Genomic DNA, 57671 nt, shown 5'->3' on the forward strand with positions numbered 1-57671 from the left:
AGGACGGCGATGAGTGAGACGGCGGACCTCGTCGTCGTGGGAGCGGGGCCGGCCGGCCTGGCCGCGGCGGCCACCGCCCTGACCGGGGGCCTGCGCGTCACCCTCGTCGACTCGGGCGGCGCCGTGGGCGGCCAGTACTGGCGGCACCCGCCGGACCACGCACGAACGGCGATCCCGACCACCGGCCTCCACCACGCCCTGCGTGAGTACCGCGCCCTGCGCCGGGCGCTGTCGGCGGCCGGTGCGCGAGACCGGCTCGACCTGCGCCTCGCCCACCACGTCTGGTCCGTGACCCGCGACGGCGACGGCTTCACGGTGCACACCGTCGACCGGCGCCGGGTGCCCCAGGAGACCGCTGTGGTCCTGCGCGCGCCACGCCTGCTGGTGGCGACCGGAGCCTACGACCGTCAACTGCCCTTCCCCGGCTGGGACCTGCCCGGTGTGCTCACCGTCGGCGGCCTGCAAGCGCTGCTCAAGGGCGGCGGAGTGGTGGCGGGCAGCCGCGTGGCCCTGGGCGGCACCGGACCGTTCCTGCTGCCGGTGGCCGCCGCACTCGCGGACCGCGGCGCCGAAGTGGCCGCCGTGTGCGAGGCCGCCGACCCGCGGGCCTGGCTGCGGTCGCCCGGTCCGCTGCTGCGCAACCCCGCCAAGTGGGCCGAAGGGGCACGGTACGGCGCCACGCTCGCCCGCCACCGCGTCCCGTTCCGCCCGCGCACGGCGATCGTCGCCGCCGAGGGCACCGACCGCGTCTCCTCCGTCCGGATCGCCTCCCTGGCACCCGACGGCAGCCCCCGCCCGGGCACGGAACGCCGCGTCGAGGTCGACACCGTGGGGGTCGGGTGGGGTTTCGCACCCCAGCTCGACCTGCTCCTCCCGCTCGGCTGCGACCTCACCGACTCCGGCGACGGCAACGCGGTCGTCGCCGTCGACGCCGGGCAGCGCACCACCGTGCCCGGGCTCTACGCGGCGGGCGAGGTGTGCGGGGTGGGCGGAGCACGCCTGTCGCTCGCCGAGGGCCGCCTCGCCGCCGAGTCGGTCCTCGCCGACGGGGGAGCCGCCCCCGTCCTCGGCAGGAAGCGCCTGGCCGCCGTACGCGCCACGGTGAACGGGCAACGGGCCTTCGCCCGGGCCATGGGCCGGGCCCACCCGATCCCGCCGGCCTGGCCCCGATGGCTGACCGACGACACGGTCGTGTGCCGGTGCGAGGAGGTGACCGCGGGCGCCGTCCGCGCCGCCCGCGCCGACGGCGGGGCCCACGACCACCGTCAGGTCAAACAACTCACCCGGGCCGGCATGGGGTGGTGCCAGGGCCGGATCTGCGGGCCCGCGGTGCACTGCCTCGTGGCACCGCGCCAGGCCTACACACCCACCGAACGGCTCATCGCGACCCCCGTCACCCTCGGCGCCCTCGCCGACCTGGACCAGGCCGGCCGGACCCCGGAAGGAACAGAAGGAGCAGCACATGAGTGAGCAGCACCGCAAGCCCTGGCACGGCGTCCTCGTCGCCACGAGCCTGCCCTTCAACGCCGATCTCACGGTCGACTACGGCGCCTACGCGCGAAGCGTCGCCCGGCTCGCCGAGGAGGGACTGCACGGAGTCGCGCCGAACGGTTCGCTCGGCGAGTACCAGACACTGACGTACGAGGAGCGCGACCGCGTCGTCGAGACGGCCCTCGCCGCCGCCCCCGAAGGGTTCACCGTCATGCCCGGTGTCGGCGCCTACGGCGGCGCGGAGGCCAGGCGGCACGCCGAGTTCGCCAGGGACGCCGGCTGCCAGGCGGTCATGTGCCTGCCGCCCAACTCCTACCGCGCCGACGACCGCGCGGTCCTCGAACACTTCGAGCTGGTCGCCTCGGCAGGCCTCCCCGTCACCGCGTACAACAACCCCATCGACACCAAGGTCGACCTGCGCCCCGAACTGCTCGCCAAACTGCACGCCGAGGGGTTCATCGTCGGCGTCAAGGAGTTCTCCGGCGACGTCCGGCGCTGCTACGAGATCTCCGAACTGGCCCCCGGCCTCGACCTCATGATCGGCACCGACGACACGGTCCTGGAGGTCGCCATCGCCGGCGCCAAGGGCTGGGTCGCCGGATACCCGCAGGTCTTCCCCCGCGCCTGCCTCGCGCTGTACGAGGCCTCGCTCGCCGGCGACCTCGACACCGCCCTGCCGCTCTACCGTCAACTGCACCCGGTCCTGCGCTGGGACAGCAGGACGGAGTTCGTCCAGGCCATCAAGCTCGGCCAGGACATGACCGGGCGGCGCGGCGGTGCGTGCCGGCCGCCGAGGCAGCCGCTCACCCCGCAGACGGAGGCCGCCGTGCGCGCCACTACCCAGGCCCTCATCGACGCCGGGACCGACTGACGATGCGCTCGAAGGTCTGCTACCACGCCGTCGACTCCCACACCGAGGGCATGCCGACCCGCGTGATCACGGGCGGTGTCGGTGTCCTCCCCGGGGCGACGATGTTCGAGCGGCGGCAGCGATTCGTCGCGGAACGCGACCACCTGCGCACCCTGCTCATGTGCGAACCGCGCGGCCACGCCTCGATGTCCGGCGCCATCCTCCAGCCCCCGACCCGCCCGGACGCCGACTTCGGCGTCCTCTACATCGAGGTGTCCGGCTGCCTGCCGATGTGCGGACACGGCACGATCGGCGTCGCCACCGTCCTCGTCGAGACGGGGATGGTCGAGGCCGTCGAACCGGAGACGGTCGTACGGCTCGACACGCCCGCCGGACTGGTCACCGCCCGGGTCCGGGTGCGCGACGGCCACGCCGAATCGGTGACCCTGGAGAACGTCGCCTCGTACTGCCACGCCCTCGACCAGGTCGTCGACGTCGACGGGTACGGGCCGGTGCGCTACGACATCGCCTACGGCGGCAACTTCTACGCCTTCGTCCGGCTGGAAGACCTGAAGATCCCGTTCGAACGGGCCCAGAAGCAGCGCATGCTCGACGCCGGGCTGGCCATCATGGACGCGATCAACACGCGGAACCCGGTGGCCCACCCGGAGAACCCCGGGATCGACGTGTGCCACCACGTCTACCTGGAGGCGCCGGGATCGACCGCGGAGCACTCCCGGCACGCCATGGCGGTCCATCCCGGATGGTTCGACCGTTCGCCCTGCGGCACGGGCACCAGCGCACGCATGGCGCAACTGCACGCCCGCGGTCTCCTGCCGGTCGGCCGGGACTTCGTCAACGAGTCGTTCATCGGCTCCCGCTTCGTCGGCCGCGTCCTCGGCGAGACGACGGTCGGGGACCGCCCGGCCGTCCTCCCGTCGGCCACCGGACGCGCCTGGATCACCGGAACCGCCCAGTACCTGCTCGACCCGTCGGACCCCTACCCGGCGGGCTTCACCCTCTGAGCGGCCCCGTCCCCGTCTCGTACCGGGTGGCCACGGTGACGCCGGAGAAGCTCTCCGCCCCGTGCAGGGTGACGTAGTGGTAGCCGGCCGGGGGATCGGTGACGGTCAGGGTGTGGCCGTTGCCCGCACCGGTCGAGCTGCTGGTGTGGCTGGTGCGGGTGGCCCAGCCGCTGTCGCTGTAGTACAGGTCGGCGTCACCCGTGCCGCCGGAGACGGTGATCTCCAGCTGGGACACGCCGGACGGGAGGTACAGGTACAGGTAGTCGTCGGCACCCGCGGCGCCGGACCGGTTGCCGCGCCGGCAGCCGTGGTCCAGCACCCGGGTGTCCGGGGCGGCGCACTCGGTCACCGAGCCGCAGTCGCCCGCGGCGCAGCCGGCGAGCCAGGTGTACCAGTCGGCGTCGTACCGTGTGCCGATGGTGCGGGTGAGATGGTCGCGCGCCGCGTTCCAGTCGCCGGAGCGGTAGTGGCCGAGCACCGTCGCCATGTCGGCGGGGTGCCGCTCCAGCATGTACCGGACGGCGAGGTAGCCCCAGCGGTACACGCGCGTCGTGTCGTGGCTGTAGGTGGTGTCGAACAGGGTGCTCAGGGCGTACGTGCCTTTGCCGGCCTCCGCCATCGCCTCGTCGTAGACGATGCCGCGGTAGGAGTAGGAGAGGTACTCCGCGAAGCCCTCGATCCACCAGATGGTCGGGGTGGCGACGTTGGCGGCGAAGTCGCCGTACATGTCGAACCGGCCGTCGAGGTAGTGGGTGTACTCGTGGTTGAGGTTCCAGATCTGGAGGGCCGGACGCAGCCACTCGGCCTCGTAGGCGATGAAGCGGGCCTGGTTGCCGGCGGCCGCCGGATCGCCCTCCAGGTACATGCCGCCGTTGTTGGTGTCGATGCCGTACATGGCACCGGCGTAGGTCTGGTAGTCGGTGCTGGAGTCGAAGACCACGACCTCGATGGTGTCGTTGCGGTCGCCGGCGACCGGACCGTCGTCCTTGACGGCCTCGTGGAAGTGGGCGTCCTGTTCGCGCAGGCCGGCACAGCTCGCGGACAGCTCGCCCGGGCTCATCCGCTGCGCCCTGATGGTGATGGCCGGGCCGCATGCGTGGGTCACCGGCAGTACGGCCCGCGCCAGTTGCGCCTGGAGGTCGCACGTGCCGTAGTACGGGCAGTTGGACCTGTCGTAGTAGTCCGTCATCTCGGCGACGCCGACCCACAGCGGCGCAGTGGCACCGGTGATCGAGCTCGCGTCGAGCAGGCCGGACGCCAGCGGGCGGACCTCGGCGCGCAGCGCGGAGTGCTGCAGGAACCTGCCGAGTTCACGTCCGGCGTTCGACGTGAGGTAGGACTGGCCGGTCCCCAGGAGCGCGAGGTGGTCGGAGGCGAAGCGGTACAGCGAGTCGAGCAGGCCGGGGTCCGTCCGCACGGCCGTCACGAACTCGGGCACCTGGTGGCCGCGGAACGTCACGGTGTACACGTTGTTGACCGCGTTGAGCATCGGCCACGACGCGTTCCACGACGCGTCGTAGTCCGCCAGCAGCCGCCGCAGCACGTGGATGTAGCGGGCATTCTCCTCGGCGCTGTCGATGAGGGTGACGGCCTCGGCGAGTGTCTCGCCGTTGGCGTCGGTGACGTCCCGGGAGCGGGGACTGGCGAAGAACGCGTCCAGGCCCGAGCGGATCGCGGTCCGCAGCGCGTCGCCGTACGCGCCCACGGCGTCCGGGTTGTAGTACTGGACGTAGTAGCCGGCCCGCAGATAGAGCACGAGCCGCGGCATGCCGGTACTGGGATCGCCGGGGTAGGACGCCGAACTGTCGCGGACCGCGTACGCGACGGAGGTCATCTGGGCTTCCCGGAAGGCGCCGTGGGCGTCGCTCCCGGTCAGCTCGAACAGGGTGTTGACGCAGTCGGTCGTGGACGCCTTGATCTGCCGGACCAGCGCGCTGCCGGTGCGGCCGGTGAAGTCGGAGGCGTCGCAGGCGGCGACGTCCGCGGGCTTCCTCGCGCCGTGCTTCCCGCCGTCCTGCCGGAGCGCGTCCTTGCTCGCCGCCAACGGCGGTATGCGGGACGGCTGCTGCCGCCCCTTGCCGACGTGTGCGCTGTCGGCGGCGGCGGTCTGTGCCGTGGGTGCCGGGCCGCTGTCCTTCCCTCCGGGCGCCGCGGTGCGCGCGGCCGGTGCGGAGGCACCGGGCAGGGCGGCGGCCGGTTGAGCGAGCAGGCCGGCGCCCATGGCGCACGCCAGGGCCAGGGGCAGCACCGCGCCCAGACTTCGGCGTACGAACGTGGTTCTCACTGAGCCTCCCATGAGGGGATGGGGCCACGCGACGGGCGTGGCCGATGGGACGGAACAGGTCGGGGAGTCAGGCAACGGGTCATGCGCCTCGGCTGAGAGAAGAGCCGGCTCGGATGGGTTGGCATGTCCATGACTTAACCTGTGACATGTACCATTGCACAGGTGACATGACTTAGGGAAGGCGTCGGAGGGAACTCGGCATTTCCCTGGTGGGCCGGGGGAGTTACCCGTGGGCCGGGCTACCGGTCGCCGGTCCGAAGCGTCTGCTCGCCGTCCTCCGCACCGTCCGCGCCGTCGGCCCACAGGGTGCGGATGTGCGAGAGGTGGCGGCGCATGCAGTCCTCCGCCTCCTGCGCGCGGCCTGCCACGATCAGGTCGAGGAGCTCGATGTGTTCCCGCGCCGAAGCCACCAGGCGCCCCGACTCGTTGAGGTCGCCCAGCCCGTACAGGCGCGAGCGCTTGCGCAGGTCGGCCACCACCTCGACCAGGCGCTGGTTCCCGGCGAGCGACAGCAGTTCGAGGTGGAAGCGGTGGTCGGCTTCCAGGTACTTGAGGACGTCGTGCTCCTGAGCAGACGTCACGATCTGCCGCGCCAGCGGGCGCAGTTCCTCCAGCCGCTCGGCCGGCACCGTCCGGGCGACCCGGCCCACGGTGGGAACCTCGATGAGGGTGCGGATGTCCGTGAACTCGTCGAGGTCCCGGTCGGTCATCTCGGTGATGCGGAACCCCTTGTTGCGGACCGCTTCCACCAGGCCCTCCCGGGCCAGGTCGAGCATCGCCTCGCGGACCGGGGTGGCCGAGACGCCCAGTTCCGCGGCGAGCGTCGGCGCGGAGTAGACGACGCCGGGGCGCAGTTCACCGGCGATGAGCGCGGCCCGGACGGCGTCGGCCACCTGGTCCCGCAGATGCGTCTGGACCGAGATCACCTGCGACGTGAGATGAGGCATGTGTGCTCCTCCGAGCCCTCGGTCCGATCACCTCCCACTATACAATGTCACATTGTTCTGAAATGGGGACGAACAGGCCCCGCTCAGCGGGACGGGGACGCCACCCACTCCTCCACCTCGTCCGCGCCGCGCGGCAGCCCGGACGACAGACACAGCGCCCCGTCGGCCGTGATGACGAAGTCGTCCTCGATCCGTACGCCGATGCCGCGCAGCTCCTCGGGGACCGTCAGGTCGTCGGGCTGGAAGTACAGGCCGGGTTCGACGGTGAGGACATGGCCGGGCCCGAGCGTCCCGCCCAGGTAGGTCTCGTCGCGGGCTCCCGCGCAGTCGTGGCAGTCCAGCCCGAGCATGTGGCCCGAACCGCACACCGTGTACCGGCGGTACAGGCCGGACACCGGGGTCGACGCCGTCGCGCCGGGCGGCCGCAGACCCCAGCCGTCGAGCCCTTCGGCGATGACGCGCATCGCGGCCTCGTGGAAGTCGCCGTACCGCGCGCCGGGCCGCAGCGCGGCGATGCCGGCCGACTGGGCGGCGAACACGAGGTCGTAGACCCGCCGTTGGACGTCGGTGAAGCGCCCGCCGACCGGCAGGGTCCGGGTGACGTCCCCGGTGTAGAAGGTGTCGGCCTCGACGCCGGCGTCGAGCAGCAGCAGGTCACCGTCGCGCACCGGACCGTCGTTGCTCATCCAGTGCAGGACGCAGGCGTGCGCCCCGGCCGCCGCGATCGTCTCGAAGCCCAGGCCGTAACCGTCCAGCCGGGCCCGCCGGTTGAAGGTGCCCTCGATCCAGCGCTCACCCCGCGCCAGGCGGGTGGCCCGGTCCAGCTCGCCCACGGCGTCGTGGAATCCGGCGACCGTGCTGCCCACGGCCGCACGGAGCTGGTCCACCTCCCACTCGTCCTTGACCAGCCGCGACTCGGCCAGGAAGCCCTCCAGTTCCGCCTCGGCCCGGCGAGCGGGCGGCACCAGCGAGTCGACGAGCGCGTCCACGCCGCGTACCACCCGGGTCGGTACCTCGCGTGCGAGGGCGCGCCGCAGTCCGTCACGGGCGGCGGCCTCGATGCCGAGGGCGTCCGCCGTCTCGGCCAGGGTCCGGCGCCGCCCGACCCAGAACTCCCCGTACCGCCGGTCACTGTGGAACTCCGCGCCGTCCGGCCCGCCGTCACGCGGCGACCGCGGTCGGGTGAAGAGCGTCACGGAGTGCCCGCTTCCCGTGGGTTCGAGGACCAGGACACTGTCCGGGACCGCGTGTGTTCCCTGCTCACCGGTGAGGTGGACGAACGCGGAGTGCGGACGGAAGGTGTGGTCGAAGTCGTTGCTCCTGACCTTCAGCCCGCCCGACGGGACGACGATCCGTTCACCGGGGAACCGCTCGGACAGGGCCGAGCGCCGCTTGGCCGCCCACGCCGCCCCGGTCAGTGCCGGCAGTCTCCGCTCCGTTTCCGCCCAGTCTCCCCGGAACGGATCGGGGTGCGGGGCCGTACCCCCGCCGTCGTGCTGTTCCATCAGCGGTAGACCTCCATGCGTCGGTTCACGTCGTCAGCAACCTGCTCAGCAGTTCCGCGCCCCCGTCGGTGAGCGACCAGACCCCGTCGTACGCCGGACCGGCACCGCCCCCGACGCCCGCGTGGTCCGCTCCGGGAGCCGGCCCGGCCACCGCCGGCACCGGAACGACCGCCCAGCAGCGTTTGCCGTGCGCGGTGCGCTCCACGCCGTGCAGGAGGCAGAGGCCGTCGATCAGGACGAGGCCGCGCCCTCCTTCCCGGTCCGGGTCCGCCGCGCGGGCCCGCGGCACCTCCGTGCTGCCGTCGAGGACGGTGATGACCACCAGCCCCTGATCGAGCGACACCTCGACGGTCATGGCACCACCGCCCGCGTGCACCAGCGCGTTGGTGAGGAGTTCCGACGCCACCACTTCCACGGGAAGGAGCGACTCGTCGGCCATCGACACGCCCCACGAACGCACGGTCGCCGAGACCCGGCGGCGGGCGCCGCGTACCGCGGCCGCGGTCGCCTCGACGGTGAAGCGGACCCTGGTGGCGGACATGCTGTGTCTCCTCGCAAGGCGGTGGGGGCGCGCGGTCACTCCCGCCGGACGGGGCGCGCAGGTGGAGGCTTCCACGACCGCGACGACGGCGACAACCGACCCGGCCATAGGAGAACCGGCGCACGAGGCATAACGTCTGAGCCCCGACCGGACCCGCACGCGCCGGGCTGTCGCACAATGGTCCGGCTTCCCGAGCGGCGAGGTGTGTGCTGTGGAACTCGAGCTGCGTCATCTGCGGGTGCTGTGCGCGATAGCGGACTCCGGCAGCGTGGGGCGGGCCGCCGCCGCGCTCGGCTTCACGCAGCCCGCCCTCAGTACTCAGCTGCGCCGTATCGAGCGGCTGCTCGGTGAGGGGCTGTTCGTGCGCCGCAGCACCGGCGTGGAGCTGACCGCGTACGGCGTGGAGGTCGTGAGCCAGGCCCGGGACATACTGGCCCGCGCCGACGCCCTCGGCCGACGCCACGGCAACGGCACGCCCGCGGCGGCGACCCGCACCCTCCGGCTCGGAGTCACCAACACCCCCGTGCTGCCGGAGCTGCTGAGCAACCTGCGTGAAGGCTGCCCCCACCTCGCGGTCTCCGTCAGCAGCGTCTACGCCACCGGCGAGCTGGTCAGGCTCCTGGAGGCCGGTGAGCTCGACGCGGCACTCGGCATGGACTACCCCGGCCTGCCCCTGCGCCACTCCGCCGACCTGGCGCACCGCGCCATCAACACCGTCCCCGTCTTCGTCGCCATGCACTCCGGACATCCGCTCGCACACCGCGTCGAGGTGCCGTTGCAGGAGCTGTCCGAGGACACCTGGTTCGTCTCCGCCGACGACGGGGTGGGCTGGCCCGGCGCCTTCTACGACGCGTGCCAGGCCGCGGGCTTCACCCCCGCGAGTACGCACGAGCTCCACATCCTCGAACAGCTGCAGGCGATGATCGCCATGGGCCTGGGAGTGGCGGTCGTGCAGCCCACCATCCGCCCCGTCGACGGCGTACTGGTCAAGCCCCTGGTCGGCGACCCGCTCTGGCAGCGCCACCTCCTCGTCTGGCGCCGGGAAGCCGTCGAACCGGCGGTGGCCGAGGCACTGCACCACCACGCCGTCCGCGTCTACCGGAACCTGCTGGCCCGCGCCCCGCACCTGCAGAGCTGGGTGGCCCGCGCCTACACGGCCGCACGCCTGCCGGACAAGCGGCGGTGAGACGGGCCGGGTACGGCGGGACGGGACGGCCGCGACGGAAGACGTGGCACAGGCGCTAAGCTGCAAGCGCCCCGCGGGGGAAGTCCGGTCGAAGTCCGGCGCTGACCCGCAACGGTAGACGGAGTGCTGCTCCGTGAGCCCGATCACCCGCGGTGGTGACGCTCCTGTCAATCGCCGTGGACTGCGAGAGGGTGCTGCCCACGGCGCCCCGCGCCCGGAGCCGCTCCTTCGCCGACGTAGGTGCACGGCCCGAGGCGAAGGTGATCCGCCGGTGGCCAAGCTCCGTGACCCCGAACCCGCCCCACCACGAACGCGACCGCGCCGCGGTACGCGCACCGGACCCCCACCAGCCCACCGGGTCTCCCTGCCCCTGCTCGTGACCGGCTTGTGCGTCGCGCTCCCCGTCTCCCTGGCCTGCGGGGCGGGTTTCGGGGCCTCGGGGCTCTCGTGGAGCGAGACGCTGCATTTCCTCCGGGCGGGCCTGACCGGCGCCTCCATAGCCCCGGACGAGGTTCCCTCGTACGTCATCGTGTGGGAACTGCGCTTCCCGCGTGCCGTGCTCGCCGCGGTCGTCGGCGCGGGACTGGCCGCCGTCGGCGTCGCCGTCCAGGCCATGGTCCGCAACGCGCTCGCGGACCCGTTCGTCCTCGGCATCTCCTCCGGTGCGGCCGTCGGAGCCAACGCCGTGCTCATCTTCGGCGCCTTCGGCGCGCTCGGTGTCTGGGCACTGTCCACGGCGGCGTTCGTCTCCGCGCTCGCGGCCATGACGCTGGTGTACGCGGTCGCCCGGACGTCGCGCGGGCTGACCCCGCTCCGGCTCGTGCTGACCGGCACCGCGATGAACTACGGCTTCTCGGCCGTGACCACCTTCATGGTGTTCGCCGCCGAACACGGCGAGGCGGCCCGGTCCGCGATGATGTGGCTGCTCGGCAGTCTGGGCGGCGCGAGCTGGTCCTCCGTACCGATCGCCGCGGGCGCGGTGCTCGCCGGCCTCGTCCACCTCGGCTGGTCGGCCCGGCGCCTGAACGCCCTGGCCATGGGCGACGAGACGGCCGCCGCGCTGGGCGTGGACGCCGGGCGGCTGCGCAAGGAGCTCTTCGTCACCGCCGCAGCCGTCACCGGGACGGTCGTCGCGGTCAGCGGGGCGATCGGCTTCGTGGGCCTGATGGTTCCGCACGCCGCCCGGATGCTGGTCGGAGCCGACCACCGCCGGCTGCTGGCCGTCGCGCCCCTGGCCGGCGCGGTGCTGCTGATCTGGGTCGACATCCTGTCCCGGGTGCTGCTCGCCCCCGCCGAACTGCCGCTCGGTGTACTGACGGCGGCGATCGGCGTGCCGTGCTTCGTCCTGCTCATGCGCCGCCGCACCTACACCTTCGGAGGCGCGTGATGCGGGTCGACATCGACGCGGTCACCGTGGAGATCGGCGGCGCGAGGCTGGTCGAGGACGTCTCGCTGCGGGCGGGCGACGGCCAGTTCGTGGGGCTCGTCGGGCCGAACGGCAGCGGTAAGTCCACCCTGTTGCGATGCGTCTACCGGGCCCTGCGCCCCACGGCCGGTGCGGTACGTCTCGGCGGCGACGACCTGCTGACCATGAACACGCGCGAAAGCGCCCGCCGGCTCGCCGCCCTCCCGCAGGAGTCGGCCGCGGAGTTCGACTTCACCGTGGCCGAGGTCGTGGCCATGGGCAGACTTCCGCACCAGGGCGCGGTGGCCCGGGAGACCGACGAGGACCGGCGCGCCTGTGCCGCCGCGCTGGCCGGGGTGGACGCCGGACATCTGGCCGGCCGCGGCTTCCTCACCCTCTCCGGCGGCGAGAGGCAACGGGTCCTGATCGCCCGCGCACTCGCCCAGCAACCGCGGGTCCTGGTGCTCGACGAACCCACCAACCACCTGGACATCGCCCAGCAGCTCGAGGTCCTGTCCCTGGTGCGGGCCGCCGGACCGACCGTGCTCACCGCACTGCACGACCTCAACCTCGCCGCCCTCCACTGCGACCTGATCCACGTCGTCGACGACGGGCGGATCGTCGCCTCCGGCGCCCCCCACGACGTCCTCACGCCCGCCCTGCTGGCCGACGTCTTCGGGGTCCGGGCGCACCGCGTTGCCCACCCGGAAACCGGTGCGGTCCAACTCCTCTTCGACCGCCTCCCCACCCCGTAGTCAGCCAGTCAGCCTCGCCCCCAACCCGTCCTCCTCCAAGGAGTCACCACCCCATGCCGAACCTCGTACGCCCCGCCGCCCTCGCCGTCGTCCTGGTCCTCGCCGCCACCGGCTGCGGGGCGGACATCTCGTCACCGGAGGGGAAGACGGACGACGCCGGGCGGTCCGGCGGCCACTACCCGGTCACGGTCGAGAACTGCGGCGAGAAGCGCACCTTCGACCGGGCCCCGCGGCGCGTGGTCACCAACGACGTGGGCATCACCGAGATCATGTTCGCCCTCGGCCTGGCGGACCACATGGCCGGATACGTCATGCCCGACGACAAGGGCGACCTCACGGCCGTGCCGTGGAAGGACGGGTACCGGAAGACCAAGTGGCTGTCGAAGGAGCGGATCAACAAGGAACTGGTCCTCGACGCCCGCGCCGACCTGGTCTTCGCCGGCTGGAACTACGGTTTCAGCGAGGGCGAGGGATTCACGCCCGACGCACTGCGCAAGGTGGGCATCGACTCCTACCTGCTCAGCGAGTCGTGCCGCAACGGACAGGGCAAGGCGCGCGGCGTGATGGCGCCGCTCGACGCGCTCTACACGGACCTGCGGAACCTGGGGAAGGTGTTCGACGTCGAGGACCGGGCCGAAAAGCTCATCACCTCGTTCCGCGAGCAGGTGGCCGAAGCACAGGCGAAGGCACCCAAGGGCGCCGACCGGCCGCGGGTGTTCCTCTACGACAGCGGCGAGGACAAGCCGCTCACGTCGGGTGCCTACGCCGGGCCCCACGACATCATCACCAAGGCCGGCGGCGACCACGTCATGAAGGACCTCGAGGACAGCTGGACCGCCGTGGGCTGGGAGACGGTCGTCGCCCGCGACCCCGAGGTCATCGTGATCAACGACTACGGGGACACCACCGCCGAACAGAAGCGGAGGTTCCTCAAGTCCTACCAGCCCCTCGCGAACGTCTCCGCCGTCAAGAACGACCGGATCGTCGTCCTCGACTACGTCGACCTCGTCGAGAGCCCGCGCAACCCCGCGGCCATCGCCACACTCGCGGCGGCCTTGAGGAGCCTCGCCCCCTGAACCGCGGAGCCCCCTGCTATGGTGCGCCGATGTCATCGATCAGGGAGATCCAAGTCACCTTCGACTGCGCGGAACCCGTGCGACTCGCCGGCTTCTGGTGCGAGGTGCTGGGCTACGTCGTACCGCCGTCCCCGGAGGGGTTCGCCACCTGGGAGGACTACCACGACTCGCTGCCGCCCGAGGACCAGGACCCCTACTTCGCGTGCAGTGACCCCTCCGGGGCGGGCCCGCGCCTGCTCTTCCAGCGTGTCCCCGAAGGCAAGGTCGTCAAGAACCGGGTGCACCTCGACGTGCGGGCCGGCATCGGACTCGTCGGGGAGGAGCGCCTCGCCACCCTGGAGGCCGAATGCGCACGACTGGTCGCGCTCGGCGCGGTACACGTGCGAACGATGGTCGCCGATGAGGAAAACGAGTCGTGCATCGTGATGCAGGACATCGAGGGCAACGAGTTCTGTCTCGACTGAGCCCGCCGGGGCTTCGGCACGCAGGACGACGCGTCGGCCTTCGAGACCACGACCGGGTCTCGAAGGCCGACGTCGAAGTGACTACTTGGTGACCCGGATCTCCACGAGCATGTGGTCGCGACCCTCCGGGTCCGCGCTTTCGCCCACCGGCGTCCAGGTGTTCTTGTCGATCTCGTAGGACTTCTCCTCGGTGCCGACGGTCATGTCGACCGTCGTGGAGTAGTCATTTCCCTTGATCGAGAAGACGGCGGGGATCTCCAGGGTCAGCCAGCCCTCGCTGCCGACGGTGTTGAAGCAGATCTTGCTGCCCCTGTCACGGGCCAGTAGTTCCAACTGCCCGGTCCCCGGGGCGCAGTCGGCGAGCGTGATGTGGCCGTCGCCCCGCTTCAGAACGATGTTCTGCTCGGCCAGGATCTTGTCGGCCCCGGGGTAGTTGAAGTCCTCCACGGCGTAGCCGGGGGCCTCCTCCGCGATCAGCGCGGGGGCGTCGGCCGTCTCTTCGGCGCCCGTGCCTCCGCCCGGCACACCGCCGGCCACCGCGATCCAGGCCAGCGCGCCGCCGGCCGCGGCGGTGCCGAGTACCCGAACCGTGAGCCGCATTCTCCGCGACTTTCCGACGTTGGTGCTGGTTTCCTTCATCGTATCCCTAATCTCGAAGCGACCGCCCGGATTTGAAAACCACCGGTCGTGAAACCGGTCGCGAAAAAGGGAAGTCCGCACATGCGAAATGGACCCCCCTCGCGTGCCACTGGCACGCCTTCGCGACGCACTGGTCGAACGCCGATGATCGTCGTCGGCCCTGGCATCCCAACATGGTGACGCATCCGCGTCCAGCGCCCTGAACCGCCCGTATCCGGACATTGGCAGCAAGCGTTCCGTGACCTGCGTCACGCCGAGGCGAGGCGGCGCGGGTCGACGACATGATTTCGGGAAAAAGGTGACGAGACGTCAAACAGCGGTGAAACACATGTTGTTGGTGCCGCGCCAGCCGCAACTCGCCCTGAATGATCACTGCGTTGCTACTGTTCGGAAATTGTGGCGGGCATCGATCCACGGATCCGCTGTCCGGTACGGCGCGAAATCCGACACGTCACCGCATCTTTCGTAGAAGGGCAAGTCCCCTATGCAGACGGCATTCTGGAGCAGACGCCGCGTCCTCGGCGCACTCGCGGCGGCGACCGCTGTCGCCGCGACTCCCTCGGTCCTGCGGCCGGCCACCGCGGCGGCCGCCGAGACGGCCGGCGCCGACCCGGTGCCGCTGCCGGCCACCGACCGCGCCAAGGCGGTCCGCGCGTGGCTGTCCGGCGGCAGGGGCGTCAAGGCCGCCGCCACCACGGCCCTCTACGGGACCGACACCGAGATTCAGACCTTCCTGGCCGAGACGCTGCCGCAGCAGACCGTGCAGGACAACCGGGTCGCGATCGTCAGCAGCCTGGACCGCGCGGGCAGGGGCCTGCGCCGCGAGGCCGTCGCCGCCCTGGACAACGGCGACGAAGCGATAGCCGGCTTCCTCTCGTCGGGCTTCGCCCCCGCCATGCTGGAGGACTTCCGGGTCGCCACCAGCATCGTCGCGTCCAGCGGCGACCGGGCCGTGGTGCGTGAGGCCAACGCCGCGCTGGACGCCGGCACCGAGGCGTCCCTCGTCACCTTCCTCAGCGACGGACAGTACGACGCGCGGCTGGAGGACACGCGGGTCCAGGTCAGCGCCATGCTGATGAACGGCGGCCCGGAGGTGCAGAAGTACGCGGACCGCGCGCTCAGCGGCTCCGCGAAGGACGTCGAGTGGTTCATCGAGACCGGCCAGCACATCGCGCGCGCCCGCGACCAGGAGTCGGCGACCATCGAGGAACTGGTGGCCGTCGTCCAGCGTGAGGGCAGGCGCGCCGAGCGCCAGACGAACCTGGCCATCGAGGCCGGGGCCCGCGCCGAGACCGCCGCCACCAAGGCCAAGGAGGCCGCCGAGAAGGCCGCCGCCGAAGCCGCCGCCGCGCAGAGCGACGTGCAGAAGTCGGCGGCCGCCGCCCGCAAGGCGGCCGGCGCGGCGAAGGGCGCGGCCGACGCCGCCCGGAACGCCGTCAACGCCTCCAACGCCGCCGTGACGGCCTCCCGCCGCGCCTCCTGGGCGGCCGCCGGCGCCGCCCAGGCCGCCGCGAAGGCGGGCAACGCCGCCGCCCGCGCCTACAACGCCGCGATCGCCGCCTCCAAGGACGCCGGCAAGGCGGAGAGCGCGAAGAACGCCGCGATCGCCGCCCGCAACGCCGCCGACAAGGCCCGCAGCGCCGCCGCGGCCGCCGAGAAGGCCGCCCTCGCCGGCGACGCCTCCTCGGCCGCCGGCCTGGCCGCCGCCTCCGCCGCCCGCAACTCGGCCGCCGCCGCGAGCGCCGCCGCCCAGGCCGCCGTGTCCGCCGGTGCCGCCCAGGCGGAGGCCGACGAGGCCAAGCGTCAGGCCGCCATCGCCACCAGCGCCGCCAACCGCGCCACGAACGCCGCCTCCGCCGCCCAGGCACTGGCGAGCGCCGCCGCCAAGGCGGCCCGCACCGCGCGCGACGCCGCCAACTCCGCCGCCAATCACGCCGACAAGGCCGCCGACGCCGCCGAGGAGGCCGTGAAGTACGCCGGCCAGGCCGTCGACTACGCCAACAAGTCGACCGCCCACGCCGCGGAGGCCGTGAAGGCCGCCAACGTCGCCACCAAGGCCGTCAGTGACGCCGTCGAGGTGGAGAAGAACGCCCGCGCCGCCGAGGCGCAGACCATCGAGCAGGACAAACAGCAGGCCATCGAGGAGGTCCAGCAGCTCGCCGCCATCGAGCAGGCCGAGCTCTCCGACGTCCGCGAGAAGCGGCTGATGGCGGAGCGCACCACCCAGGCGACCAAGGACCTCATCGCCAAGGCGGAGCAGGCCCTGTACTCCGGCGACCTGCCGCTCGCCGCGACCCTGGGCCGGAAGGCCGCGGTCGCCCTGATGGACGCGCGTGGCGCCCACACCCGGCAGGCCGCCCAGCACGCCCTCGCCGGCTCCGACGACGACGTCTTCTCCTGGATCGACCTCGACCGGGCGCTCGCCGCGACGCAGGACGACCGCGAGACCACCCTGCACGTGGCGACGATCGGCGGACCGAAGGTGGCCGCGGCCGCCGCCGCCGCGCTGGAGAGCACCGACTCCAAGGCCGTCGGTGACTTCCTCACCGGCGGCATGAAGCGGGCCTCGGACGAGGACCTGCGCGTCGCCATCAACAGGATCATCGCCGAGGGGGCGGGCAGGGCCGTCACCGCGGCCGCCAACGACGCCCTCGACAAGAACACCACCGTATCCCTCAACCACTTCTTCGACAGCGCCTACCCGCTGGCCGTCAAGGAGGACGACCAGGTCCGGGCCAACGAGCTGATCAGGACCGGCGGCGCCTACACCAGGTCCTACGCGGAGGTCGCGCTCGAAGGACCGCAGTGGATGCTGCGCAACTTCATCACCGTGGTCCAGTACCGCACGGCCCAGCTCGACTTCGACACCGCCACCCACGTCGCCGCGGTCCGCGGGGCCATCGCCGCCGCCGCGAAGGTCGCGCAGAAGGCGCAGGAGGACGCGGCACTCGCCTCGAAGGCCGCCGCCGACGCCCGCAACGCCGCCACCGAGGCCCAGCAGTGGGCGCAGAAGGCGCTCGACGCCGCCGCCAAGGCCGACGACTACGCCCAGCAGGCCCGCGACAACGCCAACGCCGCCGACAAGTCGGCCGCCGACGCCCGGGCCTCCGCCGCCACGGCGAAGAACGCCGCCGCCACCGCCCGCGGCGCCGCCCGCTCCGCCAACTACTCGGCCAACAAGGCCGTCGACTCGGCGCGCGCGGCCCTCGCCTCCTCCGCCGAGGCCCAGCGCTCCGCCGCCTCGGCCCGCGCCGCCGAACTCGCCGCCTCCGCCGACGCGCAGGCCGCCGCCCGCGCCTACGCCGAGGCCAAGCAGATCGCCGCCGACAAGAAGCGGGCCGAGGAGATCGCGAAGGCCAAGGCGGCCGCGCTCAAGGCCAAGGAGCAGCGCGAAGCCAACCAGAACCCGGCCGACAACGAGAAGAACAACCAGGTCAACCCGAACGGCACCGCCGACGGCGACGCCGACGAGTGGTGGAACGACGCCCAGTTCTACGCGGACGCCGCCGGCGTGATCAGCACCGGCGCCGCGTTCCTGTCGGCCGGCTGCGCCCTCGCCGCCATCGTCTTCCCGCCGGCCCTCGCCGCGGCCGGCTTCTTCGCCGGTGTCTCCGCGGGCGCAGGAGCCCTCAGCAGCCTCTTCACGGGCATCGAGCACGGCTTCACCAGCGGCGCCTTCTGGGAGTCCGCCGTCGGCACCGGCCTGAGCCTGGTCTCCTTCGGCGCCTACAAATGGGTCGGCGCCGCCGACAAGGCGCTCGGCGGCGGCATCGTCAAGCCCGTCGTCAGCAAGATCACCGACACCGGTGAGGACCTGGTCGCCAGCGCCACGAAGGGTCTGAGCGACCTCTACGACCTGGTGGCCTGATCCCGCCGTTCGCCTTCCGGGGGCGCCGCGAGCAGGCGGCGCCCTCGGCCCTCTCACTCCTCTCACTCCTCTCACGGAAAGGTCCTGCCCTCGTGCATGGAATACGTGGCGGGCGCGCCACCAGGAGACGCGCCCGCTCCACCGTCCTGGGCGTCGTCACCGCCCTGACCCTCGGCCTCACCACGGCCGCGACGAGCCAGGCGGCCGAGCCGCCCGCGCCGGCCGCCGCCGCGTCCGCCACCGAGTCCGCTGCCTCCGGCGCGCAGACCACCGACGCCACCCGGACCAGCGCGTTCGTGGCCGGTTCCGGTGAGCAGTGCACCCCCACCGCGCGCGGCTCCAAGGAGCGCCGTGCGGGTGCCGTCGAGTCCTGTGTGACGATCGCCCCCGCCCCCGCCAAGGCGAAGACCCGGAGCAGCGGCCCCGCCGCCTCCCCCTCCTCCACCGCCGCGACCGATCCCGTCGGCAGCTGCGACCTCACCAACCCCGGAAGCTACAGCTACGAGCGCTTCTCGTACTGCGTGACCGGCATCAACGTCACGTACATCCTGCGCGACAGCAGGGGCGTGGAGATCGGTCGCGGCACCCTGGCGGTGTCGACCGGCGCCGACCTGTCCCCGACCGCCACGACCTGGAGCGAGCGGGTCACCGTCACGATGACGAGCGCCTCTCGCGATGTCACCGCCCTGAACGTCAAGTTCCGCGCGTCCTGCGACGCCGGCTGCACGGCCACCGACACCGCCCCGTGGTGGAACGGCGACATCACCCTCGGCAAGACCCTGACCGGCGACGTCGGCTACTCCTCGCCCCAGACGACGGGCTCCTCCGCTTCCTTCCACACGTCCTACGTGATGTACGTGACGTCCCCGGGCGCGGCGCCGACCGACCCGAACGCGTCGTGGAGGAACCCGGGTCAGATCAGGTGCGACGACGCGGTCGGCGGCACTTCGGTGGCGGGCTGTGCCGTCCCCTCCGTCATGGCCGTCGTGCCGATGAAGGCGACGAGTGCCGACCCGGGCGGTGCCGTGGCCGCGTACGGCTGGGCCCAGAACAATCTCAACGGCGCCTGGGGGAAGAAGGGCAGCCCCCTGACCCGGTCGACGAACGGTGTGGCCAACCGCACCGCCGCCACCTGCGGCGGCTTCACGGCCCAGCCGGAGCTGGTCGCCAACGACACCTGCGCCGACTTCCCCTTCGGTGAGGCGAAGGAGGGCGGTGCCGCGGGCGCGCAGTGCGTCGAGGTGATCCCCAATCTCGGCAACGGGGAATGGGACACGTACGTCTTCAACGACAGCACCAACGTGGACCCCGCCGCTCCCTGCGTGCAGGCCCATGTCACGCCCGCCGAGCAGCAGTTCGCCGACGCGCAGCTCGCCGACGGCTTCAAGGACCAGCGGGTGGTCGACGCCGACCAGTTCGAGCTGACGATCTCGACGCCGGACACCGGCCCGCAGGCCAGCTGCCTGAACGACCCCCCTCCGGCCGGCTCGCTTCCCAACGGCGACGGCTGGTTCAAGAACACCACCGAGGCGGTTCCGCTCATCAACAAGACCGCCCCGGCGGACGGGTCCGGGCAGCGGCCCACCCAGGCGCAGGCCTGCCTGGGGAAGAACACCAAGGAGGGCACCGGAACCCAGAAGTACATCACCGGCTGGAAGGATGCGGAGGCGTACAAGACGGCGAACGGGTTCACCGACACGCTGGCCCGGTGTCATCTCATCGCGAAAGTCCTCGGCGGCAAGGGGACGTCTGCGGTGACCAAGTTCAACCTCGTCCCGTGCTGGCAGGTGGGGATGAACACGGGCACGCCCAGTATGCGGACCTACGAGAACATGGCGGAGAAGCTGATCAAGGGCACCACACCCGGTCTCGGAGCGAACGACGCGATCTTCTACCAGGTGACACCCGTCTACAAGGACGCCAACAGCACCATCCCGGTGGGGGTCACCATGAACGCTAATATCCAGCGGGCGAACGGAGCGACCGAGGAGCTCTTCCCCAACGTCTACGTTCCGAACACCAGGGCGAACACCCTGCAGCACAACCTCGGCAACTGATCGACCGTTCTCCGAAGCACGCGCCAACGGGAGCCCGAATGAGTTTCACCACCCCGCCGCGGCCACTCGACGTGACTGCGCTCTTCCCTCAACTGGCCCCGCTGGCGCGCACGGCGACCCGGCTGCACCCGCGGCCGGGGTCGCCGACCGTGCACGACAGCTCCGTCGGCGGGCCGCTGCTGTGGCCCGCCGACGAGCCGTGGCCGTACTGCGAAGGACCGCACGACAGGCGCGCGGCGCCGGTGGTCCACGCGCCGGACGACGTCCGGCTCCTGCGTCGCGACCGCGCGGAGGCTACCGAGCGGCTGCGCCGCGACCCTCAGGCCCCCGAGTGGACCCCTGAGGAACTGGAGACGGCAGAGCGGATCCGGGCGGGCCGTCCGTGGTTCGACGGCCCGGTCGCCCTCCTGCCCGTGGCCCAGCTGTACGCCCGCGACGTCCCGTTCCCGTGCCCGCCCGGCGCGGACCTCCTCCAGGTCCTGTGGTGCCCCTTCGACCACGAGATGCCCCACCCCCGGACATCCCTCTTCTGGCGCTCCTCCGCCACCGTCACCGAGGTGCTCGACGCGCCGCCCGAGCCGCCGGTCATCCAGCTCGCCGACTACCTCCCGGAGCCGTGCCTGCTCTCACCGGAGCAGGTCACCGAGTTCCCCGGCCCCCTGGAGCTGGACGAAGAGCTGAGCGACCAGATGGAGGACATGAGCCGCTGGGAGACGGTCGACCCGGCGCTGTACAGCTCGTACGCGGACGACCCGCAGGAGTTGTACTTGACCAACCTCTGCCACGCCCCCGGCTGGAAGACCGGCGGCTGGTCTCACTGGATGGTCACCGATCCCCGTGACCTCCCCTGCCCCGAGTGCGGCACCGAGGAGGTCCCACTCCTCACCATTGCCTCCTGGGAATGGGACGGCGGCAGCGTGACCTGGGTCCCCGAGGAGGAACGGGCGAACCCGACCCCGCGTCGCCTAGGTGCGCACGACAGCAACTTCACGCTGATCGACATCGGCGGCGGCAACAACCTCCAACTCCACGCCTGCCCGGCCGACCCCTCCCACCCCCACATCGAACTGGTGCAGTGACGAGCATGCCGGGAGCGCGCTTGAGCTTCACCACCCCGCCGCGGCCGGTCGACGTGGCCGCGCGCTTCCCTCAACTGGCCCCGCTGACGCGCACGGCGACCCGGCTGCATCCGCGGCCGGGGTCGCCGACGGCGCACGACAGTTCCGTCGGCGGGCCGCTGCTGTGGCCCGCCGACGAGCCGTGGCCGCACTGCGCGGAACCACACGCGAGGGGTGCGACGCGCAGAGTCCTGTCCCCCGAGGACATCCGGCTCCTGCGCCGCATCCAAGCGGCGGTGGCAAGCCGGCGGCACCTCGGCCCCCCGGCCTCCCGTCCCACGCCCGAGGAACTGGCCACCGAGAAGCGGATCCTCCAGGGCCGCACCTGGCCCGAGGGCCCGGTCCCCCTGCTCCCCGTCGCCCAGCTGTACACCCGCGACGTCCCCCTCCCGTTCACCCCGCCCGGGGCCGACCTCCTCCAGGTCCTGTGGTGCCCCTTCGACCACCCCACCCACCCCCGTACCGCGGTCTTCTGGCGCTCCGCAGGCACCGTCACCGACATCCTCGACGCACCGCCCGAACCGCCCGCGATCAAGTCTCAGGGCTACCTCCCGGAGCCGTCCGTGCTGGCACCGGAGCGGGTCACGGAGTACCCCGCCTTCGGGGAGCTGGACCAGAAGCTGCGGCAGGAGCTGGGCGACCCGATCCGGTGGGACGGCTCCTGTCCCGCCGCCCCGCAGGAGTCCTACGACAACGACCTGTCCACTTCGCCCGGCTGGAAGACCGGTGGCTGGTCGCGCTGGAGCCTGACCGACCCCGCGCCCCGCAGCTGCCCGGAGTGCGGCACCGAGGCGCTCCCGCTCCTCACCGTCGCAACCCTCGAATGGGACGCCGGCAGCGAGAGCTGGGCCCCCGAGGAGGAGAGGACGAACCCGACTCCGCTCCTCCCCGGCACCCCGCCCGCGAACTTCACCCTGATCGGGACGGCCCGCGGTTCCAACCTCCAGCTCCACGGCTGCCCGGCCGACCCCTCCCACCCCCACATCGAACTGGTCCAGTGAACGGCAGGCCGCCTTCCTGTCGGAGCGCAGCGACGTTCCTCACAGCCCGCAAGCCCGAAGTGTGCCGCGTGTACAGTGAAGACCGCCCTTGACCTGCAAAAAGCAGGCAGGGAGCCGTCTTACAGGAGTTCGACATGCTGCGCACCATGTTCAAGTCCAAGATCCACCGCGCCACCGTCACCCAGGCCGACCTGCACTACGTCGGCTCGGTGACCATCGACGCCGACCTGCTGGACGCCGCCGATCTGCTGCCCGGCGAGCTCGTGCACATCGTGGACATCACCAACGGGGCCCGGCTGGAGACCTACGTCATCGAGGGCGAGCGGGGGTCCGGGGTGATCGGGATCAACGGGGCCGCGGCTCACCTCGTCCACCCCGGCGACCTGGTGATCCTCATCAGCTACGCCCAGGTCACCGATGCCGAGGCGCGGTCCTTGCGGCCGCGGGTGGTGCACGTGGACGCGGACAACCGTATCGTCGCCCTGGGCGCCGACGCGTCCGAGCCGGTGCCGGGGTCGGACCAGGAACGCAGCCCCCAGGCCGTGCCGGCCTGACGTACCCGACCCGCACGGACGAGGAGCGTGGCCATGAGCGAGATCGAGATCCGTGACGACCGGGCGGCCGGCCGCCTGGAGGCGATCGGTGGCGGCGAGGTCGTTGGCCGCATCGAGTACTTCGTCCTGGACGCCCCCGAGCGCGCCCTCGTCCCCGTGCACACCGTCGTCGAGCCTGCCCACGAGGGGCAGGGCATCGCGGGTTCGCTGGCGCGCGAGCTGTACGCCGCCGCCCGGCGCGAGGGCGTCGTCGTGGCCCCGCTGTGCCCCTACGTCGTGAAGTGGGCCGAGCGGCACCCGGACCAGGCTCCCGCTGCCGGCCCCGAGCTGCTGCGCGCGGCGAAGGAGTGGCTGGTGGCGCATCCGGAGCGGTTCTGACGCGGACAGAGAGTACGGAGCAGTACGGAGAAGGGGAGTGCGCATGCTGGCGCTGCTGCACACCTCGCCCGTGCACGTTCCCCTCTTCGACTCCCTGCGGGACGAGGCGCACCCGGGTCTGGAGCTGAGGCATCACGTCGATGCCGGTTTGCTGGGCCGGGCGCGGCAGGAGGGTCCGGAGGCGGTGGCCGGAGCCGTCCGGGCGGTGCTGCGGCGGGCCGTCGCGGAGGGGGCGCGGGCCGTCGTGTGCACCTGCTCGACCATCGGCGGCGTCGCCGAGGCGGCCGCGGCCGAGGTCGGGGTGCGGGTGCTGCGGGTCGACCGGCCGATGGCCGCCGACGCGGTGGCCGCCGGTCCGCGTGTCGTCGTTCTCGCCGCCCTGGAGAGCACGCTCGCGCCGACGACCGCGTTGATCGAGGAGGAGGCCCGGCGCGCCGGACGTTCCGTCGAGGTACGGGTACGCCTCGTCGATGGTGCGTGGCCGCGGTCCGAGGCCGGTGACACCGTGGGCTACCTGCGGCTCGTGGCCGAGGCGGCCGATGCCGTCACCGGCGCCGACGTGATCGTCCTGGCCCAGGCATCCATGGCACCGGCCCGGGAGGCGACGCGGACCGCGGTTCCGGTGCTGGCCAGTCCCGCGCCGGGACTGGCGGCCGGGGCGGCGGCAGCGGGGACCGGGTGATGCCGGCCGGGCCACCTGGGTCTGTCCCGTCACGCGGGGGAGTGACTGGGGAGGCGGCCCCCGGGTAGGCGGGGGACAAGTCCAGAGCCGACGTCGACCGACTGGCCGGAGGACAGTGCCATGACGAACCCGTATCCGGATCCCGTCCCGCCCGGACCCACCCCGGGCCCCGACCCGGAACCCCCGCAGCCGCCCCCGGACCCGGCCCGGCCTCCGGCCCCCGGCCCGGAGCCGACCCCGCCGCCTCCGCCGCCGGGCCCCGGTCCGGAACCCACGCCCCAGCCCCCGGGCCCCGGCCCGCAGCCGACCCCGCCGCCCCCGCACCCGGGCCCGCCCGAGCCCTCCCCGTCACCGATCCCGCCGGGGCCGGAGCCGGTGCCCAACCCGGAACCGGGACCACCGCTGACCTGAACCGTGCGGAGACCGCAGGAGAGGCTAGTGACCGTTCTCGCCGGTCTCGGTCTCGGACCGGTCGCGGGACCACAGCGTGTGGAAGACGCCGCTTCTGTCGGTGCGCCGGTAGGTGTGCGCGCCGAAGAAGTCCCGCTGCCCTTGGACGAGCGCGGCGGGCAGGCGCTCGGCGGCGAGCGAGTCGTAGTAGCTGAGCGCGGAACTGAAGCCCGGTACGGGCACGCCGGACAGGGCGGCGGTGGAGACCACGCGCCGCCAGGCGGCCTCGCCGTCGGCGACGGCCTGCGCGAAGTACGGGGCTTCGAGCAGCGTGGTGATGTCCGGGTGCTCGGTGTACGCCTGGGCGATGCGGTCGAGGAACCGTGCCCGGATGATGCACCCGCCGCGCCAGATCTTGGCGATCCGATCCTTGTGGATGTCCCAGCCGTACTTGTCCGCGCCCGCGGTGATGGCGTCGAAGCCCTGCGCGTACGCGACGATCTTCGAGGCGTAGAGAGCCGCGGCCACGTCCTCGGCGAACGAGGGGGAGGCCTGCTGGACCTGCGGCCGGGAGCCGGCGGTCAGCCGGCGCACCGCGGCACGCTGCTCGGCCTTCCCGGAAACCGCCCGCGCGAAGACGGCCTCCGCGATCCCGCCCACCGGCACGCCCAGGTCGAGGGCGTTCTGCACGGTCCACACGCCGGTGCCCTTGGAACCGGCCTGGTCCAGCACGACGTCCACGAACGGCTGACCCGTGGCCTCGTCGACATGGCGCAGGATCTCGGCGGTGATCTCGACGAGGTACGACTCGAGCGGACCCCGGTTCCACTCGGCGAAGACGTCGGCGATGGCGTCCGGCCGCAGACCGCCCACCGTGCGCAGCAGATCGTAGGCCTCGCCGATCAGCTGCATGTCGGCGTACTCGATACCGTTGTGGATCATCTTGACGAAGTGACCGGCGCCGTCGGCGCCCACGTGCGTGACACAGGGCTCGCCCGAGACGACCGCGGCGATCGAGGCGAGGACGGGCCCGAGGGTCCGGTAGGCCTCCTCCGAGCCGCCCGGCATGATCGACGGGCCCTTCAGCGCGCCTTCCTCGCCGCCGGAGATCCCGACGCCGACGAAGTGGATGCCGGTGGGGGCGATCCGCTTCTCCCGGGCGATGGTGTCCTGGAAGTTGGCGTTGCCGCCGTCGACGATGATGTCGCCCGGCTCGAACCGCTCGGCGAGCTGGTCGATGACGGCGTCCGTGCCCGCGCCCGCCTGCACCATGATGACGGCGGTGCGGGGCTTGGCCAGCGAGGCGACGAAGTCGTCGATCGACTTGCCGGCGATGAAGCCCGCCTCCGGGTGCTCGGCGACGAGGCTCTCGGTGCGGGCGTAGGTGCGGTTGTGGACGGCGACGACGTTGCCCTCGCGGGAGGCGAGGTTGCGCGCCAGGTTCGAGCCCATCACCGCCAGCCCCACGACACCGATGTTGGCGGCTTGGCTGGTCTTCATCCGGACCTCTTTCGATCGGTTGTCGGGCACCCTGGCTTTTGAGACTAGTCGGCGGACGGGGGCCAGGACGGGGAATGCCGGGGTGTCGTGATTCGTCCCCGTCCCCGTCCCTGTTTCCGGAACGGCGACGGGGGCGCCACCTCAGTGGGTGGCGCCCCCGTCGCCGTGCGTGCCGCGCCGGTCGGCGGGCTGTGCGTCCGGTCGGTCAGTCGGCCGGGACCAGTGCGACCTCGTCGCTGCCCGAGAGGGCCGGCAGGCCGTCCGGGGGCGTGTCCTTGTAGCTGGCGTTGAAGACCGCCCGCAGGTTGTCCGCACCGGCGTGGCCGCCGTCCACGAACGTTTCGAACGATCCGGAGCAGCCGGTGCTCGTGGACAGCGGGTGTCCGTGCGTGTCGTGGCCGAGGATGAACGAGACACTGACCTTTGAGCAGTCCACCGGCTGGTCGTCGGTGACGGTGACCTCCCACGTCACCGTGTCACCCCAGTGGAACTCCGTGCCGCCGTGCGGGGACGGGTCGGTCGTCAGCGAGACGACCGGCGCCTTGTTGCCGACGACGACCGGAACCGAGGCGGAGGCCGAGCGGCCGGTGCTGTCGGTGACCTTCAGCGTGGCGTCGAAGACGGCGTTGTCGGTGAACGTGTGCTCCGGGTTCGCCTCCCTGGAGTCCACCTTGCCGTCGGCGTCGAAGTCCCAGGCGTAGCTGAGGGCGTCACCGTCGGCGTCCTTCGTGCCGGCGCTGGAGAACTGGACCGTCAGCGGGCTGGTGCCGTTGACGACGTCCGCGGCGACCTTGGGCTCCGGGGTGCGGTTGCCGCGCGTGTAGTCGATGCGGGACAGCTGGGCCTCGGGCAGCTCCGCGAAGTACCCGGTGCCGTACTCCAGGACGTACAGCGCGCCGTCCGGACCGAACTCGGCGTCGATCGGGCCGTCGGTCTTGATCGAGGGGATCGCGTCCTCGATCTTCTCGACCTCGTTCCTCTTGCCGAGGGTGATGGCCTTCATCTGGTCGCGGGTCCACTCGTAGAAGAGCGGCTTCCCGTCGAAGTACTCGGGCCAGCGGTTCTGGGCCCTGTTCCGCTTGTCGTAGTCGTACACGGGGCCGCCCATGGGGCCGATGCCGCCCGTGCCGAGCTCCGGGAACTCCTCGGACGCGCCGTAGCCGTAGACGATCTCCGCGTCCGTGACCGGCGGCAGCTTGCTCAGACCGGTGTTGTGGCGCGAGTCGTTGACCGGCTTCGCGCAGTCGAAGGCGCCGTTCGACTTCTCGGTGGCGAAGTCGTAGTCCTGGTACGGCATGTCCCGGGTCACGCAGAACGGCCAGCCGTAGTTGGCGGGTCGGTCGATGACCATCCAGCGGCCGTGGCCGGCCGGGCCGCGGTCGGGGTTCGCCTCGTTGGCGTCGGGCGAGTAGTCGCCGACGTAGACGTCACCGGTCTTGTCGTCCACCCCGAAGCGGAAGGGGTTGCGCAGTCCCATGGCGTAGATCTCGGGACGGGTCTTCGGGGTGCCCGGCTTGAAGAGGTTGCCGCGCGGCACCACGTAGCTGCCGTCCCGCTTGACCTTGATGCGCAGGACCTTGCCGCGAAGGTCGTTGGTGTTGCCCGAGGTGCGCCGCGAGTCGAAGGCCGGGTTGCGGTCGGCGCTGTCGTCGAGCGGGGCGTAGCCGTCCGAGGCGAACGGGTTGGAGTCGTCACCGGTCGAAAGGAACAGGTTGCCCTTTCGGTCGAAGTCGATCTTGCCGCCGACGTGGCAGCAGATGCCGCGGTCGGCCGGCACGTCGAGGATTTTCTGCTCGGTGTCGAAGGCGAGCTTGTTGCCCTCGAGCTTGAACCGCGACAGCCGGGTGACACCCTTGTACTCGGCGAAGTCCGCGGCCGTGCCGTACTCCGGAGCGTCGCCCTCGTTGACGCCGGGGGTGTCCGGGTCGTCCATGGGGGTGTCGAGGCGGGGCGAGTAGTACAGGTAGACCCAGTGGTTCTTGCGGAAGCCGGGGTCTACGGCGATCCCCTGGACGCCCTCCTCGTCGTGCTGGTAGAGACCCGCCGGGCTCTTCTTCATGTCGGCGGCGAGGAAGTTCACGCCGCTCTTCGGATCGTGGATCCGGACCTCTCCCGTACGCGCGGTGTGCAGCACCCGCGAGTCGGGCAGGACGGCGAGGGCCATGGGCTCGCCCGGACGGTCGTTGAGGGTGACCTTCTGGAAGGCCGCCGGATCCGGCGGCGCTGGGTCCGATTTCGCGGCTTGGGCCGGGGACAGTGGAAGGAGCCCGACGGCCCCTGCCAGCGTTGCCGCCCCCACGAAGGTGGCGAACCGTCTGATACGCACCGAGAACTCCTTCGGTCTGGGATGAAACCAGGTGAAAGCCCGTGCGGAACAAGTCGGTTGGACGCTAAGGCGTCTACTTTCGACCCGTCAAGGACAAAGTTTCAACTTTCTTGAGGAAAGTTTCTCGTGTAAGTACGATCTCGGAGGCCTGGGCCGCCTCGACGACCGTGCGTTCCACGCCACTTGATATGGCCAACCGGCCGATTGCCGTCTTGTCATGGCCTGTTACCGGCGCTTACTTTTGCCCCTCCTGACGCAATGTCGAGGGGGACCTCCATGGCCGTACGCGGCCGGCACCGCCGGTATCAGCCGAACAGGATCAACCGCGCCTCCCTGACCGTCACCGCGGGCGGCGCGGGCCTGGCGCTCCCGCTCGTCGGCACCGGCACGGCACACGCGGCCGACGTGGAGACCTGGGACAAGGTCGCCGCCTGCGAGTCCACCAACGACTGGGACATCAACACCGGTAACGGCTACTACGGCGGGTTGCAGTTCACCCAGTCCACCTGGGAGGCGTTCGGCGGCACCGACTACGCCCCGCGCGCGGACCTGGCCACCAAGGACCAGCAGATCGCCGTCGCCGAGAAGGTGCTGGACGGGCAGGGCCCGGGCGCCTGGCCGGTGTGCTCCCAGCGGGCGGGACTGACCCGGGACGGTGCCGCGCCCGACATCCGTCCGTCCTCCGGGAAGTCCGGGCCCGCGAAGTCCGACTCGGTGAAGGACGTCAAGCCCCAGACCACGCCACAGTCCCGGGCGGGCAAGGGCCGGATGTACACGGTGGTCACCGGCGACACCCTGTCCGGCATCGCCGACGCCCAGCGGGTGCGCGGTGGCTGGCACGGACTGTACGAGGCCAACCGCGCCGAGATCGGAGCGGACCCCGACGTGATCATGCCGGGCCAGCGCCTCGCGCTCCGCGGCGGACCCGGGCAGCAGCAGAAACAGAAGCAACAGCCGAGGCAAGAACAGAAGCAGAAGCAAGAGCAGAAGCAGAAGCGAGAGCAGAAGCGGCAACCCGAGAAGTCGTCCCCCGACAGCGGCACCGAGAAGCGCGCCAAGCCCGCCAAGACCACCACCCGCCAAGCCGTCGTCGCCCCCGTCGACGCCTCCACCGGCACGCCCTACCGGCAGGCGGGATCCTCCTGGTCGAAGGGCTACCACACCGGCGTCGACTTCCCCGTGCCCACCGGCACCTCGGTCAAGTCGGTCGCGGCGGGCCGGGTGGTCAGCGCGGGGTGGGGCGATTCCTACGGCTACCAGGTGGTCGTCCGGCACGACGACGGCCGCTTCTCGCAGTACGCCCACCTCTCGGCGATCTCCGTGAAGGACGGCCAGTCCGTGGGCGCCGGCCAGCGGATCGGCCGCTCGGGCTCCACCGGCAACAGCACGGGCCCGCATCTGCACTTCGAGGTGCGGACGGGGCCCGGTTTCGGCTCGGACGTCGACCCGGTGGCGTATCTGAGGGCCGGCGGGGTCAGGATCTGATCCGCACCCGGTGCCGGTCGAGCACGGGCGGCGGGACGAACGCGCCACCGTGGACGGGGCCGTACGAGAGTTGCGGGACGAGCTCGGGGAGGATGCTCCGGGCCGGTCCCGGGACGTCGTACGGCTTCTCGGCGGGCACCGTTTCCGTACCCTGTGCCGCCACCGGGCCGGGCAGGAACACCTTCTCGGGCAGCGGAGCGACGCGCGGCCCGGCCCCGTCCACAGCGAGATCGTCCCCTGCCGGGAGCGGCGCCGCCTCCGCCCCGGCCGGCGCGATCCCGGCCTGACCGGCTCCCGCCTCCGCGGCCTCCCGCGCGATCCGCTCCGTCGTCAGCAGGATCAGCCCGCCCGCGGCCACCACACCGCAGCTCAGGGCGAGCACCGTGCCGGTCGTGCCGTACCGGAACGTCTCGCCGAACATCGTGATGCCGACCACCGCGGCCACCACCGGGTTCACGACCGTCAGCGTGGCCAGTGGTGCGGCGAGACCCGCGCCCCGGTAGGAGGCCTGAGACAGCAGCATGCCGGCCGTGGCGAGCACGCCGATCACGGCCAGCGACGGCACGTCGACGACCGACACCCCGCCCGCCCAGTCGACCGCGACGGTCTTGGTGAAGACCGAGGACATGCCGAAGGCGATGCCGGACGCGGTGGCCAGCAGGATGCTGCGCACCGCCGGGTGCCGGTGCGCGGCCCGGCCGGCGATCATCAGCGCGACGATCACCCCGCCGGTGACGGAGGCCGTGAAGACCCGCTGTGCCGTGTCCAGCGACTGGGTGTCGGACGCGCCGACCAACGACAGCAGACCCGCCAGACCGACCGTCGCCATGAGCGCGCCCCGCCAGGCCGTCCTGCCCGCCTTGCGGCCCACGAAGAGCGCGGCCATGGGCAGCGCGAACACGATGGTGAGCGCGCCCAGCGGCTGCACCAGGCTCAGCGGGCCGAGGGCGAGGGCCACGACGTGCAGCAGTCCGCCGAGGCCGTTGAGCGCGACCGCCGCCCACCAGCCGGGCCGGCGCAGCGGAGCGTACTGAGCGCCCGGGGAGGACGCCGCCACCTGCTCCTGCACGATCGCTCCGCCCGCGTACGCCACGGCGGAGACGAGCGACAGCAGCACGGACAACGCGAGGGCGCTCATCGGCTGCTCCTCTGCGTGAGGCGGGGGCGCTGGGCCCGGCGCGGCGAACGGTCGTCTTCCATGGACAACACGATGCCGTCCCGGGAGCTTCCCGTCGTCGTCCCTGAGCACTCATTGGGTCATACTGCCGATGGAGTACGGAGGCGGCGCCGTCCTCCCCTGGGTGGGCGACCGGAGGACCCCGACCCCTGACCCGGCCCCCTAAGGGCCCTGATATTACTGCTCCCTGTGGCCCCGACCCCAGACCTCGACCCCGGCCTGACCGCCCTCCGCCCGCTCGGCGGCTTCTTCCTCCTCCACGCGTCGCGACCGGCGCCGTCCCGGCCGCTGCCCACCCTCGCGGACGCCTACGCCCCCGGTGGCGGACCGCCGAGTCCGGGCCCCGGCGGGCCACGGCTCATGACGGACCCGCTCGGCTTCCGTGTCCGGAAGGTCGCCGCCGCGCTCCGCGTCCCGGAGACGCGGGTCGCCGCCTCCGTCGCCCAGCAGGGCCTCGCCGCCCGCCTGTGGTCGGTGACGCTGGGGTGCGCCGCGCTCCACGGCCGTGTCCCGGACCTCGCCCCGCGGCTGCTCCACTACGACCCCGACGCCGCCGCCCCCGACGACCTGTGGCTCTCCGGGGTGAGCCCCCTGCCGGGCGACGCCGGCACGATCGCCGACACCGTGCTCCGCGCCCACCTCGTCCCGCTGACGGCGGCCGTGCACGCCCGGTACCGCGTCGCCACCGGGCTGCTGTGGGGCAACGCCGCCTCCGCGCTCGCGGGCGCCGGCCGGGAACTGGACCGCTGGGCCCGCCGCGACGGCCGTACGGACACCGCCGGCCGCGCCCGCGCCCTGACCGCCGAGCTCCTCGCCCACCCGCTGCTCGCCGGAACCGGCACCCTCACCGGTACCGCCTTCCGGCGCCGCAGCTGCTGCCTGTACTACCGCGTGCCGGGTTCGGGCGTCTGCGGCGACTGCTGCTTCTCCCGGCCGCCCGAGACTTCCCGGCCCTCGCCGCCCCCGCCCCCTTCCCCAGACGCCCCGTCCGGGTGACCATGAGGTAACCAGCCGCCGAGCACGGGAGGTTCCGGGTGCGTGTGGGACTGCTGACCCGCGAGTACCCGCCGGACGTCTACGGCGGCGCGGGCGTCCACGTGGAGTTCCTCGCCCGCGAACTCGGCCGCCTGGTCGACCTGGACGTGCACTGCTGGGGCGAGGGCCGCACCGAAGACGTGCTGCGCCACCGCCCCTGGCCCGCACTGGACGGCGCCAACGACGCGCTGCGCACCTTCTCCGTGGACCTCGCCATGACCGCCGCCCTCCAGGGCCGCGAGCTGGTCCACTCCCACACCTGGTACGCCAACCTCGGCGGCCACCTCGCCAAACTCCTGTACGGCGTGCCGCACGTGGTGACCGCGCACTCGCTGGAGCCCCTGCGCCCCTGGAAGGCCGAGCAGTTGGGCGGCGGTTACGCGCTGTCGAGCTGGGCCGAGCGCACCGCGGTCGAGGCCGCCGACGCCGTGATCGCCGTCTCGGGCGCCATGCGCGAGGACGTCCTCGCCTGCTACCCGGCGATCACCGCGGACCGGGTCCACATCGTGCACAACGGCATCGACACCGGCCTCTACCGGCCCGACCCCGCCACCGACGCCCTCGACCGGATCGGCCTCGACCGCTCCCGCCCGTACGTCCTGTTCGTCGGCCGCATCACCCGCCAGAAGGGCGTGCCCCACCTGCTGCGCGCCGCCCGCGCCATCGACCCCGCCGCGCAGGTCGTGCTGTGCGCCGGCGCCCCGGACACCCCCGAGATCGACCAGGAGTTCCGGGACCTGTTCGCCGCGTTGAGCCGGGCCCGCGAGGGCGTGCACTGGATCCCGCGCATGCTGCCGCGCCCCGACGTGATCCAGTTGCTGACGCACGCGGCCGTCTTCGTCTGCCCGTCCGGGTACGAGCCCCTCGGCATCGTGAACCTGGAGGCGATGGCCTGCGGCACGCCCGTCGTGGCCTCCCGGGTCGGTGGCATCCCCGAGGTCGTGGCGGACGGTGAGACGGGAGTGCTCGTCCCCAAGGACAAGGACGAGGACGACACCGGGGACGGGGACCGCGACTTCGAGGCGGGTCTCGCCCGGGCCCTGGACTCCGTCCTCGGCGACCCGGAGGCCGCCCGGCGGATGGGCGAGGCGGGCCGGGCACGGGCGGTGGAGGAGTTCGGCTGGGACGCGGTGGCCCGTCGCACCGTCCGGCTCTACGAGGAGATCCTCAAGCAGGCTTAGGCCGCCCCGCCCGGGGCGGCCGGGGTGAACGAGGGTGAGGGGAGCGGCCATGCGTCGTGGAGGTCCTTCGGTGCTCGGGATCGTGCTGGCGGGCGGGGAGGGCAAGCGCCTGATGCCCCTGACCGCGGACCGCGCCAAACCCGCGGTCACCTTCGGCGGCACGTACCGGCTGGTCGACTTCGTGCTGTCCAACCTGGTCAACGGCGACATCCTGCGGATCTGCGTCCTCACCCAGTACAAGTCGCACTCCCTGGACCGGCACATCACCACCACCTGGCGGATGTCCAGCCTGCTCGGCAACTACGTCACCCCGGTCCCCGCCCAGCAGCGCCTGGGCCCGCGCTGGTACCTGGGCAGCGCCGACGCGATCCTCCAGTCGCTGAACCTGGTCCACGACGAACAGCCCGAGTACGTCGCGGTCTTCGGCGCCGACCACGTGTACCGGATGGACCCGCGCCAGATGCTCGCCCAGCACATCGAGTCCGGCGCGGGCGTGACCGTCGCCGGGATACGCGTCCCGCGCGGCGAGTCCTCGTCCTTCGGCGTGATCACCCCGGGCTCCGACGGCCGGACCGTCGCCGGCTTCCTGGAGAAGCCCGCCGACCCTCCCGGGCTGGCCGACGACCCCGAGTGCGTCTTCGCCTCGATGGGCAACTACGTCTTCACCACCAAGGCCCTCGTCGAGGCCCTGCACCGGGACGCCGAGGACGAGCGCTCCGTGCACGACATGGGCGGCTCGATCCTGCCGCGGCTCACCGACCGGGGAGAGGCCGCGCTGTACGACTTCAGCGACAACCACGTGCCGGGGGAGACCACCCGCGACCAGGGCTACTGGCGGGACGTCGGCACCCTCGACGCCTACTACGACGCCCACATGGACCTGATCGCCGAGCGGCCCGCCTTCAACCTCTACAACCGCGACTGGCCCCTCTACACCCACTCCGCCCAGCTCTCCCCGGCCCGTTTCAACGCCGGCGGCATCGCCAGTGAGTCGATCGTCAGCGCGGGCTGTCTGGTGCGGGGACAGGTCACCCGGTCCGTGCTGTCGCCGGGTGTGGTGGTCGACCCCGGAGCGGTCGTGCAGGGGTCGGTGCTGCACGACAACGTGCACATCGGCCGGGGCGCGGTGGTGCGCGGGGCGGTGCTGGACAAGAACGTGGACGTGCCGCCGGGCGCGACGATCGGCGTCAATCCGGAGCGGGACGCCGAGCTGTACACCGTTTCCAAGGGCGGCGTGATCGCGCTGGGGAAGGGGCAGCGGGTGCCGTGACGGACGGACGGTGGCCCCCGGACCTCGTGTGACGCGCGTTGAGTCCCGGGGTCGTTGTCATGTCCCTGGACGCCCAGGGGGAATCCGTGCTGTCATGCCTCTGCACCTCTGTGTTACATCGATGTATGACATCGATGTCCTGAGCCATCAGAGCCACCACCCGTTCTCGAGGAGAGGGTCCGTGCGCACCAAACGACTCAGAGACCGCCTGGCGTTACTGCTCGCCGCCGCACTCGGCGTCGGCTCACTCGCCGCCGTGCCGAACGCGAGCGCGGCCGCCGACGACGCCGCCGAGATACACGGCCTGAAGGGCGAGTACTACACCCAGTCCGCCCCGGGAGCCTTCGACTTCCACGAGCTCAAGGCGACCGGCTTCGACCCGCAGCTCGACTTCCGCACGCTGGAGCCGCGCCTGAGCTTCGCCACCGGGCAGTCGGACGACGTCAGCGTCCGCTGGACCGGCAAGCTGGTGCCGGAGAAGACCGGCGCCCACACCTTCTCCATCATCGGCGACAACGGCTTCCGCCTCTGGATCGACGGGCGGCTCGCCATCGACCACTGGGTCGACGACTGGGACCGTGAACAGTTCGCCGAGCCCGTCGAGCTGACGGCGGGCCAGTCGTACGACATCAAGCTGGAGTACTTCGAGCACTACGGCGGCTCCAACCTCCACCTGCGCTGGACCGAACCCGGCGGCAGCAAGGAGCCCGTCCCGCAGTCCGCGTTCCGCCTGCCCGACGGCTTCGACTACGACGGCGCGACCGCGACGACCGTCCTCGGCACCGGGCGGACCCTCAAGCTCGACTTCCCCCGCCCGCTCGCGGCAGCGCCCGCCGGTCTCACCGACCACCTCGAAGCGGTGATCGGGGGCGCCCGGTGGCCGCTCGGCGAGGCGAAGGTCGACCCCGCCGACCCGACCGCCCTCCTCGTCGGCCTCGACCAGCCGGTCGTCGGCAACAAGGACGGCGACGCACCCGGCACGGCCGACGTCCGCTACGACGGCGAGGGCGGCCTCTCCGACGCCGAGGGCAACGTTGTCAGCGCCTTCTGGAGCAGCGGCGGCAACGAGTCCACCTACGAACTGAGCACCGAGTGGGCCGACGAAGTGGGCCCGGACAACGCTCTCCCGGAGTACCCGCGCCCGCAGCTGACCCGCGACGACTGGCGGAACCTCAACGGCCGCTGGCAGTTCGCCGCCGCCGAGGCCGGCGAGCAGCCCCCGGTCGGCAAGGACCTGAAGGAGCGCATCCTCGTCCCGTACCCGGTGGAGTCCCAGCTCTCCGGCATCCAGCGGCACGAGGACCGCATGTGGTACCGCCGCACCTTCACCGTGCCCCGCGACTGGCACATCGGCCGCGGCCAGCGCCTCAGGCTCAACTTCGGCGCCGTCGACTGGCAGTCCGAGGTGTACGTCAACGGCGTCAAGGTCGCCGGCCACAAGGGCGGTTACGACAAGTTCAGCGCCGACGTCACCGACGCGCTCAAGCCCGGCCGTACCCAGGAGCTGATCGTCGGCGTCTACGACCCGACCGACGCGCGGGGCGCCGAGAACCCGCCGGTCGGCAAGCAGAGCCTGGACCCGAGCGGCATCTGGTACACGCCCAGCTCCGGCATCTGGCAGACGGTCTGGATGGAGCCGGTCGCCCGGGACCACGTCGACTCCCTGAAGCTGACCCCGGACGTCGACGCCGGCACGCTGACCGTAGAGCCCAAGGGCGTGCGCGACGGCGTACGGGTCAGGGCGACGGCGTACGCCGGACACCGCAAGGTCGCCACGGCGAGCGGACGCACCGGCGAGCCGCTGACCCTGAGGATCCACGACCCGCGCCTGTGGTCGCCCGACGACCCCTTCCTGTACGACCTGAAGGTCTCCGTCGGCCGCGACCGCGTGGAGAGCTACTTCGGGATGCGTTCCATCGCCGTCGAGAAGGTGAACGGCGTACCGCGCACGGTCCTCAACGGCGAACCGGTCTTCCTGATGGCCACCCTCGACCAGGGCTTCTGGCCGGACGGCCTGCACACCGCGCCCACCGACGAGGCCCTCGCCCACGACCTGAAGCTGCACAAGCGGCTCGGCTTCAACTCCGTGCGCAAGCACGTCAAGGTCGAGCCGGACCGCTGGTTCTACTGGGCCGACAAGCTGGGCCTGCTGGTGTGGCAGGACATGCCCTCCATGACTCCGGGGGTCAACCCGGACGCCGCCTCCCGGGCCGAGTTCGAGCGGGAGATGAAGGAGATGATCGACGAACACGTCAGCCACCCGTCGATCATCATGTGGGTCACCTTCAACGAGGGCTGGGGCCAGTACAACATCAAGCGCGTCGCCGAGCAGGCCAAGGCCTGGGACCCGACCCGCCTGGTCAACAACCAGTCCGGCCTGAACCTCGGGGCCGACGGCGGCGCCGGCGACCTCATGGACGAGCACGGCTACCCGAGCCCCGCCCTGCCGCCCTCCCCGGACGGCGAACGCGCCCTGGTCACCGGCGAGTACGGCGGCCTCGGCCTCGCGGTGCCCGGGCACGCCTGGTCGGTGCAGCAGTCGTACGTCGACGTCGACCCCGAGACGTACACGGACGACTACCTCACCAAGCTCGACGAGGTCCGGGCGCTGGTCTGCCGGGGCAGCAACGGCGCCGTCTACACCCAGATCTCCGACGTCGAGGGCGAGCTGAACGGCCTGACCACCTACGACCGCAAGGTCCTCAAACCGGACGTCGAGCGGGTGAGGGCCGCCCACGAGGCCCTGATCCACGACGCGTCCCAGCCCACCCCCGCGGGCTGCCCGGCCGCCTGAGCTGCCGGGAGCGACCGGCCGTGGACCGGCACGCTCGGTCCACGGTCGGCCCGCAGCCGTCCGGGTGGGGAACGCCGCCGGGGGCGGGACCGCACGCACCGACGTGAGCACAGCCGCCCCATGTCTCACCACCGTCCCGCCCCTCACACCGGGGCGGGACTTTAATCCGCTGTTAACTGTGCGTAGCCTGATCGTACTTGACCGTAATCGACGAAGGGCGATTGACTGCTTGTCCACCCGACGTCCTTGCGAGGCACGCCCTTGACTTCCGATCCGCTCGCCCCACTCGACCTGGCGTTCTGGAACATCGAGTCCGCCGAGCACCCCATGCACCTCGGCGCACTCGGGGTCTTCACGGCTCAGTCACCCACCGCGGGCGCGCACGCCGCGGACCTGCTCGCGGCCCGCGCCCCCGCGGTGCCCGGCCTGCGGATGCGGATCCGGGACACCTGGCAGCCGCCGCTCGCGCTGCGCCGCCCGTTCGCCTTCGGCGGCGCCACCCGCGAGCCCGACCCCCACTTCGACCCGCTCGACCACGTCCGGCTGCACGCCCCGACGACGGACTTCCACGCCCGCGCGGGCCGCCTCATGGAACGCCCGCTGGAACGCGGCCGGCCGCCGTGGGAGGCGCACGTGCTCCCCGGCGCGGACGGGGACCGCTTCGCCGTGCTCTTCAAGTTCCACCACGCCCTGGCCGACGGCCTGCGCGCCCTCACCCTCGCCGCCGGTGTCCTCGACCCCATGGACCTCCCCGCTCCCCGGCCCCGCCCCGAGCAGCCGTCGCGCGGCCTCCTGCCCGACGTGCGCGCCCTGCCCGAGCGGCTGCGCGGCGCCCTGTCCGACGCGGGCCGCGCCCTCGACATCGGCGCCGCCGCGGCCCTGTCCACCCTCGACGTGCGCTCCTCGCCCGCCCTCACCGCCTCCTCCTCCGGCAGCCGCCGCACCGCGGGCGTCGCCGTGGACCTCGACGACGTGCACCACGTGCGCAAGACCACCGGCGGCACCGTCAACGACGTACTGATCGCGGTCGTCGCCGGCGCCCTGCGCCGCTGGCTGGACGAGCGCGGCGACGGCAGCGAGGGCGTCGCGCCCCGCGCCCTGATCCCCGTCTCCAAACGCCGCCCGCGCACCGCCCACCCACAGGGCAACCGTCTCTCCGGGTACCTGATACGGCTTCCGGTCGGTGACCCCGACCCCCTCTCCCGCCTCGGCACGGTCCGCGCGGCCATGGACCGCAACAAGGACGCCGGACCCGGCCGGGGCGCCGGCGCCGTCGCCCTGCTCGCCGACCACGTCCCGGCGCTCGGCCACCGGCTCGGCGGGCCGCTGGTCTCGGGGGCCGCGCGGCTCTGGTTCGACATCCTGGTCACCAGCGTGCCCCTGCCCAGCCTCGGCCTGCGCCTGGGCGGCCACCCGCTCACCGAGGTCTATCCGCTGGCGCCGCTGGCCCGCGGCCACGCCCTCGCCGTGGCCGTCTCGACGTACCGGGGACAGGTCCACTATGGCCTGGTCGCCGACGCGAAGGCCGTGCCGGACCTCGACCGGTTCGCCCGGGCGCTGACCGAGGAGGTGGAGACGTTGCTCACGGCCTGCCGTCCCTGACCCCGACGGGTTTGGATCCGGGCCCGGCGCTGAATAAAATCCGCTGTTCGACAGCGGTCGCCTCCCGGAGCGCCGCGACGGTGATCAGGGAACGGCGACGGCGATGACGGTGACACAGGACGGTTCGGCGACCACGGACGAGGTGGCGGCGTCCGCGTACGGCCCCGGCATCGACCCCGAACGGCTCGCGGTCTGCCTCGACGTGCTGAAGGAACTCGACGAGCTGGACGTCGACCACCCCGACGCGATCGCGGTCCGCCGGGCCACCTCGCACATCTACCGCATGGTCAAGCAGCGCCGCCGCCAGGAGCGCCGGGCCGCCAAGACCGCCAACGACAAGGCGGTCACCGAGGCCACCGCCACCGGCTCCGCCCAGCGCATCGACGACGAGACCGAGGGCATCCTGCCCTCCTCCCGCACGGAGGAGGGCACGATCGCGGGGATACTCCAGCGCCCCCGCTCCTGCTACGTCTGCAAGCAGCGCTACGTCGAGGTCGACTACTTCTACCACCAGCTCTGCCGGGACTGCGCCGCCGAGAACCGGTCCCGCCGCGACGCCCGTGCCGACCTCACCGGCAAGCGCGCGCTGCTCACCGGCGGCCGGGCCAAGATCGGCATGTACATCGCGCTGCGGCTGCTGCGCGACGGCGCGCACACCACCGTCACGACCCGCTTCCCCAAGGACGCCATCCGCCGCTTCAAGGCCATGGACGACTCGGCGGAGTGGATCCACCGTCTGGAGGTCGTCGGCATCGACCTGCGCGACCCGGCCCAGGCCGTGGCCCTGGCCGACCAGGTGGCCGAGCAGGGCCCGCTGGACATCCTGATCAACAACGCCACCCAGACCGTACGGCGCCTGCCCTCCGCCTACGCCGCGCTCGTCGAGGGCGAGAGCGCCCCGCTGCCGGCCGGCGAACTGCCCGCCCACCACGTCATCGGCGCCTTCAACTCCGGCGCGGTGGACGGCCTGGCCGCGCTGCCCGTCGGCACCTCGGGCCTGGACGCGCAGAAGGTGGCCGACCTCGCCCTGGTCGCCGGCAACGCCAGCGTGGTCCGGCACCGCGAGGGCACCGCGATCGACGCCGGCGGCCTCGTCCCCGACGTCGTCGACACCAACACCTGGGTCCAGACCATCGAGCAGATCTCCCCGGTCGAGCTGCTCGAGACCCAGCTGTGCAACTACACCTCGCCCTTCATCCTCATCAGCAAGCTGCGCCCGGCGATGGCCGAGGCCGCGCGCCGGGCCGCCTCGGGACGCGCCTACGTCGTCAACGTCTCGGCGATGGAGGGCGTGTTCGCCCGCGGCTACAAGGGCGCCGGCCACCCGAACACCAACGCCGCCAAGGCCGCGATGAACATGGTGACGCGGACCAGCGCCCAGGAGATGTTCGACACCGACCGCATCCTGATGACCTCGGTCGACACCGGCTGGATCACCGACGAGCGCCCCCACTACGACAAGCTGCGTCTGGCCGATGAGGGCTTCCACGCGCCGCTCGACCTGGTCGACGGCGCCGCCCGCGTCTACGACCCGGTCGTGCGCGGTGAGGCGGGCGAGGACCTGTACGGCGTCTTCCTGAAGGACTACGCGCCCGGCAAGTGGTGAGCGCAGCGGCCGGCGCCCGGGAGCGTCAATTCCTGGGCGCGCCCGCCCCGGCCGAGGCCAGGGGGTGTCGTTCGGATCAGGCCGGCCGGCTCATTCAAGGGCCTGCGCCCGTCGGGGGCACCGCGCGGCCTCCTGGATCTCGGGCACACCGCGCGCCGAACCCGTGCGCGTCTCAGTCGGCGGCCCTCAGCCGCGAGTTCCGCGCCGCCGTCAGCTCCAGCACCGTGCGCCAGTCCTCCAGGACCCCGGCGTCGAACACCGCCGTGCGGGCCTCGTCGTCCGCCTGGCGCAGACTGACCACGTCGTCGTCGTGGGCCCACGCCTCCGGATGGGCGTGACGGCGCAGCAGGCGGGCGACGCGGGCGCCGAGCAGGGGGCGCACCACCTCGGCGGTCCGTCCGGCCGGGCCACCCGGCCACAGCAGCCGGCCCACGGGTGAGACCAGACCGGCCACCTGGAGTTCCTTGTCGGCGGGGCGGCGCCGGCGCAGCAGTGCGGCGGTGCGCAGCGCGTGCCCGTGCGGGTCCACCGGCCCGCTGCCGCACCCCGCGACGGGCCGTTCGCCCCGGCAGGCGTACAGCAGATCCATCAGCTCCTCGACGCTGCGCAGTTCCATGCCTCGGTCCTCCCACGAGACAGCCGTTGCCGACCGGCAGCAGACCATGGCGAGCTTGCGCCGCAGCCAACGGCGACTGAACTGCGCGACCCACCGCCGTCGGCATTCGAAGGTGTGGTCGCCGATGTGGGCCGAACGGGTGAGTTACCTGCGGTGCACAAGCGGGTGAAACGGGGCAGAGTCGGGCCAACTGTCCCGAAAATGAAGGGCAATGGTTCCCCCATGTTTTGAGCCCCATAGAGCGCACCCCCGCTCATTTGGTTAATCTGGAGCGGACGGGCGGCAGTACAGGGTCCTACCCACACCCGAGGCCCACACCCAAGGTCCGTCACGGGACGAGCCCGTTCACAGCGGCCCGCTCTCGCACGAGTTACCGGCGCCACCGCGTCCGAACTGCATTCGACCCACATCCGAGCGGACGCCGAGGAGCCGGACGGCAGACTGGCCGACCAGGCCCCGAGGGTGACCCGACACATAAGGAGTGCGCGGTGACACCGGAGACGACGACGAGCCCAGAGCAACGCCCCGAGGAACACGCCGAGCGCGCGGGCCGCCGGCCCGGCCAGATCGGCAGCCTCGACGTGTGGGCGAGGTCCGCCCCCATCCGCCTCGCGGGCTACGAGGAGGACCTCGCCGAGCCGCACATCCTGCCCAGCGTGGACTGACCCACGGGGCCTGACGCGAGCATGGGCGTGCGAGACTCACGCCCATGCTGATCAGGGAAGCGACGGCCGGCGACTGGCCGCACATCTGGCCCTTCTGGCACCGCATCGTCGCGGCCGGCGAGACCTATGCCTGGGACCCGGACACCTCCGAGGAGGACGCCCGGGCGCTGTGGATGAACCCCGCCAAGCGGGTCTACGTCGCCGAGGACGACACCGGCACCGTCGTCGCCTCCGCCTACGTCACCCCCAACTACGGCGGCCCCGCCGCCCGCATCGCCAACGCCGGCTTCATGGTCGACCCCGACCGGGCCGGCCGCGGCACCGGACGCGCCCTCGCCGAGCACGTCCTGGCCGCCGCCAAGGCCGACGGATACCGGGGCATGGTCTTCAACGCCGTCGTCGAGACCAACCCCGCCGTCCGCCTCTGGACCTCCCTCGGCTTCACGGTCCTCGGCACCGTGCCGGACGCCTTCGAGCACCCCCGGCACGGGCGGGTGGGCCTGCACATCATGTACCGGGCGCTGTAGGACGCCGCTCAGTCCACGGGAGCCGTCCGCCGCCAGGGACGCAGCGCCTCGATCCGCTCCGCCAGCTCCAGCAGCGCCGCCTCCGACCCCGGGCGCCCCACCAGCTGTACGGCCGCGGGGGCGCCCGAGGGCAGGGCTCCGACCGGCACGGCCATGGCGGGCCAGCCGGTCAGGTTCCACGGCGGAGTGAAGGGCGAGTACGCGGAGTCGGCCGCGATGTTGCGCAGCCAGCCGCGCTCGTGCCAGGGGGCGGCGCTGGGGGAGCGGCGGGCCAGCGCCGGGGTGAGCAGGACGTCGTACTCGGCGAAGAACGGCTCCAGACGGGCGCGCAGTGCCTGCCGGGCGGCACCGGAGGCGGCGGTACGCACGAAGGGCCGCCCCAGGGCCGCGTGGACGCGGGTGCGCCGGGCCAGCAGCCGCCGGTCCAGTTCCCGCGCGTCCACGGACGTACCGGCCGTCCAGTGGGTCAGGGCGGTCACGCCCAGCGACGCCGGGTACGGCGGGTCCGCCCGCCGCACCTGGTGCCCCGCCCGCATCAGCACCCCGGCCGCCTCCCGGACGGCGTCGGCGTACGGGCGGGAGACGGTGACCCCGGCGAGCGGGCTGCGCAGGGACGCGGCGACGCGGAGGGCACCGGAGTCCTCACGGGCCGGCGGGGACGTGTCCGCGAGGACCGCGAGCAGCACCCGCGCGTCCTCGACCGTCGTGGCCAGCGGCCCGTTCTCGGACATGCCGAACCACTCGCCGTCGCCGATCTGGGCCGGCACCACGCCGTGCCCCGGCTTGATGGTGACCAGGCCGCAGTTGGCCGCCGGTATGCGCAGCGAGCCCATGCCGTCGTTGCCGAGCGCGACCGGCACCATCCCGGCGGCCACCGCCGCCGCGCTGCCGCCCGAGGAACCGCCCGCGGAGCGGGCCGGGTCCCACGGATTGCGGGCGGTGCCGTGCACGCCCTCGGTCGTGCCGAACACGCACAGTTCGGGGACGTTGGTCAGTCCCACCACCACCGCGCCCGCCGCCCGCAGCCGGGCCACGGTGACGTGGTCGGCGCCGGCCGGCGTGTCCGGCGTCGCGGCCGAGCCGACCCGGACGGACTCGCCCCGCACGGCGAGGTTGTCCTTGACCGCCACCGGCACGCCGGCCAGCGGGAGTTCGCCCAGGTCGCCCCGGGCGCCGACCTCGTCGGCCTCGGCGAGCGCGGCCTCGGCGCGCACCGCGCGGAAGGCGCCGACGCGGCCGTCGAGCCGCTCGATCCGGGCCAGATGCTCCGCCACCACCTCACGGGGCGTGGCCCGCTTCTCGCGTACGGCGGCGGCGATCTCGGCGGCGGTCCGGCCGGCCCAGTCGGTCATAGGGACTCCTCGGAGTGCGATGGGACGGGATTACTGGCGAGTACGCAGGCGGCACTCTGCCCGCCCGACACCCTCGCGTCGAGAGTGCGGGAGCCGCGGACCCGTGCGGCCCGCCGGGCCCACCCGATTCGGACCCGCCGTCCCCACCCGATTCGGGTCCTCGGGCCTGCGGCGTTCGGGCGTGCTGGGCTCGCTCGGTTCGGGTCCGTCGGGCCCACGCGGTTCGGGCCTGCCGGTCCTGCTCGGTTCGGGTCCTCGGGCCTGCGGCGTTCGGGCGTGCTGGGCTCGCTCGGTTCGGGTCCGTCGGGCCTGCGGCGTTCGGGCGTGCTGGGCCCGGCACGTCGGAGTGGCCGGGCCCGCCGCGTTCAGACCCGCCGGGCCGGCCCTGTGCTGTCCCGCTCGATCAGCCGCGGCACCGGAACCCGGACCGTCCGGGCCGGACCGCCGTCCAGGAGGGCGGTCAGTTCCGTCGCCGCCGTGCGGCCGAACTCCACGCTGTCCCGGGACAGCGCGGACAGCCACGGCTTGACCATCCGGCACAGCGCCGAGTCCTCCCAGGCCACCACCGACACGTCCGCCGGCACCGAGAAGCCGAGTTCCGCCGCCGCGGCGACCCCGGCGACGGCCATCACGTCGTTGTCGTAGACCAGGGCGGTCGGGGGAGCGGCGCTCTCCAGGGCCCGGCGGGTGACGGCCGCGCCCTCCGCGTCGGAGTAGTCGGTGGTCACCGACTGGACCTCGGTGAGGCCCCGCCGCTCCGCCTCGGCGCGCAGGGCCCGGATCCGGCGCTCGGTGTGGGCGAGCCCCGGCAGCCCGGCGATGTGCGCGATCCGCCGGTGGCCGAGCGCGAAGAGCCCGTCCACCAGAGCGGCCATCGCGCCTGCGTCGTCCGCCCACACCGTCGACAGCCCGGGGTGGCGCTCGTCCGGGGCCCCGCCGATCACCACGGCCGGCAGCCCGAGTTCGTCGAGCAGGTCCGGGCGCGGGTCGTCCGTGCGCGGGTCGACCACCAGGACGCCGTCCACGCGGTGCTCGGCCCACCAGCGCCGGTAGACCCCGCACTCCGCGTCGACGTCCTCGGACACCTGGAACAGCAGCCCCAGATGGCGCCGCGCCAGCACCTCCTGGATGCCGGAGACCAGTTGCAGGAAGAACGAGTCCACGCCGAGCGTGTGCGCGGGGCGGGCCAGTACGAAGCCGACCGTCGCCGCGCCCTCGCCGGACAGCGCGCGGGCCGCCGTACTGGGCCGCCAGCCCAGTTGTTCGGCGACCCGGCGCACCCGGTCACGGGTGACCTCGGAGACCCCCGGCCGGTCGTTCAGCGCGAAGGAGACCGCGCTCTCGGAGACCCCGGCCCGCCGTGCGATGTCCTTCATCGTCGGCCGGCGCGCGGCGGGCCGTCTGGCCGGCATGCGCGTTCCTTTCTCCAATACATCAGCTAAAGCGCTTGAGTGGGAAGATCCTAAAGCGCATTAGTGGGCCTGGCAAGTAACCGCTCAAGACGGCTCTGACCTGCGCTAATGCTGCCCCTGCCGCATTAGTTGCCGTGAATCCATTGACTTTCTGCGAACGCGGCGTGCATGGTCATCGTCATCCCACCGCCGACGTCCTCCAGGGAGACGTGTCACCGTGCCCACATCGCGCAGAAGCCTCGCTGCCGCAGCCGTAGCCGCCCTCGTCCTGCCGCTCAGCGCCTGCGGGTCGGGAGGGGACGGCGGTTCGTCCGACGCCTCCGGCAAGGTCGAGGGCGACATCACCTTCCAGACCTGGAACCTGCGGGCCAACTTCAAGGACTACTTCGAGGGCCTGATCGCGGACTTCGAGAAGAAGTACCCCGGTACCGACGTCAAGTGGGTCGACCAGCCAGCCGAGGGCTACGCCGACAAGATCAGCGCCGACGCCGCCGGGGGCACCCTGGCCGACGTCGTCAACGTCTCCCCGGACCTCGCCGCCCCGCTCGCCACGGCCGGCCTCGCCCTCGACCTCGACAAGGCCGCCGGGCAGTACGAGAAGGACTACCTGGAGGCCGCCTGGGCCAGCCAGCAGGTGCCAGGCATGGAGGGGACCTACGCGTTCCCCTGGTACCTCAACACCGGCCCGCTGTTCTACAACAAGTCCCTGTTCGAGAAGGCCGGTCTCGACCCCGAGAAGCCACCGACGACCTACGACGAACTCTTCGACACCGCGCTGCAGATCGCCCGGAAGACTGACGGCGAGGTGGCCACCCTCGCCAACGTGCCCACCATCGAGGACTTCGGCCGCTACGGCGTCCCGCTCATGAACGAGGAGGGCACGGCCTTCGCCTTCAACGACGCCAAGGGCGTCGAACTCCTCACCCGCTACAAGGAGCTGTACGACGCCGGAGGCCTCGACTCCCAGGCGCTCACCGCCACCCCCGAGTCCTCCGGCAAGAAGTTCCTGACCGGCGCCGTCGCCATGAACCCCGGCAGCGCGCTCGACCTCGCCAACTTCAAGAAGCAGGCCCCGAGCCTGTACGAGAACATCGGCATCACCGACCAGATCACCAGCACCGGCCACGTCAACATGTACGTCATGGGCCTGCTGGTGAACTCCCAGAGCGACCGCAAGCCCGCCGCGGTCGCCTTCGCCCGCTTCGTCACCGACGCCGCCCACCAGACGTCGTTCGCCAAGCAGGTCGCCGTCTTCCCCAGCAGCGCCGGTTCGCTGGACGACCCGTACTTCACCAAGGAGGACGGGACCGACGAGACCCGGGTCCGGGTGGCCGCCGCCAAGTCGCTGAAGACCGCCGTCAACTACACGCCCGTGCTGTTCAGCGAGCAGATGAAGACCGAGCTGCGCAACGAGGTCGCCAAGGCGCTCCAGGGCAAGCAGAGCCCCGAAGAGGCTCTTGACAACGCTGTCAAGGCCTGTGACCGGCTCCTGAAGCAGCAGGGCTGAGGGTCATGGCGAGCTCCACCGTGTCCTCCGGCACGCGCCGGGTGCGGCGCCAACTGCCCAGCAGCCCCTGGCTGTTCGCCGCACCCGGACTGCTGATCGCCGGCGCGTTCATCCTCTACCCGTTCGTCTCGACGCTGGTCAACTCCTTCACCGACCGCCGGACCCTGGTCCCGGGCGAGTTCGTGGGCCTGGCCAACTTCCGCGAACTGCTCCACGACGACATGTTCTGGATCGGCCTGCGCAACAGCACCCTGTACGTCCTCGGGGTTGTGCCCGCGCTCGTCCTGCTGCCGCTGCTGCTCGCGCTGCTGGTGCAGAAGAGCATCCCCGGCATCACCTTCTTCCGGTCCGCCTTCTACACCCCGGTCGTCGCCTCGATCGTCGTCGTCGGGCTGATCTGGGTGTGGATGCTGGACGAACGCGGCCTGGTCAACGCGGTGCTGGAGACCATCGGCGTCGGCCGGATCGGCTTCCTCAGCGACCAGTGGCTGATCCTGCTCAGCGCCATGGCCGTCACGGTCTGGAAGGGCCTCGGCTACTACATGATCATCTACTTGGCCGCGCTGGCCAACGTGCCCCGCGAACTGCACGAGGCGGCCGCCGTGGACGGCGCGGGCCCGGTCCGCCGCTTCCTCACCGTCACCATGCCCGCCGTGCGCTCCACCATGGTCCTGGTCGCGGCCCTCGCCTCGGTCGCCGCCTTCAAGGTGTTCTCCGAGGTGTACCTGATGGCGGGCCCGGACGGCGGCCCGGCGGGCGAGGACACCACCCTCGTCATGCTCGTGCAGCGCACCGGCACCGGCCTGACCGGCCGCGTCGGCTACGCCTCGGCCATCTCCGTCGTCGTCTTCGCCGTCACCGTCGTCCTGATGCTGCTCGTGCTGCGCGCCGACCGGAAGGAGGAGTCGTGAGCGTCACGGAGAAGGTCCGCCCCGCCGCGGCGCAGCCGGCGCCGTCCCCGGCCCGCACCCGGGAACCCCGGATCACCGACGAGAACGGCCGGCGGGTACGCGTCTGGGAACTCGTCCTGCGCTACCTGCTCCTGCTCGGCGTGCTCGCCCTGACCATCGGCCCGTTCCTGTGGCAGCTGTCGACCTCGCTGAAGGGCCCGACGGAGGACATCTTCAGCTCCCCGCCGAAGTTCCTGCCCTCCGATCCCACCCTGCACAACTACGAGCGGGTCGCCGAGACCATCCCCGTCTGGGACTACGCGCTGAACTCGCTGAAGGTCGCCGCCGCCAACGTCGTGACCAACTGCGTCGGCGCCGCGCTCGCGGGCTACGCCCTGGCCCGGCTGCGCTACCGCGGCCGCCGCGTCGCCACCCTGGTCTTCATCCTGACCATGCTCGTCCCGGTGGAGGGCATCATCATCGCCCAGTTCACCACCATGCGGGAGCTCGGCCTCAACAACACCCTGGTCGGCGTCCTGCTGCCCGGCTGCGTCAGCGCCCTCAACGTGCTGCTCATGCGCAACGCGTTCCTCAACCTGCCCTACGAGATCGAGGAGGCGGCCTTCGTCGACGGCGCCAACGTCTGGCAGCGGTTCTACCGCATCGCCCTGCCCGCCGTGAAGGGCACCCTCGCGGTCGTCGCGATCTTCGCCTTCATGGGGGCCTGGGACGACTTCCTGTGGCCGCTGATCGTGCTGAGCGACCCGTCGAACTTCACCCTCACCATCGGTCTCAACTACCTGCACGGCACCTTCGCCAACGACGAACGCCTCGTCGCCGCGGGCACGATCATCGCCGTCGCGCCGCTGATCGTCCTCTTCGCCTGCCTCCAGCGGTACTTCTTCCGCGGGGTCGGCGAGGGCGCGGTCAAGGGCTGATCCACCCACTTCCCCCTCACAAGGACACTGAAGGACACTGCATGCCTGCTCCCGTGCGCTTCGGCGTCAACTACACCCCGAGCGTCGGGTGGTTCCACCACTGGCTCGACTTCGACCTGGACTCCGTGCGCGCCGACCTCGACTCCGTCGCCGCACTGGACGTGGACCACATCCGCGTCTTCCCGCTGTGGCCCTACTTCCAGCCCAACCGCTCCCTGATCCGCGAGCGGGCGGTCGAGCACCTGGTGTCCCTGGTCGACGCGGCCGGCGAACGCGGCCTCGACGTCAACGTGGACGGCCTCCAGGGCCATCTGAGCAGCTTCGACTACTTGCCGGCCTGGACCCGCACCTGGCACCGCCGCAACCTGTTCACCGACCCCGACGTCATCGACGGCCAGGCCACCTACCTGCGCACCCTCGCCGCCGCCCTCGCCGGCCGGCCCAACTTCCTCGGCATGACCCTCGGCAACGAGGTCAACCAGTTCTCCGCCGGGCCCCACCCCGACCCGGACCGGGCCACCGGCGACCAGATCGACGCCTGGCTGGAGCGGATGCTGGCCGCCTGCGAGGAGGGCGCCCCCGGCCGGATGCACCTGCACGCCGAGTACGACGCGACCTGGTACCAGGACGACCAGCCCTTCACCCCGGCCCAGGCCGCCCGGCGGGGCGCCGTGACGGCCGTCCACTCCTGGGTCTTCAACGGCACCGCCCAGCGTCACGGCCGCACCTCGGTACCGAGCGAGCACCACGCCGCCTACCTGATCGAGCTGAGCAAGGCCTGGGCCGACGACCCGCACCGCCCGGTCTGGCTCCAGGAGGTCGGCGCCCCCGCACCGCTCGTCCCCGCCGAGCACGCCGCCGCCTTCACCGAGGCGACCATCGCCAACGCGCTGGACTGCCCCGGCCTGTGGGGCGTCACCTGGTGGTGCTCCCACGACGTGTCCCGGGCCCTGGCCGACTTCCCCGAGCTGGAGTACGGGCTCGGGCTGCTGACCAACGACCGCCGCCCGAAGGACACGGCACGGGTCCTGGCGAGCGCGGCGCGCGCGGCCCGGGACGCAGCCCGTCCGGCTTCCGCCCGCACCACGGCCCTCGCCGTGCCGGCCGACCCCGCCGCCCGCTCGGCCTGCGCCCCCGGCGGCGCCGTCTTCGACGCCTTCTTCCGGCTGGTCGCCGACGGCGCCCGCCCCACCACCGTCCTCGACACACACACCACCGACACCGGACACCTCGCCGCGCGCGGCATCACCGAGGTCGTCACTCCCGGCGACGTGCTCGCCGCCCCCGCCCCGGACGATTCGGACGGCGCCCGGCGGGGGAGCTGTACCTGACGTCGGCCCCGTCGTCGTGACCCACCCCTGGCAACCACCCGCCCCCGACCCCGGAGCACCCGCATGCATGACGACCGCAACCTGGTCGAAGCCCGTCTCAAGCGCGTCCTCGACGAGCGCATCCGCCCCGCTGTCTACCCCGAGTCCGTGCCGCTGGACGTGGCGGTCTGGAACGCGCCCGGCGAGCCCGTGCCGGTCGAGGAGGGACTCGCGGCCGACCCCGAGCCGATCGCGGTGGGCGCCCGCTGGGGCGCGCCCTGGGGGACCAGCTGGTTCCGCGTCACCGGCACCGTGCCTATGGAGTGGGCCGGCCGGACCGTCGAGGCGATCCTCGACCTCGGCTTCGACGAGAACATGCCCGGCTTCCAGTGCGAGGGGCTGGTCTACCGCCCCGACGGCACCCCGGTGAAGGGACTCAACCCGCGCAACCAGTGGGTGCGGATCGGCGCCCCCGTCGAGGGCGGCGAGCAGGTCCGCCTGCACGTCGAGGCGGCCTCCAACCCCGTCATCCTCGACTACCACCCCTTCGTGCCCACCCGGCTCGGCGACAAGGACACCGCGGGCAGCGAACCGCAGTACACCCTCGCCCGCATGGACCTCGCCGTCCTCGACGAGACGGTGTGGAACCTGGTGCTCGACCTGGAGGTGCTCGGCGAGCTGATGGCCGAGCTGCCCGTGGAGTCGCCGCGCCGCTGGGAGATCCTGCGCGCGGTCGACAAGGCCCTGGACGCCGTCGACCTCCAGGACGTGAACGGCACGGCGGAGCAGGCCCGTTCCCGCCTCACCGAGGTGCTGTCCGCCCCGGCCGTCCCCTCCGCGCACCGCGTCAGCGCCGTCGGCCACGCGCACATCGACTCGGCGTGGCTGTGGCCGCTGCGCGAGACCGTGCGCAAGGTGGCCCGCACCACCTCCAACATGACCGCCCTCCTGGAGGACGAGCCGGACTTCGTCTTCGCCATGTCGCAGGCCCAGCAGTGGGCGTGGGTGCGCGACCACCGGCCCGAGGTGTGGGCGCGGGTGAAGAAGGCCGTGGCGGACGGGCGGTTCGTGCCCACCGGCGGCATGTGGGTCGAGTCGGACACCAACATGCCCGGTTCCGAGGCGATGGCCCGGCAGTTCGTGCACGGCAAGCGCTTCTTCCTCGACGAGTTCGGCGTCGAGAACGACGAGGCGTGGCTGCCGGACACCTTCGGCTTCGCGGCCGGACTCCCGCAGATCATCAAGGCGGCCGGCGCCAAGTACCTGCTGACGCAGAAGATCTCCTGGTCGCAGACGAACAAGTTCCCGCACCACACCTTCCGCTGGGAGGGCATCGACGGCACCCGGATCTTCACCCACTTCCCGCCCGTCGACACCTACAACTGCTCCATGAAGGGCGGCGAGATCGCCCACGCGGCGAAGAACTTCAAGGACAAGGGCGTCGCCCGGCACTCCCTCGCCCCCACCGGCTGGGGCGACGGAGGCGGCGGCACCACCCGCGAGATGGTCGCCAAGGCGGCCAGGATGCGCGACCTCGAAGGCTCGGCGACGGTCGAGTGGGAGACCCCGCACGCCTTCTTCGAGAAGGCCGAGGCCGAGAACCCGCAGCCGCCCGTCTGGGTCGGCGAGCTCTACCTCGAACTGCACCGCGCCACCCTCACCAGCCAGGCCAAGACCAAGCAGGGCAACCGCCGCAGCGAACACCTCCTGCGCGAGGCCGAACTGTGGGCGGCGACGGCGGCCGTCCGCGCCGGGTTCCCCTACCCGTACGACGACCTGGACCGCATCTGGAAGACGGTCCTGCTGCACCAGTTCCACGACATCCTGCCCGGCTCCTCCATCGCCTGGGTGCACCGCGAGGCCCGTGCCACCTACGACAAGGTCGCCGAGGAACTCGACGGGATCATCGAGGCCGCCCAGCGCGCCCTGGCCGGCGAGGGCGACACCCCGCTGGTCTTCAACTCCGCCCCGCACACCCGCTCCGGTGTCCGGTCGGGCGCGGCCGCGGCTCCCGCCACCGACGGCCGCACCGACCTGACCCCGCGCCCGGGCGGCGGGCACGTCCTCGACAACGGCCGGCTCCGCGTCGAGATCGACGGACGCGGCCTGGTCGTGTCGGCGTACGACCTCGCCGCCGACCGCGAGACCATCGCGCCGGGCGCGGCGGGCAACCTGCTCCAGCTGCACCCCGACTTCCCGAACATGTGGGACGCCTGGGACGTCGACGAGTTCTACCGCAACACGGTCACCGACCTCACCGACGCCGACGAGGTCGCCCCCGGCGACGACGGCGCCTCGGTGCGGATCACCCGCTCCTTCGGCTCCTCCCGCGTCACCCAGGTGCTGACGCTGGCGCCGGGGGAGCGGCGGCTGGAGGTGGACACCGAGGTCGACTGGCACGAGACGGAGAAGTTCCTCAAGCTCGCCTTCCCGCTCGACGTGCACGCCGAGCGGTACGCGTCCGAGACCCAGTTCGGGCACTTCCACCGGCCCACCCACACCAACACCAGCTGGGAGGCGGCCAAGTTCGAGGCCTGCAACCACCGCTTCCTGCACCTGGAGGAGCCCGGCTGGGGCGTGGCCGTCGTCAACGACTCGACGTACGGCCACGACGTGACCCGCACCGTCCGCGGCGAGGGCGACCAGGGCACGACGACCACCGTGCGGGTCTCCCTCCTGCGCGCCCCGCGCTTCCCCGACCCCGAGACCGACCAGGGCGTGCACCGCTTCCGGCACGCGCTGGTGCCGGGCGCGGGCATCGGCGACGCCGTGCGCGAGGGCTGGCGGATCAACCTGCCGGAGCGGCACGTGACGGGCGCCGGCGAGGTCGCGCCGCTGGTCTCGGCCGACCGGGACGCGGTCGTGATCACCGCCGTCAAGCTCGCCGACGACGGCAGCGGCGACGTCGTGGTCCGCTTCCACGAGGCCCACGGCGGCCGGGCCCGCGCCACGCTCACCACCGGGTTCGCGGTCGCGGACGTGCGGGTGACCGACCTGCTGGAACGCCCGCTCGCGGACGCGGAGGCCCCCCGGCCGGACGGCGACCGGATCGCCGTGAGCCTGCGTCCGTTCCAGCTGATGACCCTGCGGCTGAAGCGCGCCTAGCGCCTCCGGCCGGCCCGGCTCACGGGGAAGTGGTGAGCCGGGTCGGCGGCAGGTACTCCCGCACGTACGTCCGCTCCCAGCACGCGCCCGTCTCCCGCAGCTCGCGCCACGTCGTGTACCGGTAGCGGTACAGCCGGGCGCGGACGAAGCGCGGCGGCGCGTCGGGAGGGAACGGGGAGCGGCGCAGCAGTTTCAGCGTGGCCCGGTCGTTCTCCAGGAGCCGTTCCACCAGGGTGCCGAACCACGACCCGGCGTACGACGGCGACAGCGCGGCGAACCACATTAGCCAGTCCAGCCGCAGGTGGTACGGCGCGAACTGGCGCGGCCAGCGGCGGGGATCACCGGGCTTGCCCTTGAACTCGTACTCCCGCCAGTCCCCGTCCGCGCGGGCCACCTCGTCGGCGGTGCCCTCGATCACCACCTCGTAGCGCACCCGGCTGACGGAGCCGAAGGCGCCGTAGGTGTTGACCAGGTGGAGCGAGTCGAAGGAGCGGTTCATCACCTGGCGCCGGGAGATCATGTTGCGCACCGGCCGGTGGCTCAGGAACACCAGCACCGCCGCCACCGCCAGGACGACGACCTCGTACCAGAGCGGCGCGGCCGCCACGGACGGCGAATCGGCCGGGAAGCGGACCACCGACAGGGCCAGCACGATGGTGATCCAGTTCAGCCAGGAGAAATTGCCCGAGAGAACCAGCCAGAGCTGGGTCGCGAGCATCAGCGCCGCGGCCGCCGTCGACACGGGGTGCGGGGCGAACAGCAGGAAGGGCACCACGAGCTGCGTCACGTGGTTCGCGGCCACCTCGGCGCGGTGCAGCGGCCGGGGCAGGTGGTGGAAGAACCAGCTCAGCGGGCCCGGCATCGGCTGGGTCTCGTGATGGTGGTCCAGGCACGTCAGCTTCCGCCAGCACTCGTCGCCCCGCATCTTGATCAGCCCCGCCCCGAACTCCACCCGGAAGAGCAGCCAGCGCAGCAGGAACAGCACGACGACCGGCGGCGCCACCTCGTCGTTGCCGAGGAACACGGCGACGAACCCGGTCTCCAGCAGCAGTGACTCCCAGCCGAAGGAGTACCAGGTCTGCCCGACGTTGACGATCGACAGGTACAGCACCCACGGCACCAGCCACAGCAGCATCGCGCCCCACAGCGGCAGCAGCGAGTCCACTCCCGCCACCAGCGCCGCCGACACCGCGCAGCCCGTCCACGCCACGACCGCGAAGAGGCCGTCCGAGTAGCGCAGCTGGAACAGGCTCGGTGCCCGCTTGAACGGCACGCGCTCCACGAAGCGCGGCACCGGAGTCAGACCTCGCTCCCCCAGCAGCGGGCGGAACTGCAGGGCCGCCGTCAGGAACGCGACCAGGTACATGACCGCCAGACCCCGCTGGAAGACCAGCCGGGCCGTCCAGTAGTCGGGTGCGGTGAACCACTCCACGGCCGCGCTCCTCTCGTACGGTCACGCCCTGTGTACCCCGGCCGGCCGCGGGCCCCCGTCCGACGCCCCGGGCGGCGGAGCAGGAGTCGAAGAATCGGGCGAATCCTGGCAAGGTAGGGCCCATGGCTGATCGGGGAGCGAGTGCCCCGTCACTCCCGGAGGACTGGCCCGCCCACCCGGACCCGATCCTGGCGCTCAACCGCATGGGCAGCTTCGACTGGGACCTGGACACGGGACTGTTCCACATGGACGCCCAGGCCCACGAGGTGTTCGACCTGCGCCCCGAGGAGTACGACGGGCGTCCCGAGTCGCTGTCGGTGCGCGTGCCGGCGGCCGAGGGCAGCCGCCTGGACGCCATCGTCGCCCGCGCCATGAAGGACGGCAGCGAGAACTACGGCACCTACTTCCGACTGCGCCGCCGCGACGGCACCCTGCGCTGGACCCGCACCCAGGGCTACATCCGCCGGGACGAGACCGGCCGCCCCCGCCGCATCATCGGCATCGTCCGCGACGCCACCCAGGAGGTCGCCGACATCGAGTCCCGCCGCGAGCAGGCCGCCCAGGACGAGGCCCGCCGCCGGCTCACCAACGTCGTCCAGCTCGCCACGGCCGCCCTCGCGCACGCCCGCACGGTGGACGAGGTCATCGAGGTCCTGCGCGACACCCACGGCCTCACCCGGCTGGGCGCCACCAGCCTCGTCATGGGCCTGGTCGAGGCCGGCCGCATCCGGCTGGTCGCCGACGGCCCCGACAACAGCTTCGTCCCCGGCACCCGCGTCACCCGGATCGACGAGCCCTACCCGATGAGCGAGGCGGTACGGACGCTCAGCCCCCGCTTCATCGAGTCGCCTCAGGAGTTCGCCGAGCGCTATCCCCTGCTCTGGCAGGGCATCACCCACCTGAACATCACCGCGGCCGCCTACCTCCCGCTGATCGCCCAGGCCCGGCCGATCGGCGCGATCGGACTGCTCTACAGCGACCGGCACGGCTTCTCCCCGGAGGACCGCAACGTCCTCGTCGCGCTCGGCAGCGGCATCGCGCAGAGCCTGCAGCGGGCCATGCTCTACGAGCAGGAGATGGACCTCGCCGAGGGCCTGCAGCAGGCGATGCTGCCGCGCACCATCCCCAGCGTGCCGGGCTGCGACGTCGCCGTCCGCTACCGCGCGGCCTCCATCGGCGGCGCCCTCGGCCGGGACATCGGCGGCGACTGGTACGACCTGATCCCGCTGCCCGGCGGCCGGGTCGGTGCCGTCATCGGCGACGTCCAGGGGCACGACACGCACGCCGCCGCCGTCATGGGCCAGCTCCGCATCGTGCTGCGCGCCTACGCCGCCGAGGGCCACCCGCCGGCCACGGTGATGGCCAGGGCCTCCGTCTTCCTCCACGAACTCGACACCGACCGCTTCGCGACCTGCCTGTACGCGGAGGCAGACCTGGCCACCGGAGTGGTGCAGGTGGTCCGCGCCGGGCACATCGACCCGCTGCTGCGCTCCGGCGACGGAAGCTGCCGCCGTGTCCCGGTCGAGGGTGGGCTGCCGCTCGGGCTGTCCGCCGAGTTCGGCCGCCTCGCCTACCCGGTCTCCACCGTGGAGCTGGACCCGGGCAACACGCTGCTGCTGTGCACCGACGGCCTGGTCGAGCAGCCCGGCGCGGACCTCGACGAGGGCGTCCAGGTGCTGACCGCGCTGGTCGCCTCCGGCCCGCAGGACGTGCGGGACCTGGCGGACCGGCTCATCGACGTGGCCGAGGAGCGCCGCGGCGACGACGACGTGGCGCTGCTCCTGCTGCGCCGCCACGGCACCGGCGCCCCGAGGACCTTCGGGCGGCTCCAGCAGCACGTGTCGCCGGGCGACCCCGAGGCGCTGACGGAAGCCCGGCACATGATCCGCGCCGCCGTCCGCGCCTGGGGCGCCTCCGGGCAGAGCGACGAGATCGAACTGGTCGCCGACGAACTGGTCACCAACGCCCTCATGCACACCGAGGGCTCGGCGATCGTCACCCTGCGGCTGCTCACCGGCACCGACCGCAGGCTGCGGGTCGAGGTCGAGGACTCCTCCAGCGCGCTGCCGCGCCGCCGCGAGGCCGGGGACGACGGCGTCTCGGGACGCGGGCTGCTCCTGGTCGAGACGCTCGCCGACGTGTGGGGCGTGGAGGCGCGCGGCGGCGGCAAGTGCGTGTGGTCCGAGTTCCTGGTGTCCCACCGCACGGGCTGAGTCCCGGCGTCCGGGCCGTCCCACTGGCACCGTCGGTCCCCGGTGGCACTCTGGACGTATGCCAGAACTGCCCGAGGTCGAGGCGCTCAGGGACTTCCTGACCGAACACCTGACCGGCCGCGAGATCGTCCGGGTCCTGCCGGTGGCGATCAGCGTCCTGAAGACGTACGACCCGCCGCTCACCGCCCTGGAGGGCCACCGGGTGGCCGCCGTCCACCGCCACGGCAAGTTCCTCGACGTCGAGACCGCCGACGGCCCGCACCTGGTGACCCACCTGGCCCGTGCGGGCTGGCTGCACTGGAAGGACAGCCTGCCCAGCGGCCCGCCCCGCCCCGGCAAGGGCCCCCTCGCCCTGCGCGTCGCCCTGGAGACGGGCGCCGGCTTCGACCTGACGGAGGCGGGCACGCAGAAGCGGCTCGCGGTGTATGTCGTGGCCGACCCGCGGGAAGTACCGGGCGTGGCACGGCTCGGTCCCGACCCGCTCGCCGACGGCTTCGACGAGGCGCGCTTCGCCGCCCTCCTCCGGGGCGAGCGGCGGCAGCTCAAGGGCGCCCTGCGCGACCAGAGCCTGATCGCGGGCGTGGGCAACGCGTACAGCGACGAGATCCTGCACGCGGCGAGGATGTCCCCGTTCAAACTGGCCGCCTCGCTCACCGACGAGGAGACCGCGCGGCTGTACGCGGCCCTGCGCACCACGCTCACCGAGGCCGTCGAGCGCTCCCGGGGCGTCGCGGCCGGCCGGCTGAAGTCCGAGAAGAAGAGCGGGCTGCGCGTCCACGGCCGCACCGGCCTACCCTGCCCGGTGTGCGGCGACACCGTCCGCGAGGTCTCCTTCAGTGACTCCTCGCTCCAGTACTGCCCGACCTGCCAGACCGGCGGCAAGCCACTGGCCGACCGGAGGCTGTCCCGGCTGCTGAAGTGACGGTCACCCGGCGCGGTGTCACCCGGCGGGCAGCGTCACCAGGCGCTCCCCGTCCGCGGTCCGCACCTCGTAGCGGGCGATCTGGTCGGGGTGCAGGGCGGCCCCTCCGCGCATGGTGTTCGGCCGGGCGTCGTGTCCGGGGACCATCCAGCTGGTGACCGTCTGCTCGGTGCCGTCGCGGCCGACGGCGACCAGCCGGCAGGGCCGCGGGCCCGCCGCGTCCTTGACGGTGAGTTCCACTCCGGTGCCCCAGGCGTGGTCCTCGGCCGAGACCCGTGCCCACACCCCGGACCGTTCGTCGGTCGCGGTGAGCCGGACCGCTGGTGCGTCGGCCTGGCCCGCGTAGAGGACGGCGCCGGGGCCGGCCACGGCGCACACGACGGCGGCGGCCACGGCGTACTGCACGCGCCTGCGGCCCGACCGGCGCAGCGCGGCGACCTCGGTCAGCAGCCGGTCCAGCAGGCGCGGGCCGGGCCGGGGCACGGGGTGGACGGGACGGGGAGTGGCCTGCCGGTACAGCATCAACTGGCGGGTGGCGGGACCGAATTCGGTCATCTGCGTCGCGCACCGCGGGCATTCCATGAGGTGGT

At 72.4% G+C, this 57671-nt stretch carries 45 protein-coding genes (2 of these 45 cut by a window edge); 32 read left to right on the forward strand and 13 right to left on the reverse strand.

The features are described 5' to 3' along the window. The 4 genes in view from AMK11_RS18095 to AMK11_RS18110 are tightly spaced (at most 2 nt apart) and all read left to right on the forward strand, a layout consistent with a single transcriptional unit that may run on beyond the window. Positions 1 to 17 carry the final stretch of a (2Fe-2S)-binding protein gene (locus AMK11_RS18095; protein WP_073728356.1) on the forward strand. It extends 244 nt beyond the left edge of the window, so 17 of the gene's 261 nt are visible here — the last part of the coding sequence; its start codon lies off the left edge, out of view; its stop codon occupies positions 15 to 17. Continuing rightward, a complete protein-coding gene (locus tag AMK11_RS18100) occupies positions 10 to 1470 on the forward strand; it encodes an FAD/NAD(P)-dependent oxidoreductase (RefSeq protein ID WP_073728358.1) in 1461 nt (486 codons plus the stop codon). Before AMK11_RS18095 ends, AMK11_RS18100 begins: the two co-directional genes overlap by 8 nt. Beyond that, on the forward strand, positions 1463 to 2362 hold the full coding sequence (locus AMK11_RS18105) for a dihydrodipicolinate synthase family protein (protein WP_073728360.1): 900 nt from the start codon (positions 1463 to 1465) through the stop codon (positions 2360 to 2362). The genes AMK11_RS18100 and AMK11_RS18105 overlap by 8 nt, the downstream gene beginning before the upstream one ends. A 2-nt stretch (positions 2363 to 2364) precedes the next feature. Then, positions 2365 to 3366 carry a proline racemase family protein gene (locus tag AMK11_RS18110; RefSeq protein ID WP_073728362.1) on the forward strand — a complete coding sequence of 334 codons (1002 nt, stop codon included), beginning with the start codon at positions 2365 to 2367 and terminating at the stop codon, positions 3364 to 3366. Here AMK11_RS18110 and AMK11_RS18115 read toward each other — a convergent pair. The 4 genes from AMK11_RS18115 to AMK11_RS18130 form a co-directional block, all read right to left on the reverse strand. Beyond that, positions 3356 to 5650 carry a M9 family metallopeptidase gene (locus AMK11_RS18115; protein WP_073728364.1) on the reverse strand — a complete coding sequence of 765 codons (2295 nt, stop codon included), beginning with the start codon at positions 5648 to 5650 and terminating at the stop codon, positions 3356 to 3358. The two genes, AMK11_RS18110 and AMK11_RS18115, sit on opposite strands and share 11 nt — an antisense overlap. Positions 5651 to 5889: 239 nt before the next feature. Further along, a complete protein-coding gene (locus AMK11_RS18120) occupies positions 5890 to 6597 on the reverse strand; it encodes a GntR family transcriptional regulator (protein WP_073728366.1) in 708 nt (235 codons plus the stop codon). 83 nt (positions 6598 to 6680) lie between these two features. Then, positions 6681 to 8102 (reverse strand): aminopeptidase P family protein, encoded by a 1422-nt coding sequence (locus tag AMK11_RS18125; protein ID WP_073728368.1) that lies wholly within the window; start codon positions 8100 to 8102, stop codon positions 6681 to 6683. Positions 8103 to 8127: 25 nt separating this feature from the next. Then, entirely contained in the window at positions 8128 to 8643 is a 516-nt protein-coding gene (locus AMK11_RS18130) for an ATP-binding protein (protein WP_073728370.1), read from the reverse strand. 211 nt (positions 8644 to 8854) lie between these two features. Between AMK11_RS18130 and AMK11_RS18135 the strand changes: the two genes are divergently transcribed. The 5 genes from AMK11_RS18135 (at position 8855) to AMK11_RS18155 (ending at position 13529) form a co-directional block, all read left to right on the forward strand. Continuing rightward, on the forward strand, positions 8855 to 9829 hold the full coding sequence (locus AMK11_RS18135) for a LysR family transcriptional regulator (RefSeq protein ID WP_073728372.1): 975 nt from the start codon (positions 8855 to 8857) through the stop codon (positions 9827 to 9829). A gap of 271 nt (positions 9830 to 10100) precedes the next feature. Beyond that, a complete protein-coding gene (locus tag AMK11_RS18140; protein WP_073728374.1) occupies positions 10101 to 11216 on the forward strand; it encodes a FecCD family ABC transporter permease in 1116 nt (371 codons plus the stop codon). Continuing rightward, positions 11216 to 11989, forward strand: a complete 774-nt coding sequence (locus AMK11_RS18145; protein ID WP_073728376.1) for an ABC transporter ATP-binding protein — start codon at positions 11216 to 11218, stop codon at positions 11987 to 11989. Before AMK11_RS18140 ends, AMK11_RS18145 begins: the two co-directional genes overlap by 1 nt. A gap of 53 nt (positions 11990 to 12042) precedes the next feature. Then, on the forward strand, positions 12043 to 13065 hold the full coding sequence (locus AMK11_RS18150; protein WP_073728378.1) for an ABC transporter substrate-binding protein: 1023 nt from the start codon (positions 12043 to 12045) through the stop codon (positions 13063 to 13065). A gap of 29 nt (positions 13066 to 13094) precedes the next feature. Continuing rightward, positions 13095 to 13529, forward strand: a complete 435-nt coding sequence (locus tag AMK11_RS18155) for a VOC family protein (protein ID WP_073728380.1) — start codon at positions 13095 to 13097, stop codon at positions 13527 to 13529. 81 nt (positions 13530 to 13610) lie between these two features. Here the strand turns inward: AMK11_RS18155 and AMK11_RS18160 are convergent, their stop codons facing one another. Further along, the gene (locus tag AMK11_RS18160; RefSeq protein ID WP_198941396.1) at positions 13611 to 14129 is read right to left on the reverse strand and encodes a hypothetical protein; all 519 of its coding nucleotides are present in this window, start codon (positions 14127 to 14129) and stop codon (positions 13611 to 13613) included. A gap of 523 nt (positions 14130 to 14652) precedes the next feature. Between AMK11_RS18160 and AMK11_RS18165 the strand changes: the two genes are divergently transcribed. The 7 genes from AMK11_RS18165 to AMK11_RS18195 all read left to right on the forward strand — a co-directional run bounded on the left by AMK11_RS18165 (position 14653) and on the right by AMK11_RS18195 (position 23826). Then, positions 14653 to 18036: an ALF repeat-containing protein gene (locus AMK11_RS18165; RefSeq protein ID WP_198941397.1), complete on the forward strand. Its 3384-nt coding sequence runs from the start codon at positions 14653 to 14655 to the stop codon at positions 18034 to 18036. A gap of 92 nt (positions 18037 to 18128) precedes the next feature. After that, positions 18129 to 20093: a DNA/RNA non-specific endonuclease gene (locus tag AMK11_RS18170; RefSeq protein WP_198941398.1), complete on the forward strand. Its 1965-nt coding sequence runs from the start codon at positions 18129 to 18131 to the stop codon at positions 20091 to 20093. A 38-nt stretch (positions 20094 to 20131) separates the two neighbouring features. Beyond that, positions 20132 to 21172: a hypothetical protein gene (locus AMK11_RS18175; RefSeq protein WP_073728382.1), complete on the forward strand. Its 1041-nt coding sequence runs from the start codon at positions 20132 to 20134 to the stop codon at positions 21170 to 21172. A 20-nt stretch (positions 21173 to 21192) separates the two neighbouring features. Beyond that, a complete protein-coding gene (locus tag AMK11_RS18180) occupies positions 21193 to 22212 on the forward strand; it encodes a hypothetical protein (protein ID WP_073728384.1) in 1020 nt (339 codons plus the stop codon). 134 nt (positions 22213 to 22346) lie between these two features. Continuing rightward, positions 22347 to 22766, forward strand: coding sequence for an aspartate 1-decarboxylase (panD, locus tag AMK11_RS18185; protein WP_073728385.1), 420 nt, complete (start codon positions 22347 to 22349; stop codon positions 22764 to 22766). A 33-nt stretch (positions 22767 to 22799) separates the two neighbouring features. Next, a complete protein-coding gene (locus AMK11_RS18190; RefSeq protein WP_073728387.1) occupies positions 22800 to 23144 on the forward strand; it encodes a GNAT family N-acetyltransferase in 345 nt (114 codons plus the stop codon). Positions 23145 to 23187: 43 nt separating this feature from the next. Then, positions 23188 to 23826: an aspartate/glutamate racemase family protein gene (locus AMK11_RS18195; protein ID WP_073729032.1), complete on the forward strand. Its 639-nt coding sequence runs from the start codon at positions 23188 to 23190 to the stop codon at positions 23824 to 23826. A 435-nt stretch (positions 23827 to 24261) separates the two neighbouring features. Here the strand turns inward: AMK11_RS18195 and gndA are convergent, their stop codons facing one another. Beyond that, positions 24262 to 25716: an NADP-dependent phosphogluconate dehydrogenase gene (gene gndA, locus AMK11_RS18200; protein WP_073728389.1), complete on the reverse strand. Its 1455-nt coding sequence runs from the start codon at positions 25714 to 25716 to the stop codon at positions 24262 to 24264. A gap of 205 nt (positions 25717 to 25921) precedes the next feature. Continuing rightward, a complete protein-coding gene (locus tag AMK11_RS18205; protein ID WP_073728391.1) occupies positions 25922 to 28042 on the reverse strand; it encodes a PQQ-dependent sugar dehydrogenase in 2121 nt (706 codons plus the stop codon). A gap of 276 nt (positions 28043 to 28318) precedes the next feature. On the opposite strand from AMK11_RS18205, the gene AMK11_RS18210 reads away from it, so the two are divergent. After that, positions 28319 to 29527, forward strand: coding sequence for a transglycosylase family protein (locus AMK11_RS18210; RefSeq protein ID WP_073728393.1), 1209 nt, complete (start codon positions 28319 to 28321; stop codon positions 29525 to 29527). Here the strand turns inward: AMK11_RS18210 and AMK11_RS18215 are convergent. Further along, positions 29517 to 30665, reverse strand: a complete 1149-nt coding sequence (locus AMK11_RS18215; protein WP_073728395.1) for a DMT family transporter — start codon at positions 30663 to 30665, stop codon at positions 29517 to 29519. The two genes, AMK11_RS18210 and AMK11_RS18215, sit on opposite strands and share 11 nt — an antisense overlap. 228 nt (positions 30666 to 30893) lie before the next feature. Here AMK11_RS18215 and AMK11_RS18220 point away from each other — a divergent pair, with 228 nt between their 5' ends. From AMK11_RS18220 to AMK11_RS18245, 6 genes are all read left to right on the forward strand, one after another. Then, a complete protein-coding gene (locus AMK11_RS18220) occupies positions 30894 to 31700 on the forward strand; it encodes a (2Fe-2S)-binding protein (RefSeq protein ID WP_241847016.1) in 807 nt (268 codons plus the stop codon). Between the two features lie 38 nt (positions 31701 to 31738). Further along, entirely contained in the window at positions 31739 to 32920 is a 1182-nt protein-coding gene (gene glgA, locus AMK11_RS18225; RefSeq protein ID WP_073728399.1) for a glycogen synthase, read from the forward strand. Positions 32921 to 32969: 49 nt separating this feature from the next. Beyond that, positions 32970 to 34190 (forward strand): glucose-1-phosphate adenylyltransferase, encoded by a 1221-nt coding sequence (gene glgC / locus AMK11_RS18230; protein ID WP_073728401.1) that lies wholly within the window; start codon positions 32970 to 32972, stop codon positions 34188 to 34190. Positions 34191 to 34371: 181 nt separating this feature from the next. Continuing rightward, positions 34372 to 36984, forward strand: coding sequence for a glycoside hydrolase family 2 (locus AMK11_RS18235; RefSeq protein ID WP_073728403.1), 2613 nt, complete (start codon positions 34372 to 34374; stop codon positions 36982 to 36984). Positions 36985 to 37245: 261 nt separating this feature from the next. Beyond that, positions 37246 to 38586 (forward strand): WS/DGAT/MGAT family O-acyltransferase, encoded by a 1341-nt coding sequence (locus AMK11_RS18240; RefSeq protein WP_073728405.1) that lies wholly within the window; start codon positions 37246 to 37248, stop codon positions 38584 to 38586. A gap of 103 nt (positions 38587 to 38689) precedes the next feature. Further along, positions 38690 to 40192: an SDR family NAD(P)-dependent oxidoreductase gene (locus AMK11_RS18245; protein ID WP_073728407.1), complete on the forward strand. Its 1503-nt coding sequence runs from the start codon at positions 38690 to 38692 to the stop codon at positions 40190 to 40192. Positions 40193 to 40364: 172 nt separating this feature from the next. On the opposite strand, the gene AMK11_RS18250 is transcribed toward AMK11_RS18245, so the two are convergent. Continuing rightward, positions 40365 to 40808, reverse strand: a complete 444-nt coding sequence (locus tag AMK11_RS18250) for a hypothetical protein (RefSeq protein ID WP_073728409.1) — start codon at positions 40806 to 40808, stop codon at positions 40365 to 40367. Positions 40809 to 41296: 488 nt separating this feature from the next. Here AMK11_RS18250 and AMK11_RS37440 point away from each other — a divergent pair, with 488 nt between their 5' ends. Then, entirely contained in the window at positions 41297 to 41473 is a 177-nt protein-coding gene (locus tag AMK11_RS37440; RefSeq protein WP_107429702.1) for a hypothetical protein, read from the forward strand. A 44-nt stretch (positions 41474 to 41517) separates the two neighbouring features. Continuing rightward, positions 41518 to 42000, forward strand: a complete 483-nt coding sequence (locus AMK11_RS18255) for a GNAT family N-acetyltransferase (protein WP_073728411.1) — start codon at positions 41518 to 41520, stop codon at positions 41998 to 42000. Between the two features lie 8 nt (positions 42001 to 42008). Here AMK11_RS18255 and AMK11_RS18260 read toward each other — a convergent pair whose 3' ends face one another. Together AMK11_RS18260 and AMK11_RS18265 are read right to left on the reverse strand one after the other, a co-directional pair. Beyond that, the gene (locus AMK11_RS18260) at positions 42009 to 43352 is read right to left on the reverse strand and encodes an amidase (RefSeq protein WP_073728413.1); all 1344 of its coding nucleotides are present in this window, start codon (positions 43350 to 43352) and stop codon (positions 42009 to 42011) included. Positions 43353 to 43717: 365 nt separating this feature from the next. Next, on the reverse strand, positions 43718 to 44764 hold the full coding sequence (locus tag AMK11_RS18265; RefSeq protein WP_073728415.1) for a LacI family DNA-binding transcriptional regulator: 1047 nt from the start codon (positions 44762 to 44764) through the stop codon (positions 43718 to 43720). A 217-nt stretch (positions 44765 to 44981) separates the two neighbouring features. Between AMK11_RS18265 and AMK11_RS18270 the strand changes: the two genes are divergently transcribed. The 5 genes from AMK11_RS18270 to AMK11_RS18290 all read left to right on the forward strand — a co-directional run bounded on the left by AMK11_RS18270 (position 44982) and on the right by AMK11_RS18290 (position 52514). Further along, a complete protein-coding gene (locus AMK11_RS18270) occupies positions 44982 to 46271 on the forward strand; it encodes an extracellular solute-binding protein (RefSeq protein ID WP_073728417.1) in 1290 nt (429 codons plus the stop codon). 5 nt (positions 46272 to 46276) lie between these two features. After that, positions 46277 to 47182: a carbohydrate ABC transporter permease gene (locus AMK11_RS18275; RefSeq protein ID WP_073728419.1), complete on the forward strand. Its 906-nt coding sequence runs from the start codon at positions 46277 to 46279 to the stop codon at positions 47180 to 47182. Beyond that, positions 47179 to 48099: a carbohydrate ABC transporter permease gene (locus AMK11_RS18280; RefSeq protein ID WP_073728421.1), complete on the forward strand. Its 921-nt coding sequence runs from the start codon at positions 47179 to 47181 to the stop codon at positions 48097 to 48099. The genes AMK11_RS18275 and AMK11_RS18280 overlap by 4 nt, the downstream gene beginning before the upstream one ends. 41 nt (positions 48100 to 48140) lie before the next feature. Continuing rightward, entirely contained in the window at positions 48141 to 49430 is a 1290-nt protein-coding gene (locus AMK11_RS18285) for a glycoside hydrolase 5 family protein (RefSeq protein WP_079187521.1), read from the forward strand. A 63-nt stretch (positions 49431 to 49493) separates the two neighbouring features. Next, entirely contained in the window at positions 49494 to 52514 is a 3021-nt protein-coding gene (locus tag AMK11_RS18290) for an alpha-mannosidase (RefSeq protein WP_073728425.1), read from the forward strand. A 19-nt stretch (positions 52515 to 52533) separates the two neighbouring features. Here AMK11_RS18290 and AMK11_RS18295 read toward each other — a convergent pair whose 3' ends face one another. Next, on the reverse strand, positions 52534 to 53946 hold the full coding sequence (locus AMK11_RS18295; protein WP_073728427.1) for a lipase maturation factor family protein: 1413 nt from the start codon (positions 53944 to 53946) through the stop codon (positions 52534 to 52536). 122 nt (positions 53947 to 54068) lie between these two features. Between AMK11_RS18295 and AMK11_RS18300 the strand changes: the two genes are divergently transcribed. Together AMK11_RS18300 and AMK11_RS18305 are read left to right on the forward strand one after the other, a co-directional pair. Continuing rightward, positions 54069 to 56159 carry a SpoIIE family protein phosphatase gene (locus AMK11_RS18300; RefSeq protein WP_073728429.1) on the forward strand — a complete coding sequence of 697 codons (2091 nt, stop codon included), beginning with the start codon at positions 54069 to 54071 and terminating at the stop codon, positions 56157 to 56159. 58 nt (positions 56160 to 56217) lie between these two features. Further along, positions 56218 to 57081 carry an Fpg/Nei family DNA glycosylase gene (locus AMK11_RS18305; RefSeq protein ID WP_073728431.1) on the forward strand — a complete coding sequence of 288 codons (864 nt, stop codon included), beginning with the start codon at positions 56218 to 56220 and terminating at the stop codon, positions 57079 to 57081. An 18-nt stretch (positions 57082 to 57099) separates the two neighbouring features. Here AMK11_RS18305 and AMK11_RS18310 read toward each other — a convergent pair whose 3' ends face one another. Continuing rightward, positions 57100 to 57671, reverse strand: the 3' portion of a protein-coding gene (locus AMK11_RS18310) for a zf-HC2 domain-containing protein (protein ID WP_073728433.1). The gene runs 82 nt beyond the window's last position; the window shows 572 of its 654 coding nt (coding positions 83–654); the start codon falls outside the window, past its right edge — the gene reads right to left on this strand; its stop codon occupies positions 57100 to 57102.

The organism is Streptomyces sp. CB02414 (assembly GCF_001905385.1).
In the GTDB taxonomy this organism is placed as follows: Bacteria; Actinomycetota; Actinomycetes; order Streptomycetales; family Streptomycetaceae; genus Streptomyces.

Excerpts from the sequence above, each read along its gene's own strand:
- glgC (WP_073728401.1), top strand. The coding sequence starts at position 32,970 with ATGCGTCGTGGAGGTCCTTCGGTGCTCGGGATCGTGCTGGCGGGCGGG.
- AMK11_RS18150 (WP_073728378.1), top strand. The coding sequence starts at position 12,043 with ATGCCGAACCTCGTACGCCCCGCCGCCCTCGCCGTCGTCCTGGTCCTC.
- AMK11_RS18100 (WP_073728358.1), top strand. The coding sequence starts at position 10 with ATGAGTGAGACGGCGGACCTCGTCGTCGTGGGAGCGGGGCCGGCCGGC.
- AMK11_RS18250 (WP_073728409.1), bottom strand. The coding sequence starts at position 40,808 with ATGGAACTGCGCAGCGTCGAGGAGCTGATGGATCTGCTGTACGCCTGC.
- AMK11_RS18145 (WP_073728376.1), top strand. The coding sequence starts at position 11,216 with ATGCGGGTCGACATCGACGCGGTCACCGTGGAGATCGGCGGCGCGAGG.
- AMK11_RS18305 (WP_073728431.1), top strand. The coding sequence starts at position 56,218 with ATGCCAGAACTGCCCGAGGTCGAGGCGCTCAGGGACTTCCTGACCGAA.
- AMK11_RS18175 (WP_073728382.1), top strand. The coding sequence starts at position 20,132 with ATGAGTTTCACCACCCCGCCGCGGCCACTCGACGTGACTGCGCTCTTC.
- AMK11_RS18285 (WP_079187521.1), top strand. The coding sequence starts at position 48,141 with ATGCCTGCTCCCGTGCGCTTCGGCGTCAACTACACCCCGAGCGTCGGG.
- panD (WP_073728385.1), top strand. The coding sequence starts at position 22,347 with ATGCTGCGCACCATGTTCAAGTCCAAGATCCACCGCGCCACCGTCACC.
- AMK11_RS18190 (WP_073728387.1), top strand. The coding sequence starts at position 22,800 with ATGAGCGAGATCGAGATCCGTGACGACCGGGCGGCCGGCCGCCTGGAG.
- AMK11_RS18245 (WP_073728407.1), top strand. The coding sequence starts at position 38,690 with ATGACGGTGACACAGGACGGTTCGGCGACCACGGACGAGGTGGCGGCG.
- AMK11_RS18215 (WP_073728395.1), bottom strand. The coding sequence starts at position 30,665 with ATGAGCGCCCTCGCGTTGTCCGTGCTGCTGTCGCTCGTCTCCGCCGTG.
- AMK11_RS18290 (WP_073728425.1), top strand. The coding sequence starts at position 49,494 with ATGCATGACGACCGCAACCTGGTCGAAGCCCGTCTCAAGCGCGTCCTC.
- AMK11_RS18155 (WP_073728380.1), top strand. The coding sequence starts at position 13,095 with ATGTCATCGATCAGGGAGATCCAAGTCACCTTCGACTGCGCGGAACCC.
- AMK11_RS18255 (WP_073728411.1), top strand. The coding sequence starts at position 41,518 with ATGCTGATCAGGGAAGCGACGGCCGGCGACTGGCCGCACATCTGGCCC.
- AMK11_RS18165 (WP_198941397.1), top strand. The coding sequence starts at position 14,653 with ATGCAGACGGCATTCTGGAGCAGACGCCGCGTCCTCGGCGCACTCGCG.
- AMK11_RS18300 (WP_073728429.1), top strand. The coding sequence starts at position 54,069 with ATGGCTGATCGGGGAGCGAGTGCCCCGTCACTCCCGGAGGACTGGCCC.
- AMK11_RS18110 (WP_073728362.1), top strand. The coding sequence starts at position 2,365 with ATGCGCTCGAAGGTCTGCTACCACGCCGTCGACTCCCACACCGAGGGC.
- AMK11_RS18120 (WP_073728366.1), bottom strand. The coding sequence starts at position 6,597 with ATGCCTCATCTCACGTCGCAGGTGATCTCGGTCCAGACGCATCTGCGG.
- AMK11_RS18105 (WP_073728360.1), top strand. The coding sequence starts at position 1,463 with ATGAGTGAGCAGCACCGCAAGCCCTGGCACGGCGTCCTCGTCGCCACG.
- AMK11_RS18210 (WP_073728393.1), top strand. The coding sequence starts at position 28,319 with ATGGCCGTACGCGGCCGGCACCGCCGGTATCAGCCGAACAGGATCAAC.
- gndA (WP_073728389.1), bottom strand. The coding sequence starts at position 25,716 with ATGAAGACCAGCCAAGCCGCCAACATCGGTGTCGTGGGGCTGGCGGTG.
- AMK11_RS18260 (WP_073728413.1), bottom strand. The coding sequence starts at position 43,352 with ATGACCGACTGGGCCGGCCGGACCGCCGCCGAGATCGCCGCCGCCGTA.
- AMK11_RS18275 (WP_073728419.1), top strand. The coding sequence starts at position 46,277 with ATGGCGAGCTCCACCGTGTCCTCCGGCACGCGCCGGGTGCGGCGCCAA.
- AMK11_RS18195 (WP_073729032.1), top strand. The coding sequence starts at position 23,188 with ATGCTGGCGCTGCTGCACACCTCGCCCGTGCACGTTCCCCTCTTCGAC.
- AMK11_RS18125 (WP_073728368.1), bottom strand. The coding sequence starts at position 8,102 with ATGGAACAGCACGACGGCGGGGGTACGGCCCCGCACCCCGATCCGTTC.
- AMK11_RS18160 (WP_198941396.1), bottom strand. The coding sequence starts at position 14,129 with ATGCGGCTCACGGTTCGGGTACTCGGCACCGCCGCGGCCGGCGGCGCG.
- AMK11_RS18265 (WP_073728415.1), bottom strand. The coding sequence starts at position 44,764 with ATGCCGGCCAGACGGCCCGCCGCGCGCCGGCCGACGATGAAGGACATC.
- AMK11_RS18130 (WP_073728370.1), bottom strand. The coding sequence starts at position 8,643 with ATGTCCGCCACCAGGGTCCGCTTCACCGTCGAGGCGACCGCGGCCGCG.